This window comes from Pollutimonas harenae (assembly GCF_004153685.1).
Classification (GTDB): Bacteria; Pseudomonadota; Gammaproteobacteria; order Burkholderiales; family Burkholderiaceae_B; genus Pusillimonas_C; species Pusillimonas_C harenae.
The window spans coordinates 1-45,620 of the sequence record NZ_SDQD01000005.1 but is presented as its reverse complement, the minus strand read 5'-3'; the positions used below and the strand labels follow the sequence as shown (position 1 = coordinate 45,620).

47 protein-coding genes and 1 other RNA gene are annotated in these 45,620 nt (G+C 55.6%); 24 read left to right on the top strand and 24 right to left on the bottom strand.

The features are described from left to right. Positions 1-1,016: 1,016 nt before the first annotated feature. On the bottom strand, positions 1,017-1,496 hold the full coding sequence (locus tag ERD84_RS15685; protein ID WP_130040617.1) for an Lrp/AsnC family transcriptional regulator: 480 nt from the start codon (positions 1,494-1,496) through the stop codon (positions 1,017-1,019). Between the two features lie 235 nt (positions 1,497-1,731). Here ERD84_RS15685 and hppD point away from each other — a divergent pair, with 235 nt between their 5' ends. Further along, positions 1,732-2,844: a 4-hydroxyphenylpyruvate dioxygenase gene (gene hppD, locus ERD84_RS15680; RefSeq protein ID WP_130040616.1), complete on the top strand. Its 1,113-nt coding sequence runs from the start codon at positions 1,732-1,734 to the stop codon at positions 2,842-2,844. A gap of 92 nt (positions 2,845-2,936) precedes the next feature. Continuing rightward, positions 2,937-3,920: a nucleoside recognition domain-containing protein gene (locus ERD84_RS15675; protein ID WP_245150724.1), complete on the top strand. Its 984-nt coding sequence runs from the start codon at positions 2,937-2,939 to the stop codon at positions 3,918-3,920. Here ERD84_RS15675 and msrA read toward each other — a convergent pair. Beyond that, positions 3,886-4,413 carry a peptide-methionine (S)-S-oxide reductase MsrA gene (gene msrA / locus ERD84_RS15670; protein WP_130040615.1) on the bottom strand — a complete coding sequence of 176 codons (528 nt, stop codon included), beginning with the start codon at positions 4,411-4,413 and terminating at the stop codon, positions 3,886-3,888. The genes ERD84_RS15675 and msrA overlap by 35 nt on opposite strands. 2 nt (positions 4,414-4,415) lie before the next feature. Beyond that, positions 4,416-4,772, bottom strand: a complete 357-nt coding sequence (locus ERD84_RS15665; RefSeq protein ID WP_130040614.1) for a c-type cytochrome — start codon at positions 4,770-4,772, stop codon at positions 4,416-4,418. Between the two features lie 103 nt (positions 4,773-4,875). Between ERD84_RS15665 and lgt the strand changes: the two genes are divergently transcribed. Beyond that, entirely contained in the window at positions 4,876-5,661 is a 786-nt protein-coding gene (gene lgt / locus ERD84_RS15660; protein WP_130040613.1) for a prolipoprotein diacylglyceryl transferase, read from the top strand. On the opposite strand, the gene ERD84_RS15655 is transcribed toward lgt, so the two are convergent. From ERD84_RS15655 to ERD84_RS15640, 4 genes are all read right to left on the bottom strand, one after another. Further along, positions 5,609-6,370: an SIMPL domain-containing protein gene (locus ERD84_RS15655; RefSeq protein ID WP_245150723.1), complete on the bottom strand. Its 762-nt coding sequence runs from the start codon at positions 6,368-6,370 to the stop codon at positions 5,609-5,611. The two genes, lgt and ERD84_RS15655, sit on opposite strands and share 53 nt — an antisense overlap. 48 nt (positions 6,371-6,418) lie before the next feature. Further along, a non-coding RNA gene (gene ssrS, locus ERD84_RS15650) (6S RNA) lies at positions 6,419-6,600 on the bottom strand. 42 nt (positions 6,601-6,642) lie between these two features. Continuing rightward, positions 6,643-6,954, bottom strand: a complete 312-nt coding sequence (locus tag ERD84_RS15645; RefSeq protein ID WP_130040612.1) for a cell division protein ZapA — start codon at positions 6,952-6,954, stop codon at positions 6,643-6,645. Between the two features lie 6 nt (positions 6,955-6,960). Continuing rightward, positions 6,961-7,365 (bottom strand): hypothetical protein, encoded by a 405-nt coding sequence (locus ERD84_RS15640; RefSeq protein WP_130040611.1) that lies wholly within the window; start codon positions 7,363-7,365, stop codon positions 6,961-6,963. A gap of 321 nt (positions 7,366-7,686) precedes the next feature. Between ERD84_RS15640 and ERD84_RS15635 the strand changes: the two genes are divergently transcribed. The 3 genes from ERD84_RS15635 (at position 7,687) to ERD84_RS15625 (ending at position 10,746) form a co-directional block, all read left to right on the top strand. After that, positions 7,687-8,148: a tripartite tricarboxylate transporter TctB family protein gene (locus ERD84_RS15635; RefSeq protein ID WP_130040610.1), complete on the top strand. Its 462-nt coding sequence runs from the start codon at positions 7,687-7,689 to the stop codon at positions 8,146-8,148. Between the two features lie 12 nt (positions 8,149-8,160). Further along, positions 8,161-9,666, top strand: a complete 1,506-nt coding sequence (locus ERD84_RS15630; RefSeq protein WP_130040609.1) for a tripartite tricarboxylate transporter permease — start codon at positions 8,161-8,163, stop codon at positions 9,664-9,666. A 177-nt stretch (positions 9,667-9,843) separates the two neighbouring features. Continuing rightward, positions 9,844-10,746, top strand: a complete 903-nt coding sequence (locus tag ERD84_RS15625) for an NAD(P)-dependent oxidoreductase (protein WP_130040608.1) — start codon at positions 9,844-9,846, stop codon at positions 10,744-10,746. 9 nt (positions 10,747-10,755) lie between these two features. On the opposite strand, the gene ERD84_RS15620 is transcribed toward ERD84_RS15625, so the two are convergent. From ERD84_RS15620 to ERD84_RS15610, 3 genes are read right to left on the bottom strand one after another with little or no spacing between them, the layout of a single operon-like run. Beyond that, positions 10,756-12,246, bottom strand: coding sequence for a sensor histidine kinase (locus ERD84_RS15620; protein ID WP_167667530.1), 1,491 nt, complete (start codon positions 12,244-12,246; stop codon positions 10,756-10,758). Between the two features lies 1 nt (position 12,247). Further along, positions 12,248-12,937 carry a response regulator gene (locus ERD84_RS15615; RefSeq protein WP_130040607.1) on the bottom strand — a complete coding sequence of 230 codons (690 nt, stop codon included), beginning with the start codon at positions 12,935-12,937 and terminating at the stop codon, positions 12,248-12,250. Beyond that, a complete protein-coding gene (locus ERD84_RS15610) occupies positions 12,918-13,484 on the bottom strand; it encodes an RNA pyrophosphohydrolase (protein WP_130040606.1) in 567 nt (188 codons plus the stop codon). The genes ERD84_RS15615 and ERD84_RS15610 overlap by 20 nt, the downstream gene beginning before the upstream one ends. A gap of 65 nt (positions 13,485-13,549) precedes the next feature. On the opposite strand from ERD84_RS15610, the gene ERD84_RS15605 reads away from it, so the two are divergent. The 9 genes from ERD84_RS15605 to ERD84_RS15565 all read left to right on the top strand — a co-directional run bounded on the left by ERD84_RS15605 (position 13,550) and on the right by ERD84_RS15565 (position 21,619). Next, positions 13,550-15,283, top strand: a complete 1,734-nt coding sequence (locus ERD84_RS15605; protein ID WP_130040605.1) for a proline--tRNA ligase — start codon at positions 13,550-13,552, stop codon at positions 15,281-15,283. 40 nt (positions 15,284-15,323) lie between these two features. Continuing rightward, positions 15,324-15,749 (top strand): tol-pal system-associated acyl-CoA thioesterase, encoded by a 426-nt coding sequence (gene ybgC, locus ERD84_RS15600; protein ID WP_130040604.1) that lies wholly within the window; start codon positions 15,324-15,326, stop codon positions 15,747-15,749. 2 nt (positions 15,750-15,751) lie between these two features. Further along, positions 15,752-16,426, top strand: coding sequence for a protein TolQ (tolQ, locus tag ERD84_RS15595; RefSeq protein WP_130040603.1), 675 nt, complete (start codon positions 15,752-15,754; stop codon positions 16,424-16,426). Next, positions 16,426-16,872: a protein TolR gene (gene tolR, locus ERD84_RS15590; RefSeq protein WP_130040602.1), complete on the top strand. Its 447-nt coding sequence runs from the start codon at positions 16,426-16,428 to the stop codon at positions 16,870-16,872. The genes tolQ and tolR overlap by 1 nt, the downstream gene beginning before the upstream one ends. A 69-nt stretch (positions 16,873-16,941) precedes the next feature. Next, complete coding sequence (gene tolA / locus ERD84_RS15585) at positions 16,942-18,201, top strand: cell envelope integrity protein TolA (RefSeq protein ID WP_245150722.1); 1,260 nt, start codon at positions 16,942-16,944, stop codon at positions 18,199-18,201. A 15-nt stretch (positions 18,202-18,216) separates the two neighbouring features. Then, entirely contained in the window at positions 18,217-19,527 is a 1,311-nt protein-coding gene (gene tolB, locus ERD84_RS15580; protein WP_130040600.1) for a Tol-Pal system beta propeller repeat protein TolB, read from the top strand. A gap of 33 nt (positions 19,528-19,560) precedes the next feature. Further along, positions 19,561-20,058, top strand: coding sequence for a peptidoglycan-associated lipoprotein Pal (gene pal / locus ERD84_RS15575; RefSeq protein ID WP_130040599.1), 498 nt, complete (start codon positions 19,561-19,563; stop codon positions 20,056-20,058). Positions 20,059-20,128: 70 nt separating this feature from the next. After that, positions 20,129-20,812, top strand: a complete 684-nt coding sequence (gene ybgF / locus ERD84_RS15570; RefSeq protein ID WP_130040598.1) for a tol-pal system protein YbgF — start codon at positions 20,129-20,131, stop codon at positions 20,810-20,812. Positions 20,813-20,815: 3 nt separating this feature from the next. Then, on the top strand, positions 20,816-21,619 hold the full coding sequence (locus ERD84_RS15565; protein WP_130040597.1) for an alpha/beta fold hydrolase: 804 nt from the start codon (positions 20,816-20,818) through the stop codon (positions 21,617-21,619). A gap of 9 nt (positions 21,620-21,628) precedes the next feature. Here the strand turns inward: ERD84_RS15565 and ERD84_RS15560 are convergent, their stop codons facing one another. After that, complete coding sequence (locus tag ERD84_RS15560; protein ID WP_167667528.1) at positions 21,629-22,141, bottom strand: copper chaperone PCu(A)C; 513 nt, start codon at positions 22,139-22,141, stop codon at positions 21,629-21,631. Positions 22,142-22,278: 137 nt separating this feature from the next. Between ERD84_RS15560 and ERD84_RS15555 the strand changes: the two genes are divergently transcribed. Together ERD84_RS15555 and ERD84_RS15550 are read left to right on the top strand one after the other, a co-directional pair. Next, complete coding sequence (locus ERD84_RS15555; protein WP_130040595.1) at positions 22,279-22,707, top strand: PaaI family thioesterase; 429 nt, start codon at positions 22,279-22,281, stop codon at positions 22,705-22,707. Between the two features lie 80 nt (positions 22,708-22,787). Continuing rightward, positions 22,788-23,783: an aldo/keto reductase gene (locus ERD84_RS15550; RefSeq protein WP_130040594.1), complete on the top strand. Its 996-nt coding sequence runs from the start codon at positions 22,788-22,790 to the stop codon at positions 23,781-23,783. A 78-nt stretch (positions 23,784-23,861) separates the two neighbouring features. On the opposite strand, the gene ERD84_RS15545 is transcribed toward ERD84_RS15550, so the two are convergent. The 10 genes from ERD84_RS15545 to ERD84_RS15500 all read right to left on the bottom strand — a co-directional run bounded on the left by ERD84_RS15545 (position 23,862) and on the right by ERD84_RS15500 (position 36,077). Then, the gene (locus ERD84_RS15545) at positions 23,862-24,953 is read right to left on the bottom strand and encodes a BMP family ABC transporter substrate-binding protein (protein ID WP_130040593.1); all 1,092 of its coding nucleotides are present in this window, start codon (positions 24,951-24,953) and stop codon (positions 23,862-23,864) included. Between the two features lie 8 nt (positions 24,954-24,961). Beyond that, entirely contained in the window at positions 24,962-25,879 is a 918-nt protein-coding gene (locus tag ERD84_RS15540; RefSeq protein WP_130040592.1) for an ABC transporter permease, read from the bottom strand. Continuing rightward, positions 25,880-26,938, bottom strand: coding sequence for an ABC transporter permease (locus ERD84_RS15535; protein WP_130040591.1), 1,059 nt, complete (start codon positions 26,936-26,938; stop codon positions 25,880-25,882). Next, entirely contained in the window at positions 26,931-28,457 is a 1,527-nt protein-coding gene (locus ERD84_RS15530; protein WP_130040590.1) for an ABC transporter ATP-binding protein, read from the bottom strand. The genes ERD84_RS15535 and ERD84_RS15530 overlap by 8 nt, the downstream gene beginning before the upstream one ends. Before the next feature lie 115 nt (positions 28,458-28,572). Then, positions 28,573-28,764, bottom strand: a complete 192-nt coding sequence (locus ERD84_RS15525) for a YqaE/Pmp3 family membrane protein (protein WP_130040589.1) — start codon at positions 28,762-28,764, stop codon at positions 28,573-28,575. A gap of 118 nt (positions 28,765-28,882) precedes the next feature. Beyond that, complete coding sequence (locus tag ERD84_RS15520) at positions 28,883-30,985, bottom strand: AsmA family protein (RefSeq protein WP_130040588.1); 2,103 nt, start codon at positions 30,983-30,985, stop codon at positions 28,883-28,885. Positions 30,986-31,133: 148 nt separating this feature from the next. Beyond that, positions 31,134-32,117, bottom strand: coding sequence for a diaminopimelate dehydrogenase (locus tag ERD84_RS15515; protein WP_130040587.1), 984 nt, complete (start codon positions 32,115-32,117; stop codon positions 31,134-31,136). 143 nt (positions 32,118-32,260) lie between these two features. Further along, positions 32,261-33,859 carry an alkyl hydroperoxide reductase subunit F gene (gene ahpF, locus ERD84_RS15510; RefSeq protein ID WP_130040586.1) on the bottom strand — a complete coding sequence of 533 codons (1,599 nt, stop codon included), beginning with the start codon at positions 33,857-33,859 and terminating at the stop codon, positions 32,261-32,263. 108 nt (positions 33,860-33,967) lie between these two features. Next, positions 33,968-34,531, bottom strand: a complete 564-nt coding sequence (ahpC, locus tag ERD84_RS15505) for an alkyl hydroperoxide reductase subunit C (RefSeq protein ID WP_130040585.1) — start codon at positions 34,529-34,531, stop codon at positions 33,968-33,970. A 298-nt stretch (positions 34,532-34,829) separates the two neighbouring features. Then, complete coding sequence (locus tag ERD84_RS15500) at positions 34,830-36,077, bottom strand: CynX/NimT family MFS transporter (protein ID WP_130040584.1); 1,248 nt, start codon at positions 36,075-36,077, stop codon at positions 34,830-34,832. Between the two features lie 88 nt (positions 36,078-36,165). Between ERD84_RS15500 and ERD84_RS15495 the strand changes: the two genes are divergently transcribed. From ERD84_RS15495 to ERD84_RS15485, 3 genes are all read left to right on the top strand, one after another. Next, positions 36,166-36,618 carry a DUF2214 family protein gene (locus ERD84_RS15495; RefSeq protein ID WP_130040583.1) on the top strand — a complete coding sequence of 151 codons (453 nt, stop codon included), beginning with the start codon at positions 36,166-36,168 and terminating at the stop codon, positions 36,616-36,618. 16 nt (positions 36,619-36,634) lie between these two features. Beyond that, complete coding sequence (locus ERD84_RS15490) at positions 36,635-37,519, top strand: DMT family transporter (protein ID WP_130040582.1); 885 nt, start codon at positions 36,635-36,637, stop codon at positions 37,517-37,519. A 205-nt stretch (positions 37,520-37,724) separates the two neighbouring features. Next, positions 37,725-38,060, top strand: coding sequence for a hypothetical protein (locus ERD84_RS15485; RefSeq protein ID WP_130040581.1), 336 nt, complete (start codon positions 37,725-37,727; stop codon positions 38,058-38,060). 40 nt (positions 38,061-38,100) lie between these two features. Here ERD84_RS15485 and ERD84_RS15480 read toward each other — a convergent pair whose 3' ends face one another. Together ERD84_RS15480 and ERD84_RS15475 are read right to left on the bottom strand one after the other, a co-directional pair. After that, positions 38,101-39,432, bottom strand: a complete 1,332-nt coding sequence (locus ERD84_RS15480) for a sensor histidine kinase (protein WP_167667526.1) — start codon at positions 39,430-39,432, stop codon at positions 38,101-38,103. Between the two features lies 1 nt (position 39,433). Continuing rightward, positions 39,434-40,141 (bottom strand): response regulator transcription factor, encoded by a 708-nt coding sequence (locus ERD84_RS15475; protein ID WP_167667524.1) that lies wholly within the window; start codon positions 40,139-40,141, stop codon positions 39,434-39,436. Between the two features lie 155 nt (positions 40,142-40,296). Between ERD84_RS15475 and ERD84_RS15470 the strand changes: the two genes are divergently transcribed. From ERD84_RS15470 to ERD84_RS15460, 3 genes are all read left to right on the top strand, one after another. After that, positions 40,297-42,516, top strand: a complete 2,220-nt coding sequence (locus ERD84_RS15470; protein WP_130040578.1) for a TonB-dependent receptor — start codon at positions 40,297-40,299, stop codon at positions 42,514-42,516. A 90-nt stretch (positions 42,517-42,606) separates the two neighbouring features. Further along, positions 42,607-43,287: a Fe2+-dependent dioxygenase gene (locus ERD84_RS15465; RefSeq protein ID WP_130040577.1), complete on the top strand. Its 681-nt coding sequence runs from the start codon at positions 42,607-42,609 to the stop codon at positions 43,285-43,287. A gap of 33 nt (positions 43,288-43,320) precedes the next feature. Then, positions 43,321-44,412, top strand: coding sequence for an alpha-hydroxy acid oxidase (locus ERD84_RS15460; protein ID WP_130040576.1), 1,092 nt, complete (start codon positions 43,321-43,323; stop codon positions 44,410-44,412). 31 nt (positions 44,413-44,443) lie between these two features. Here the strand turns inward: ERD84_RS15460 and ERD84_RS15455 are convergent, their stop codons facing one another. Next, the gene (locus tag ERD84_RS15455) at positions 44,444-44,860 is read right to left on the bottom strand and encodes a CoA transferase (RefSeq protein WP_245150726.1); all 417 of its coding nucleotides are present in this window, start codon (positions 44,858-44,860) and stop codon (positions 44,444-44,446) included. A gap of 146 nt (positions 44,861-45,006) precedes the next feature. Between ERD84_RS15455 and ERD84_RS15450 the strand changes: the two genes are divergently transcribed. Beyond that, a complete protein-coding gene (locus ERD84_RS15450; protein ID WP_306669572.1) occupies positions 45,007-45,501 on the top strand; it encodes an HNH endonuclease in 495 nt (164 codons plus the stop codon). Positions 45,502-45,620 lie beyond the last annotated feature (119 nt).

The window sequence follows — 45,620 nt, the reverse complement described above, 5'->3', positions numbered from 1 at the left end:
ATCCGGTCCCGAAGAACCAGTGGTCATACGTCGCGTTTCGCTCAAAGAAAAAGATCGGTTCAAATTACTTCAAACCTTACTTCTTCAAATGTGCGAGCACTTGATATAAATTTGGCGAACCTTCGTGAGAAGGCTTGCGCACTCATTCCAAGCGCCCACACTTATCGGCTGTTAAATTGTTAAAGAGCGTGTACTACTTACTGCCTACTACCTCACCCGCCTGGCGCTTAAAGCACCGCGCTGTGTCAGCAGCAAAGAAGCGAGATTATGAAGCAGTTTTTTTTGCTTGTCAAGTCAAGGAGTCGTGCCGGGCGATTCGCCTACTACCACTTGCCTACCTACTTCACAAACCTGCTCACAATCGCTGGGCGCTTTGTGCATCAACCGGCGAGTCAGAAACTATACCATGTTTTGCAAAAGCGCGCTTTGCGCTGTGCTTCTCGAGCCGGTGAATCACTCTGGGAAACCCCCAACTTGATTCGCCTTGCTCATCCGGGAAAACCCTGATGTGCTGGCTGCGAAAGAACAGAACTATAGCATAGCTTTTTTAACCCGTGCAACTGAAAAACCCGCCCAAACCACCCAATTCAGCCCTTTTTTTACACCACCTAACTTAAGCCTTTGAAATACCATAGAAATATTTTTTTAACTTAAATGAAATAGTTGAGGGAAATGAGGTCATATTTGCAAAAGCACATGACAAACCCCATCAGGCTGCTTTTTTCTCACGCTTTTCTCTTGGGTTTACTCGCCCTACAGAGCTACTAATTAGATTCCGACGGTCTGTCATTCCATGCAAGCAGATTCGTGAGCCTCTGAATCCCATAAAGTTGCCTGTATTGATAGCATCTTCTATATAGATAGCGCCTCCTGCCCCCTATATAGATAGCGCCTTCTGCATGGATGGAGCCTGTCTATATATAGAGAAGCTCCAATACCTATATATAGACAGACATATAAGTGGACAGTGAGACGGCGGCCTCCACCAGAACAGCGAAGCCCTGCCCCTACGCTACTTACGATATAGATAGCTCGGTGGTTTCCTTGATGCGCTGGAGGGTAAAGCTGGATCTCATGTCGACTACGGCCGGATGCTGCATCAGCTTGTCCATGGCGAACCGTGAGAACTGATTGAGATCTTCTACCTGTACTCGAAGCAGATAATCCATATCACCCGACATGGCATAACACTCCACCACCTCAGGCCAGTCTTGTACATCACGCGCAAAATCGGACACTGGCGAATGACTGGCTCGAAATACTTTGTTCAGCCTTATTGTTATATAGGCAAGCAGCTTCAAACCCACTTTTTCCGGATTCACCAGCGCTACATAACGCTCTATATAGCCTTCTTCTTCCAGGCGCCTCACCCGACGCAGACATGGGCTTGGAGACAGCGATACCCGATCAGCCAGATCCTGATTACTCAGTCGCCCATCACGTTGCAATTCAGCAAGGATTTGCTTATCTGTCCTATCAAGCTGATTTTGAGACATAAACCACCTTCATTACTTATATATACGACATTAAATAGCTCAAAACCAATTTAATCAAGCGTAATTGGCAATCATCTGCTCATGGTTTTTGCTTAAAATTTTTGTTTACTGATCATCGCTACTGTCCACATTGAAAGCACCTTCAGACAGAAGCTTTTTTGGGCACCACCTAGGGTCTAGCATTCGACATCACATGGCGGCGCCCTGACCACATCAACATTACGGGAGACCCGCCATGAGCGACACCATCAATACCTGGGACAATCCCATGGGCACCGCCGGCTTTGAGTTTATAGAATACACAGCACCGGACCCCGTCGCACTGGGCAAGGTATTCGAAACATTGGGCTTCAAAGCGATCGCCCGGCACCGCAACAAGAACGTAACGCTCTATCGACAAGGCGGCATCAACTTCCTGATCAATGCCGAGCCTGACTCTTTTGCCCAGCGCTTTGCCCGCCAGCACGGCCCGTCCATCTGTGCGATTGCCTTCCGTGTCGACGATGCGGCAAAAGCCTACAAGCGCGCGCTCGAACTGGGCGCCTGGGGCTTCGACTCTGGCAGCGGTCCCATGGAGCTGAACATTCCCGCCATCAAGGGCATAGGCGACTCGCTTATCTACCTGGTCGACCGCTGGCAGGGCAAGAATGGGCATGGTGGCATTGGCGACATCAGCATTTACGATGTCGACTTCGAGCCCATAGACGTTGATACAGCCCAGGCTGATCGCAATCATGCAGGCGCAGGCCTGAAGCTGGTCGACCACCTCACACACAATGTGCACAAGGGCCGCATGGACGAATGGGCCGAATTCTACGAGCGCCTGTTCAATTTCCGGGAAATTCGCTACTTCGACATTGAAGGAAAAGTCACTGGCGTAAAGTCCAAAGCCATGACTTCGCCTTGCGGCAATATCCGCATTCCCATCAATGAAGAAGGTACCGATGAAAAAGGTCAAATTCAGGAATACCTGGACTTGTACCGCGGTGAAGGCATACAGCACATCGCCCTGGCAACAGAAGATATTTACGCCACGGTCGAGCAACTGCGTGACGGAGGCCTGAAGTTCCTGGACACGCCCGATACCTATTACGAGTTACTGGACCGCCGCCTTCCCAACCACGGCGAGAACACTGATCGCTTGCAACAAAACAAAATTCTGCTCGATGGCGCAGCAGAAGGCGGCCTGTTGCTACAGATCTTCACCGAAAATCAGATTGGCCCTATTTTCTTTGAAATCATCCAGCGCAAAGGTAACGACGGATTTGGCGAAGGCAACTTCAAAGCCTTGTTTGAATCCATAGAGCTCGACCAGATGCGTCGTGGCGTATTAAAGAGCGTCGACTAATCCAGCAAATTGGCGGCCGGGCATAAAGTGATCAGCAAACGGCCGCCTACAAACCTATACAATCCTTTCCATTCATTCTGAAAGGATCGTAAATGCTGGCCTACCCCAAAACGCTATTACTGCGTTGCTGGCGCATGTTTATTGCTGTTACCAAGGTCATGCTTCCCGTCATGGTGCTGGTACAGATAGGGCAGGAAATAGGCCTGGTCGATCTGGTCGGCCGCCTGATCACACCTGCCATGGCTTTGCTCAACTTGCCGCCCGAGGCCGGCATTGTCTGGGCCGCCACCGTTTTCACGGGTATCTATGGCGGTATCGCATCGCTCAGTGGCTTGTCTTCATCCATGGACTTGAATGCCGCGCAAGTCAGCGCACTATGCGCCATGATGCTGTTTGCCCACGCGATTCCGGTGGAACAAGCGATAGTCAGGCGCGCCGGCGCCTCATTTAATGTCACATCAACCCTGCGCATAGCAACCGCCATCCTCTATGGCGCGGCTATCTCCTGGTTCTGTTATTTGACTGACACACTGACCGAGCCCATGTCTTTCGATTGGCTGCGAGGCTCATCCTTTATTGCCACCGAAGGAGGTTCAGGCTGGATGGCGTGGGCACAAGCAACGGCGTTCTCGCTGGCACTGACATTTGCCGTCATCGTCGTTCTGGTTCTGCTGCTTGATATCCTCGATAAACTGGGCATCACCCGCCGCATTACCAACGCCATGCTTCCGCTGCTTAAGTTGTCAGGCCTGGATGCCAGGGTCGCTCCCGTCACGACGGTTGGCGTGTTGCTGGGGCTGACTTACGGCGGCGCACTCATTATCGAAGAAGCCAAGAAACAAAACTTCTCGCGCCGCACCCGCTTTCTGGCCCTGTCCTGGATGTCTTTGTCGCACGGACTGATAGAAGACACGCTGCTCGTGCTGGCATTGGGCGCCGATATCTGGGTGGTACTGGTAGGCCGCTTGCTGCTTACCCTGGGCATTATTGCGCTACTCGCCCGGCTTACCAGACGGGACCACACGCCAAGCGGCACAACCATCACTCAATCAGGAGCTGGGCGAAGCGTTTCCTGAACTTGGCCAGTTTGGGTGAAATAACCACCTGACAATAGCCTTGCCCAGGATTGAGCGCATAGTAATTGTGATGATAGCTTTCAGCCGGCCAGAATTTCTGAGCTGGCAGCAAGTGCGTAACCACCGACACACCCAGCTCTTGCTGAATCTGCGCGACAAGGTGCTGCGCAGTGTCGTGCTGCTGCGCCGACTGATAGAAAATGACCGAAGCATACTGCGGACCGATATCACCGCCCTGCCTGTCGAGCGTGGTGGGATCATGAGTGGCAAAGAACACCTGCAGTATGGTTTCGAAATCGACGACATCCGGATCGAACACCAGCCGAACAACTTCAACATGACCCGTCGTTTTGCTGCATACCTGCTCGTAACTGGGGTTCTCGATGTGGCCACCGCTATATCCCGGCGTGACACTGATAACGCCTCGCAGCGATAAAAACACCGATTCGGTACACCAAAAACACCCACCACCCAAGATTGCTGTTTCCGTCATGACTACTCCTTGGCTTGAGGCTCTGCCGTGGTCGGCTCGGCTAATGACAGTATCCAGGCAGCAAGCAATTTTGCATCTGCCGGACTGACTTGAGGCTGGGCTGGCATCGGGACCGGCCCCCAACGGCCGCGCCCGCCATCACGTATGGCCTGGGCCAGATAATCGGCCGCAGCCTCGCTGCCCGCAAAACGCTGAGCGATGACAGTGAATGCTGGCCCCACCACTTTTTTATCTACCTGATGACAGGACAAGCAATTTCTGGCCTTAGCCAGATCAACCCCTGTCTGTTGCGCAGCGGCAGTCAATGCCAGCCCCGCACCCAGCACACACAGCAATACAGATAGACATCTTGCAACCATATACAGCACCCGAGCTTCGTGATTGAAATCCAAATCGCATAGCGCGACTTTTGGACAGCTTATCGCGGTATTATCGGCGATATTGAAACAGGACACACTTTATATGCTTCAGTATCCCCAGATCGATCCCATCGCATTACAAATTGGCCCGATTTCCGTGCACTGGTACGGACTCATGTATCTGGTCGGCTTCGCACAGGTATGGTTGCTTGGCCGCTGGCGCATCAGGCAGGGCAAAACCGATTTGTCCGTGCGCGACCTGGAAGACCTGATTTTCTATTGTGTATTGGGTGTGGTCGTTGGTGGCCGGCTCGGTTATGTACTGTTCTACAAGCCAGGCGACTATCTGGCCAACCCACTTGAAATCTTTTTCCTGTGGCAGGGTGGCATGTCCTTTCATGGAGGGCTGATCGGTGTTCTGGTCGTACTGTTCCTGTTTGCACGCAAGCAAAATAAAACACTGCTCGAGATCGGCGACTTCATTGCTCCGCTCATTCCGCTAGGATTAGCGGCCGGTCGGCTGGGCAATTTCATTAATGGCGAGCTATGGGGACGCCCCACCGATGTACCCTGGGGCATGGTATTTCCGCAAAGCGGAGACAGCCTGCCCAGACACCCATCGCAATTGTACGAGCTAGGCCTCGAAGGCTTGGCGCTGTTCGCCCTGGTCTGGTGGTTTGCCCGCAAACCCCGCGCCACCGGACAGGTCAGCGCGGTATTTCTGATGGGCTACGGCGTCTTCCGCTTTCTGGTGGAGTTTACGCGTGAGCCCGATGCGTATCTTGGACTGCTGACCGCTGGCCTCTCGATGGGCCAGCTGCTATCACTGCCTATGATTATTGCTGGCTTGTTGATTTTTGTGCTGAGTGCAAGAAAATCGAGCCATTAATCGACACACTGACCATTTCAGTGCCACCCTCGAGCGGCATGCTGGCCTTGCCGGCCGCCATGGCAGCCATGCGCGGCGCGGCCTCGAAGCGTGCGCCTGAGCCACCCAAGTTGACCGTTTTGATGCTATAGCCGGCATATCCGAATGCCTCGGCAAGCGCCTTTGCACGATCACGAAAAGCTTGCGCGGCCTCGGCCAGTAAAGCCTCTTCTTTCTTGGCTCGCTTTTGGGGCGAAACCGAAAAGCGCAGATCGGCCACCGGCATACGATCGCTGACCGACGCAGCCAGCTCGGACGCTGCCACAAAATCGGTGGACTCCATCAAAATTTCAGCACGCCCACGCCAATTAGTGATCTTGCCGTCCTTGTCGTTCATGGGCCAGATGCGGTAGTTGCCGCTGCTGATCTGGATATCCTTACCCTTTGCGCCGGCTTTGGCTTGCGCCATGGTGTCTTGTAATGTTTTGGTCAATGCATCGGCAACCGCTGTTTGCGTGGCATCGCTCAGCTCGGCAGCCAAGGTTATTTTGACCGTGTCTTGCGCAATTTCAGCATTGGCTTCAGCCTGCAGCGTTGCCTGGGGCCACTTCTGTTTTTCATGAGGATGCTCACCCTGCTGTTGCCCCATGGCAGGCGACGTTGCCAGACCCGCGCTCAGACCCAAAGCCATGGCTAACAGGAAATTACGTTTTTGCTTGGAAAGATACATATCAATCGCCCATAAAGGAAAAGCTCGTCCGGAGACGAGCTTTGGAATAATGGCCCCGCCTGTGCCGTCAAAGGCCGGCATCCTGGAACCGGAGGTCCAAGGTGGTCGCCTTCAGTCAAGCTTCGGGTTCTTCGTTAAGAAGATCGCTCCTACTTGTCAATCCAGCAACCTAATGCCATAAGCATTGGTTCAAGGAATGTATGGCCAAGTCTCGAACACGGCAGGGTTTAACTATTTGAACACACAAGCAGTGCATTCGGAAAACAAAATCTTTATTTTTGTTGGGCGGCCGGCATGCCGACTTGATCAAGCAAGTCGTTCATGTCGTCGATTTTGCGCTTGAAATCACCGACAGCAACATTGCCCAGCGGACCATCCGGCGCACGCATGGTCAGGAGCTCACCAGCTATTTGTATAGCTGCCATGACTGCGATGCGTTCATTGCTGGATATTTTGCCGGAACCTTTGACACCCAGCATGCGCTGGTCAACATGACGAACCGCGGCAAGCAAGGCCTCTTTTTCAGTTGGCGCACATGCCAATGAATAATCACGCCCAAGAATGGATACGTCGATGCGTTCCATGGCCATTTACTCCTGAGGCGCGCCAGGCAGGCGCACCAAGATTGAATCGATCTGCTCTTTTGCCTTGCTCGCCACCAGTCGCAAACGAGAGGTGTCTGCCTGACTGGCCGCCAGACGCTGGCCGATTGCTTCGGACTCGGCTTTGTAGTGAGACAGTTCGCTTTGCTGACGTGCCTGCACGGCCTCGGCCTCGGCCTGCAACATCTTGAGCTGTGTTTCGTGCGTACCTGTGCTTGCAGATAACTCTGTGCGCTCGGCTTCGCTGCGCTGCAATTGATCGCGAAGCATATCGCGCTCTTGCTCGAGATTTTTAAGGCGTGCCAGCAACGCGGCGCGTTCATTCTGCAGTTGGCGAGTGAACTGCACCATTTGCCCGATTCGGGCGGCGAGAGAATCAAGATCTTGCAACATGGGCGTTATCGTAAACCATCATGGCAGAAAGTGAATAGGAAAAATTGAAAACCAATCATAACCTTTCATGGCTCTTTCCAAACCCTTTCAATAATCTTTCAATTTGGAAGAACCAAGTACCCTACTGCTACCACATCATGAAAAAAACATGAGTATTGCGGGTAAACCCTAGACAACCGAGGGGAAATCGGGGTTTTCAGCTTACCACCCGTCCATTACCATGCTTCACCTTTCGGTATTTGCTGACCGCCATCCGAAGCCTTGGCGGTCATACACCTGTAAATGCCCGTTTTACCATGCTGTCAGGGAGATTTGGTCAACATGCAGCTCAGAAATAAAGAGGACTTTTGGTCCGGAATCATGTTTCTTGCCATAGGCGTCGGATTTGCGCTGGGTGCCACCAGCTATTCGATGGGCACATCGGCCCGAATGGGGCCTGGATACTTCCCATTCTGGTTGGGTGTCTTGCTTGCCCTGCTCGGCGCCATCGTTGCTCTGGGTGCAATGTCGCCCAAAGCGACTGAAACCGAAATCGGAAAGTTCGACTGGAAGATCGCCGCAATTGTTGTTGGCTCGGTGGCACTCAGTGGCGTCCTGCTCAGCCACTTGGGTATCTATCTCACTGTCTTCCTGCTGGTTGTGGGCAGCAGCTTTGCCAGCCATGAATTCAGCTGGAAGGTTTCCATCATTACCGGCTTGTTTTTGGTTTTATTTGTATGGCTTGCGTTTATCAAGGGTTTAGGCTTGATCTTCCCCTTGTGGCCCAGCTTTCTAGGCAATTAAGGAGAGCCGGAAATGGAATTAATCGAACACTTGATGCTGGGCTTTTCAGTTGCCCTCAGTCTGGAAAACCTGGCCTATTGTTTGCTGGGCTGCATATTGGGAACACTTATCGGCGTGCTGCCTGGTGTCGGTCCGGTACCCACCATCGCCATGCTGTTGCCGATCACATACGTCCTGCCTCCCGTTGCCGGCCTGATCATGCTGGCAGGTATTTACTATGGTGCCGCCTATGGCGGTTCCACGACAGCCATTCTGGTTGCATTGCCAGGTGAAACATCGGCGGTCGTTACTGTGCTCGATGGCCACCAGATGGCCCGCAACGGGCGAGCAGGTGCCGCACTGGCCATTGCCGCCCTGGGCTCCTTCTTTGCAGGCTGCGTCGCCACACTCGTGATTGCAGGCTTTGCCCCGCCATTGGCCGAAGTCGCGTTCAAGTTCGGCCCGGCCGAATATTTCTCGCTCATGGTGCTGGGCCTGATCGGTGCCGTGGTGCTGGCATCCGGTTCGCTGCCCAAGGCCATTTGCATGATTTTGCTGGGCCTGTTGCTGGGCATGGTCGGTACTGACGTCAACTCGGGCGTGGCCCGCTACGACTTCGGCATTCCCGAACTGCAAGACGGCATAGACTTCGCCGCTGTCGCCATGGGTGTTTTCGGTTTCGCCGAAATCATGAGCAACCTGGAACTGAAAGACCAGCGCGTCGACCTGACCAGCAAAGTGGGTTCGCTTTATCCCAACAAGCAAGAGTTCAAGGAAGCCTGGCCCGCATGCGTGCGCGGTACGGCATTGGGCTGCTGCCTGGGGATTCTGCCTGGCGGTGGTGCCGTGCTGTCGTCCTTTGCTTCGTACACACTGGAAAAGAAACTCTCCAAGACTCCCGAGCGTTTCGGCAAAGGCCACCCTGCAGGCCTGGCAGGTCCCGAATCAGCCAACAACGCCGGTTCCCAGGCTTCATTCATCCCGCTGTTGACGCTAGGTATTCCGGGTAACGCCGTGACTGCACTGATGATCGGCGCCATGACCATCCACAATATCCAGCCTGGCCCACAGGTCATGACCAGCCACCCCGATTTGTTCTGGGGCCTGATCGTGTCAATGTGGATCGGTAACCTGATGCTGGTCGTTCTGAACCTGCCTTTGGTAGGCCTGTGGGTAAAACTGCTCAACGTGCCCTACCGCATATTGTTCCCAGCCATTCTGGTTTTCTGCACTATCGGTGTCTATACGCTGAACTACAACGTGTTCGACATCTGGATGACGGCCGCGTTTGGTTTACTGGGATACATATGGGCCAAACTCAAGTGCGAAGGCGCGCCCTTGCTGCTGGGCCTGGTCCTTGGGCCAATGATGGAAGAAAACTTCCGGCGCGCATTGCTGCTGGCACGTGGCGACTACACCACTTTCGTCACACGGCCTCTATCGATGTCGCTGCTGATCGCAGCCGCTATCCTGGTTGTCCTGGTCGCTCTGCCATCAATCAAGAAAAAACGTGAGGAAGCATTTGTAGACGAAGGCTAAGTACTTAATTTCAGCAAGGCTTTCACTCGAAAAGACCCGCCGGCGCAAAGCCAGCGGGCCTTTTCTTATGGAGGCATGCATCAGATTCCACGAGTGTTTTTTTCTAACAGAGTATTGAGGTAATCTTATGGTTGGAGAAAACGTACACTTATTCAAACACTAACGGAGAACAAAGACATGCCTTCCATCAACGACAGATCCTACGAAACCCAGCCCGCCGCCAAAGTGGCATTCCTGGGTTTGGGCGTCATGGGTTTCCCCATGGCCGGACACCTGTCCAAGGCTGGCCACACGGTTACCGTGTACAACAGAACCACCGCCAAAGCAGAGGCCTGGGCCCAGGAGTTTGGCGGCAAAGCAGCCAAGACGCCCAAAGAAGCAGCGCAAGGCGCCAGCATCGTCTTTTGTTGCGTAGGCAACGATGATGATCTGCGCAGCGTCATACTGGGCGAGAACGGCGCCCTGGCCGGCATGGCGGCGGGTTCCATCCTGGTCGACCACACTACAGCCTCGGCCGAGGTCGCACGCGAATTGCACCAGAAAGCCAAAGAACAAGGGGTCGGTTTTGTCGACGCGCCGGTTTCAGGAGGTCAGGCGGGTGCCGTCAATGGCGCCCTGACAGTCATGTGCGGAGGTGAACAGGCGCATTTCGATACCATACAACCACTGGCATACCATTTCGCGCAGGCCGTCACCTTGCTGGGCGCACCCGGCTCAGGTCAGCTGTGCAAAATGGTCAATCAAATCTGTATCGCCGGCCTGGTACAAGGCTTGTCCGAAGCCATTGCGTTCGGCCAGGCGGCCAAGCTCGATATGCAGCAGGTACTGGGGGTCATCAGCAAAGGTGCCGCACAAAGCTGGCAAATGGAAAACCGCGGGCACACCATGATAGACGACAAATTCGACTTCGGGTTTGCTGTCGACTGGATGCGTAAAGACCTGGGCCTGGTGCTGTCTGAAGCCAATCGCAATGGTGCACGCGTACCGGTCACTGCATTGGTCGATCAGTTCTATGCAGATGTCCAGAAACTTGGCGGCAACCGCTGGGATACCTCCAGCCTGATCAAGCGCCTGCGTTAATCACCTTCATTACTCGGTGTATCGCTGCAGCTGAAGCTCTGCACAAAGGCCGACCCCCCCGCCTGGCGAGGGGTCGCCGTCTTTCAACACGATGGTTCCGCGATTGCGTTCGGCATAAGCCAGCGCTATTGCCAACCCCAAGCCTGAACCGCCACGGCTTTTGTGGCCCAGGCCACCTCGATCAAAGCGCCCAAATACGGTTTCGCGCAGGGATGGATCCAGGCCAATTCCGTTATCACAAACACTCACCCACGCTTGCTCGCCGTCAGCCCCTGCAGATACCGTAATGGCGCAGCCTTCGCCCGCATGATTGATGGCGTTATGCACCAGATTGGCCACGGCCTCGTGGATTTCAGCATCACTGCCCAACACCAGAACCCTGCCGGCGGACGTATCGGCCTCATTGCCGGTACTATCAACCCAACCCAAATCCTGATGCTTCTCTCGCGCCAGCATCAAATACTGCAGCACTACATCGCGCGCCAGCGTGTTCAAGTCCACTCTGCCTTGAGGAGCCACATCGCTGCCGCTGGCATGAGCCAGCGACAGCAGCTGTTCAGTCAGGCGCGATGCCTGGCCTAATTGCTGCACAATGGCGTCCAGGGTTTCACGCATTCTGGCGATATCCGGCTCACGTTTTGCATATTGGGCCTGGGTACGCATGATGGCCAACGGGGTACGCAACTGATGCGATGCATCGGCCAGAAACTGAGCCTGTTTTCCCAATACCTTACGGTACAAGCCAATGTGGTGGTTGACGGCCCTGACCATGGGCACCACCTCGTGAGGCACCAGGTTTGCGTCGAGCGGCATCAGGTTATCGATATCGCGCGCCTTGATCTTTCGCCTCAATTCGTTCAGCGGACGCAATGCCCAAGCGACACTGAACCAGACCAGCAGCACGACCAGTACCAGCATGCGGGCGTCGCGAAACAGACCCTGCCTCCAGGCCTCTTGCAGGGTGCGCATGCGCACATCGACACTTTCACCCACTAGCACGATGACCTGCCTGCGCAAGCCGTCGTAATGCAGATCACGCCACAAGGCCACCATGCGCACTTCGTCGTTGCGATACATGCCGGTATAGAACACAGGCATGCCTTCGGTGTCGGCGAACGCCTTTGGTCGCGGCAACCCCTGCATACCCAACAGAGTCTCGCCCTCGACCGCATTCCCCTGCATGCCTGACAAGGACGAAGCCGTAGGCATAACCTCTTCGACCCTGAAGTATTTGCGATTCCCGGCACGGGACTCGAGCATCACCTGAGCATAGAACGGCGGATCGATGCGCAATGTGCCGTCGGCATTGAATTCCACACTGGTTTCCAGCACTTTGGCCGGTTCAAGCAAGGCACTGTCATAGACCTCGCTGGTGACTGTCTTCAGGGCGTAGTAATCGTTCCAGCTATCGAACAGCATCAATCCGACGGTCCCCGGGATCAGGAGGGCCAGCAGCCAGAACCGTATGCTCCCAGGAGGCTTCTGTGTAAACCAGGCCATGTCAGGTGTCGGCGTCTGCTTCTGTGTCTATGCTTTCAAGCATATAGCCCAGACCACGAACCGTAACAATACGCACATCGCTACCCGCCAATTTCTTGCGCAGACGATGCAGGACAACCTCAATAGCATCCAGGCCGGCTTCGCTGTCATGCTCGAAAACACGATTGAAAAGCTGGTTTTTTTCTACAGGCATTCCGCTGCGGGTAATCAGCACGGCCAAAGCGGCCTGCTCACGCGGGGTGAGGTGCAAAATAGCGCCTCCCAAGCCGAAGGCCCGGCTCTCGCTGTCGTAGATCAGGGACCCACACTGCATGCATGGCGCCTGACGACCGCGACTGCGGCGCACCAGAGCGGCGAGCCTGGCCTCGAGCTCTTCGAGCGCAAAGGGTTTGGTCAGGAAGTCGTCGGCGCCCAGATTCAGGCCCCGTACGCGGTCCTGCAGAGCTCCCTGTGCGGTCAGGATGAGTACAGGGGTGACATCGCCGCGGTTACGCATTTCGCGCAGCAACACCAGGCCGTGTTTGTCTGGCAGCCGCAGGTCCATGATGACAGCATCGTATCCTGAGGCCGCCAGCAGACTTTCTGCGGTACGGGCATCGGGCGCATGTTCAGGCAAAAAACCGCTTTGTGCCAATGCTCTTTCGAGCCAGGCAGCCATTTCGCGCTCGTCTTCAACTAACAATACGCGCATGACTTTTGTTTTCCTGCTCTATGGATGTACGCTGATTCTGTACACGCTGCCGCAAATAGCGGGTTTCCTGGCCACGCTTGAACAAGATGGCCGCCAGTTCGTTCAATGCAAGCGTATAGACCTCACGCTTGAACTCGATGACTGCCTCGAGCGGAACCCAATATTGGCTCCAGCGCCAGGCATCGAACTCGGGGCTGCGGGTCGCCCTCAGGCTGACGTCAGAGTCGCGCCCAACCATACGCAACAAAAACCAGATCTGTTTTTGCCCTTTATAGTGGCTGCGCGAGTCACGGCGAACAAAATTGCTCGGTACGTTATAGCGCAGCCAGTCACGCGTCCGGCCTAATATGCGAACATGTTCGGGCAGTAAACCCACCTCTTCGTGAAGTTCTCGGTACATGGCCTGGACGGGACTTTCACCGTACTTGATGCCCCCCTGGGGGAACTGCCATGCATGCTCCCGAATACGTTTACCCCAGAAAACCTCATTTTTTTGATTTACGAGGATAATGCCGACATTAGGACGGTAGCCTTCGCGGTCTAACATAGGCCACCTCAAAGCGAATTCAATACAATTAACGTTGATTATACGTATCTGTCGAGATCCTCACCATGCATGCAAGCAAGTATCACATCAATACCCTCAAAGAAGCACCTGCAGAAGCCGAAGTAAAAAGCCATCAGCTCATGACACGAGCCGGCATGATCCGCAAGGCAGCCGGCGGCATCTACACCTATATGCCATTGGGCCTGCGGATTTTGCGCAAAATCGAAAATATCGTACGCGAAGAAATGGACAAGGCCGGCGCCATAGAGTTGCTCATGCCTGTGGTGCAACCTGCCGAGCTCTGGGTCGAGTCGGGTCGCTGGGAGCAATATGGTGCCGAACTGCTGCGCATCAAAGACCGCCACCAACGTGACTTTGTTTTACAACCGACATCCGAAGAGGTCATTACCGACATCGCCCGTAATGAAATTCATAGTTGGCGCCAACTACCCTTGAATTTCTATCATATCCAGACCAAGTTTCGCGACGAACGCCGCCCTCGCTTCGGTCTGATGCGTGGGCGCGAGTTCACCATGAAGGACGCCTATTCCTTCGATCGCGACGAAGCCTCGGCACAGTCCAGCTATGACGCCATGTACGATGCCTATATGCGCATCTTCACGCGCCTCGGCCTGACTTTCCGTGCTGTAGCCGCCGACACAGGCTCGATCGGAGGCTCCCGCAGCCACGAATTCCAGGTCATTGCCGACACAGGCGAAGATCTGATCGTGTACAACCCCGACACGCAGTATGCCGCCAACATCGAGCTGGCCGAAGCCGCTTGCCTGATTCCTCAGCGCGGTGCGGCCACCGACGCACTGAACAAAACGTCCACGCCCGATGCACCCAAATGCGAACTCGTTGCGCAACAGCTGGGCAAACCTCTGTCCGATACCGTCAAATCCATCGTGCTGGCCACCGACAATCCCGATGATCCCGCACAAGCCACTATCTGGCTGCTGCTGTTACGCGGCGATCACGATTTGAATGAAGTCAAGACAAGCAAGCTGGAAGGTTTCGAAAACGGATACCGCTTTGCCACCGAAGCCGAGATCCTGGACAGTTTCGGCTGCGTGCCCGGCTATTTAGGGCCCATCAACACTATCAAGCCTGTCACTATCATTGCCGACCGCACCGTCGCCAACATGAGCAATTTTATTTGCGGCGCCAATACCGAGGGCTTTCATTACACCGGTGTGAACTGGGGTCGCGACCTGCCCGAGGCCAAAGTGGCCGATCTGCGCAACGTCGTTGCCGGAGATCCTGCCAACGACGGCGGCCAGCTGGCCATACAGCGCGGCATCGAGGTGGGTCACGTTTTCTTTCTGGGCGACAAGTACTCGAAAGCGCTCAACGCGACCTTCCTGGAAACCGACGGCAAACCCGCCCTTTTGCAAATGGGTTGCTACGGTATCGGTATCAGCCGCATTGCCGCTGCGGCCATCGAACAATGCCATGACGAAAAGGGCATTATCTGGCCCAAATCCATCGCCCCCTTCGAGCTGGTTATCTGCCCTATGGGCTGGCATAAAAGTGAAACAGTCCGCAACACAGCAGAGACGCTATACCAAGAGCTGAAGGCGCAAGGTGTGGAGGTCATGCTCGACGACCGTGATGTGCGTCCCGGCATCATGTTTGCCGACTGGGAACTCATTGGCGTGCCATTACGCATTACCATAGGTGATCGTGGCCTGAAAGACGGCATTGTAGAAATACAGGCACGTCGTCAGGAAGCCGCCGACAAAGTCGCCGTGGCCGACGCGTTGCAACATGCATTAAACCTGCTGAATTCGCTATAGTGCAAGCTGCCTGCCTGTGTCACACCACTTAACGAAAGACATGCCCATAGAAACAAGCAAATCATTTTTTGAACTGGATATTCGCGTATATTACGAGGACACAGACGCAGGCGGCGTCATGTATTACGCCAACTACCTGAAGTTCTTCGAAAGAAGCCGGACGGAGTGGCTGCGCCACCTTGGCGTGGATCAATCAACCTACGCAGCACAAGAGCACCGTCTATTTGTAGTCAAAAATCTTGAAATACAATATCGCAAACCTGCCAGGCTCGACGATTTACTGTCTATACACAGCACAATCACCCGGGTTGGGCCAGCCTCCATCAGTTTCCAGCAATCCGCATTACGTGCTGGGGAACTGTTGTGTGAAAGCGGTATCCAAGTCTGTTGCGTCGATGCCAATACATTGCAGCCTGCTGCACTGACCCCTGAACTCAGAACTCTACTGGAAAAGGCCAAGAAATAACCATGCAAGCCTCTAGCGACCTGTCGCTGATTACCTTACTGATCGATGCCAGCATCCCTGTGCAATTTGTCATGCTCGTCTTGCTGGGCATCTCCATTTTGTCCTGGGCATATATTTTCAGCAAGCGTGCAGCCCTGAAACGCGCCAATGAACAAACACGCCGTTTCGAAGACGATTTCTGGGCGGGCGGCGATCTGTCCGTCTTGCAGCAAGCCATCGCCACCCGCCGGGCCGAACATGGCGCATTGGCACGAATTTTCGACGCCGGCATGACGGAATTCATCAAGGCGCGCCGAAACAGCAGCAACGGTGATGCCATACTTGACGGCCCCAGACGAGCCATGCGCGCCACCTACCAGCGCGAAATGGACGGACTGGAGTCGCATCTGAACTTCCTGGCCTCGGCCGGTTCGGTCAGCCCATACATTGGACTGTTGGGCACGGTGTGGGGCATCATGCATGCTTTCATCGGCCTATCGTCCATGCAGCAAGCCACTTTGTCGGCAGTCGCTCCTGGTATTGCAGAAGCCCTGATCGCCACGGCCATCGGCCTGTTTGCAGCCATTCCAGCGGTTATTGCCTATAACCGCTATACCAACGAAATCGACCGGCTCTCCATTCGTTTCGATAGCTTTATCGACGAGTTCCTGAACATCTTGCAACGTCAGGTGCGCTAATGCCTTCAGCTCGTGGCGGTAATGGCCGCTCCCGTCGCCTGAAAAACGAAATCAATGTCGTACCGTACATTGACGTCATGCTGGTACTGCTGGTTATTTTCATGGTGACCGCCCCCATGATTACGCCCGGACTCATCGAACTGCCGTCAGTTGGCCAGGCCTCTGAAGTGCAGGCCAAGCCCGTCGAGGTACAGGTAAGCGAGGACGGAACCATCGCGCTACGCGTCCGGGATGCGGGTGCCGAATTCGAGCAAATCAACAGTGAAAGCCTGGTTTCCGAAGTACAAAACCGCATCACTGCCGAAACTCCTGTTGTCATTGCAGCCGACGGACGCGTTCCCTACGAAACCGTCATGAAGGTCATGGATCAGTTGCGCAGCAGTGGCATCACCCGTCTAGGACTGTTGGTCGACCAACAACCCGATGCGCAACAGCAAACAAATTAAACAGCAAAGGCCATCAAGATCACGGCCTCAAGCTGACCATGCAACGCAATGAAGCGAATCAAGAAATATATGGGCAAAACGTCAGAGCTAACTCCCGAACAGCGCGATGATCGCCGGGGGTTAGGCTATGCGGCAGCCATACATGCCGCCCTGTTCGTTTTCATGCTGCTCGGTTTTGTTTCCGCACCCAAAACTCCCAATCCAGTGCAGGTAGAACTTTGGGCCAACGGCACCACGCCTACGGCAGCTGAACCGGAAACCGAACCGGATGTGGTCGAAGAGCCTCAGGAAACAACCGCTGAGCCCGTCGCCGAACCCGAACCTCAGCCCGAACCCTCCCCCCAACCGGAGCCTCAGCCCGAACCGGAGCCAGAGCCAGAGCCGACACCTGCTCCCACTGAACAAGCCCCTCAACCTGAAGCAGAGCCCTTACCCGAACCGGAAATCGATCCCGATATCGCTCTGGAAGAGGCCCGCAAGAAACGTGAACAGGAAGAAGAGGCGGCCCGGGTAGCTGCGGCTGAGAAGGCTGCTGCCGAGAAAGCTGCTGCCGAGAAGGCTGCTGCTGAGAAAGCCGCTGCTGAGAAAGCCGCTGCCGAGAAGGCTGCTGCTGAGAAAGCCGCTGCTGAGAAAGCCGCTGCCGAGAAGGCTGCTGCTGAGAAGGCTGCTGCTGAGAAGGCTGCTGCTGAGAAAGCCGCTGCTGAGAAAGCCGCTGCCGAGAAAGCTGCTGCTGAGAAGGCTGCTGCCGAGAAGGCTGCTGCTGAGAAAGCTGCTGCTGAGAAAGCTGCTGCTGAGAAAGCTGCTGCTGAGAAAGCTGCTGCTGAGAAAGCTGCCGCTGAGAAAGCCGCTGCTGAGAAAGCCGCTGCTGAGAAGAAAGCTGCTGCTGAGAAGAAAGCCGCAGCTGAGAAGAAAGCCGCCGCCGAGAAGAAAGCTGCTGCCGAGAAAGCCGCCAAACTCAAGGCCTTGCGCGAAGCCATGCACGGTGATGCATTGGGTGCCGCCGGTATTCCGGGTGGTACATCCGACCGTAATCAGGCTGGTGGCGGAGGCGGTGATGGCGGCTATGCGGCAAAAGTCCGCGCCTGCGTCCGACCTCGCGTCATTTATAACGTGCCGCCACGACAAGGTTCCAGCAACCCGACAGTACAATATAGAGCACAACTAAACTCGGACGGTACCGTCAAAGGTGTCAGCATCCGCCGTTCCTCGGGGAACCCACGCTTTGATGCCGCGGTCCAAAAGGGAATTCAGGCGTGCTCACCCTTCCCGAAACCGCCCTCAGGTAAATACCCTTCATCCGTCGAAGGTGATTACCGCATGTACGACTAACAGGAGATAGTAGATATGACAGCCGTCACTCCAGCAAAAAGTGCCATGCTCTTACGCTGGCACGCCTGGGCCTTGGGAATATTTCTGCTGGCAATCAGCCTTGTTACAGCTAGCCCATCCCTCGCTCAGCTAAGGGTCGATATCTCAGGGGTTGGGGCCACTCAGTACCCCATCGCCATCGCCGACTTTTCAGGTGATGCCCAAGGCCAGAAAGTGGCTGAAGTCATTCGTGCCGACCTGACCCGCTCCGGCCAATTCCGCCTGATCAACGCCACAGGCGCCAGCCTTAATAGCGAAAGCACGATCGCCCATGAAGAGTGGCGTGGACGCGGTGCAGACTATCTGGCCTACGGCTCCATCAGTCAGTCCGGCAGCCAATACAGCGTCAGCTACCGATTGGTTGATACCGTACGCAAAACCCAACTCGATGGTGTGGCTTTCTCCGGTACCGAGAAAGAACTCCGCCGTATTTCGCATCAGATTGCCGATCGCATCTACGAAAAAATCACCGGAATCCGCGGTGTGTTCTCGACACGGATCGCCTACGTGTTGCAAACAGGCAACACATATGAGTTACAAATTGCTGATGCAGACGGACAAAATCCACAGGTCATGCTGCGCTCCAAGCAGTCAATAATCTCCCCCGCCTGGTCACCAGACGGCAAGCGATTGGCTTATGTCAGTTTTGAAACCGGCAAGCCCGTTGTCTATGTGCAAACACTGGCTTCAGGACAGCGTGTACCGCTGGCCAATTTCAAGGGTAATAACAGTGCTCCCGCCTGGGCACCCAATGGGCAGAGTCTGGCTATTGTGCTGTCGCGCGACAGTATTTCCCAGATATACACCATCAATGCAGACGGCTCTGGCCTGCGCCGCGTCATGCGCTCGCCCATGATCGACACTGAACCGCAATTCACTGCCGACGGCAATTCGCTGATTTTTACCAGCGATAGAGGTGGCAGCCCGCATATTTACAAAGTGCCGGTCAGCGGTGGTGACGCCCAACGCATCACATTCAACGGCAGTTACAATATCTCACCGGCGATCTCGCCAGATGGAAACAGCCTGGTGTACGTTACAAGAAGGAATGGTGCTTTCCGTATTGCATTACAAAGCATGGGGTCAGGTTCAGAGCAGTTGCTAACCGCCGGGCCCGATGACGAGTCACCAAGTTTTGCACCCAACGGAATGCAAATCCTTTATAGTTCTGTACAAGGTGGTCGCAGTGTTTTAGCCGTTACTTCTGTCGACGGTCGTGTCCGCCAAACACTGTCAGCACTTAACGGCAAGGTACGCGAACCAACCTGGGGACCATTCACCAATTAACTTTCAGTGTGACTCTTCTTTAAAGGAAATCAAATGAGCTCGCGCATCGCAAAAAGCCTTACCATCGCCGCATTTGCAGCCACTTTGGCTGCATGTAGTTCGGTACCACTTGACCAGGCCGGCGGCTCGGGCACGAGTGGGTCCGACTCGGCCAGCGCTGGGCAGGTCATGGACCCTTTCAACCCTCAAAGCCCGCTAGCTCAACAGCGCTCGGTTTATTTTGACTTTGACAGCTACACCGTCCCTGACCAATACCGCAGTCTGGTTGAAATGCATGCTTCGTACTTATCCAGCCACGCACAGCAAAATATCGTCATTGAGGGTAATGCCGACGCGCGCGGCGGTTCGGAATACAACCTGGCCTTGGGCCAGCGTCGCTCCGAAGCCGTTGCACGCATGATGACCTTGTTGGGCGTCAACGCCGGCCAGATCGAAGCCATCAGCTTCGGTAAAGAACGGCCTCGCGCCACGGGAAACACCGAGGCCGACTTCGCAGAAAACCGTCGTGCAGATATCGTGTATCAGCGATAATACTGGACGCGTGTCACTCTAACGCCGTGGCGGCTTCCGCCGCGGCGTTTTTATTTGAACGGAACACAAAATGAGCGTTTACACCCAGTCCCTGCGCATTGCACTGCTAACCACCATTTCCATGTCCGCAGCCTTTACGACTCCCGCCCAGGCATTTTCTGACGATGAAGCACGCCGGGCCATTCTCGAGCTGCGTGAGCAAGTCAAGCGCTATGAAGACCAAAACCGGCAAGCACGGCTGCAATTCGCTGACCAGATCCAGACCATGCAACACGAAATGGCGCGCATGCGCGGGCAACTGGAACAACTGAACTGGCAGTCCGATCTGCAGCAACGCTCGAGCCAGGACCAGACCGGCGGCAATACCCCCCAAGTGGCCGACCCGCAAGAACAAGCAGCCTATGAGGGCCCCATGGGCTTGTTTCGTAGCGGCAAGTACAAAGAAGCAGCGGCCAGCTTCGAAGACTTCCTTCAGGCGTACCCCAACAGCCAGCTGGCTCCTGAGGCGCGTTTCTACCAGGGTAGCAGCCGTTACGCCAGTAAAGACTTCAAAGGCTCCATTCAAGGATTGCAGGGCATGATCCGGGATACGCCACAAGATCCACGCGCACCCGACGCACTACTGGTGATTGCCGCCAGCCAGATCGAGCTGGGTGACTTGGCCGGCGCCAAATCCAGCCTGCAGAAAATCGTCAAAGACTATCCCGACACGTCCGCTGCCGAAACAGCAAAGAGTCGCTTGAAACTGTTGTAGCCGATGACTGTACAAACGTATACCAATGTCTCCGGGCATCGGTTGCACTTCCAGCTTGCCGGAGAAGGAGAAACCCTGCTTCTGATACACGGCTCGCTGTGTGATTACCGTTATTGGCGCTGGCAACTACCTGCATTAAGCCAAAATCATCAGGTCGTGGCGCCCAGTTTGCGTGGCTACTGGCCCGAGGCATTTACCACAGAAGACGATACATTCAGCATCGCCCAGCACAGCCGTGACCTCCAAACCCTGATCCAGGAGCTCAGCCCTGACCGGCCTGTACATGTGCTGGGTCACTCGCGCGGCGCACATGTTGCCCTGGATCTGGCATGCCGTGCACCCGAGCTTACACGAAGCCTTATCCTGGCCGATCCGGGATTCCGCTTTGAAGGCGAAGCAGAAACCACTCCCTCCCATTCCCAAGCCGTTGACCGGCTCAAGCGCGGTGAAGTCGACGATGCCTTGGCCGACTTTATAGACAATGTCAGTGGGCCGGGCACATGGCGACAAATGGTAGGCTGGTTCAAGACCATGGTCAAAGACAATGCCTACACATTACTGTCACAAATTCGCGAAACCAATCTGGCTGTAAGCCTGGACAGGGCTAGCGGCCTGCAATGCCCGGTATTGTTGATAGGCGGGGCGAATAGCCCGGCCCGCTACGGCAGTCGACTGGATATCCTGGAGCAGGCGCTGGCCCAGGCCTCGCGCGTTACCATACCTTTGGCATCACACGGCATGAACCTGGGTAATGCCAAGGCGTTCAACCTGGCCGTAGCCCGGTTTCTGGACCAGGCCACGTCTTAGCAAACCGGCTTAGTGCGCTTTAGTATTGGCCGGCTTGACCTCGCATTGCGCGCTGGCCTTTTCGCCGTTGTCGAATAAAAAGTCTATGGCTACCTGGCTGCCGATGGCTGGCGCCTTTTTCGCCTGCTCGAGCATGGCGTGATAGCTGCCTGGCTTGAACTCAAGCTCACCAGCCGCTGGTATGACCACCTCGTGGGTTTCCGACATTTTACTCATGCCATCGTGCTGGGTAGTCTGGTGCAACATGACCATACCGTAAGTAGACGATACCGCAGCTTGCAGCTTGACGTCATGATTGCCGCTGTTCTTGATCAGGAAGTAACCCGCCGAAGGCGCAGGCGCCGGTAACGAGCGTATCCAGCATCCCGACACCTGGATGGACTGGGATGGCTGGGCCTGGGCTGCCTGTGTCTGCAAATCTGCAGCAGCATGGCCATGTTGCGAGGTGTGCGCAGAATGGCCGCTATTGGCGAGGGCAACACCACTGAATGCAATCAAACCGGCCAGAACAAATATTTTCACGAGCGACTCCCAGGAAGAATTTATTGCACTGACAGAGTAGCGTGCCCGGATCAGGCACGGCTTGACTTGCGTCAGGCAATTCAGACGCTAAAGTGTACTATGGCGCATAAGCCATAACACTGCTCTCCCCCCAGAACATGACAACCACGCACGCTCCCAAGATAAGCATCACCGACTTCAATCAATTGCTGGAAAGCCATCACCCCTTTGCTTCGATACTGGGCATAGATGTATTGGAAATCGGCTTCGGCACATCATTGCTGCGACTGCCCGACAGTAGCTCGCACCAGCGTCTTGGAGGTATCGTGGCTGGCCCCATGCTGATGGGCCTGGCCGACCTGGCCCTATATGCCGCCGTAGTGGGCGCAAGCGGTAATGCTGAAGCCGTTACCGCCAGCCTGAGCATCAATTTTTTGCGCAAGGCGCCTCCGGGCGGTATATTGGCACGCGCCACTATATTGAAAACAGGCAGGCTGGCTGCAGGCGAAGTGCTGCTCGAGCCGGCCGCTGGCGGAGAACCTGTTGCCCAGGCTATCAGTACCTGGGCCCTGCCCCGCAAAGCCTGACTCCACCCTGCCTGTGCTCACATGCGCTTAGTCCTGTTATGCAGGCGTAACCCTTTATTCCGTAAAAGAGAGACAAAACCATGCAATATCGACGCCTCGGCCGCAGCAACCTTCAGGTTTCCGCCCTTTGTCTGGGCACCATGATGTTTGCCGACCAGACCGACCTTGCCGAAGCCAGGAGCATGGTCGCCTCAGCACATGAACACGGTATCAATTTCATCGATACGGCCGATGTCTATAGCAAAGGCGGTTCCGAAGAAATGCTGGGACAGCTGTTGACGACACACCGCAACGACTGGATTCTGGCCACCAAGCTGGGAAACAGCATGAGCAAGCTTCCAAACCAGTCGCATTATTCGCGACACTGGATCATGCGCGAAGTCGACAACAGCCTGCGCCGTCTGGCCACCGGGCATATCGACATTCTGTACATGCACCGTGACTTTCACCAGGAAAACCTGGAAGAGGCCATCTATACGCTGGGAGATCTGATTCGCGCCGGAAAGATTCGTGCGTTTGGCTTGTCCAACTTTCGAGGATGGCGTATTGCCGAAGTCATACGTCTGTGCCAGCAGTTGAACGTGCCACAACCCATCGTATGCCAGCCTTATTACAACTTGCTGAACCGCCAGCCCGAGGTAGAAATTCTGCCGGCCTGCGCGCACTACGGCCTGGGTGTAGTGCCCTATAGCCCGATCGCCCGTGGCGTACTGACAGGCAAGTACCAGGTGGGCCAAACTCCCCAGGCGGGAAGCCGTGCAGCACGAAACGACAAAAGAATGATGGAAACAGAGTTCCGCGACGAGTCACTGCTGGCAGCACAGAAATTGCAGGAGCATTGCCAGACGCGCAACATCAAGCTGGCACACTTTGCCACGGCATGGGTACTGGCCAACAAGCATGTCAGCTCAGTCATTGCCGGACCCAGGACACTCATCCAGCTCGAAGACTATTACCCTGCGCTTGATATTGAGCTTAGTGAACAGGAAGAGGCCCTGGTCGATGCTCTGGTTACTCCGGGGCATAGCTCTACCCCGGGCTACAACGACCCCAACTACCCGTTTTTCGGACGCTGAGATGCTTTTTGGGCGCTTACAGCCAGCAGCACACGCACAGAATGCTGCCTTGGCCGGTAGCGCCCCAAGACAGCCTGATTACTTGCCTGGCAACTGCCCGGCTACGCCTTGCACGTAGTAGTTCATCTTGTTCAAACCCGCATCGTCAAGCACGCCTGTTTCGAGTTGAACCTTGCCCTGGTTGTCAGTAATCGGCGCGGCGAAGGGCGCCAAGGTGCCGGCAACGATCTCGGCCTGTTTTTCCGCCACCAGCTTCTTCACATCGTCGGGCACAGCCGGACCAAATCCTTCAAGGGCAGCCATACCGTCCTTGATGCCGCCCCAGGTGCTGGTTGACTTCCATGTACCATCCAGCACTTGTTGTGCTGCCTTGGTGAAGTACTCGCCCCAGTGGTGGGTGACTGCGGCCAACTGAGCGTGCGGACCAAATTTGCTCATGTCGGAATGATAGGCAATAGCGTACTTGCCCTGCTCTTCGGCTGCCTGTACGGTGGCGGTGGAGTCGGTATGATGCGTGACAATGTCGGCACCCTGCCCCATGAGCGCCAGGGCAGCATCGCGCTCTTTACCTGGATCAAACCAGCTGTTGACCCAGATAACCCGTACTTCGGCGTCGGGATTGACGCTGCGCATGCCACGGGTAAAGGCATTGATACCTTGCAATACCTCAGGAATGGGGAAGGCACCTACGTAACCGGCCACATTCGACTTGGTCATTTTGCCGGCAATGATGCCTGCCAGATAGCGAGCCTCGTAGAAGCGCGAATTGGTGGTGGCTACATTGGGCGCGGTTTTATAACCGGTTGAATGAACAAACTTGACGTCGGGAAACTGCCTGGCGACTTTCAGTGTAGGGTTCATGTAGCCAAAAGACGTTGTGAAGATAAGCTTGTTACCTTGCTGCGCCAGGTCTCGAATAACGCGCTCGGCGTCAGCACCTTCGGGTACGTCCTCGACATACTGTGTCTTGACCTTGTCGCCCAGCGCCTTTTCCATTTGTTTGCGGCCAATATCTTGCTGCCAGGTCCAGCCAGCCTCACCGATGGGGCTTACATACACGAAACCGACTTTCAAGGGCTCTTTCTCAGCCGCGCCTGCGGTGCTTACCAAAGCCATGGCCGGAACAAGGGCTGCTGCGCATAGCGCTTTGCGTAAAAATTTTGCAGACATGATTATCCTTAGGTGTTCGGGTTGAAGTTTTTACCAAGAGAAGCAGGCATGTTCAGCCTGATCCAGTTTGCATTGCGTGAAATAAGTACCAGCACCAGAATCGTGGCAAGATACGGCAGCATGGAAAGCAGTTGCGATGCAATGGGCACGCCCAATGCTTGCATATGATAGGTAAGAATGGTGATTCCGCCAAACAAATAAGCACCAATCAGGACGCGAGCCGGACGCCAGGTGGCAAAGGTGGTAAGGGCCAAAGCGATCCAGCCACGCCCCGCCACCATGTCTTCCACCCACATAGGTGTGTACACCAGCGACATGAAGGCCCCAGCCAGACCACAGCAGGCACCACCGAACAATAGCGCATACAAACGGATGCGGCGCACGCTATAACCTAATGAATGCGCGGAAGACGGCGACTCACCAACCGCACGCAGCACCAGACCGCCCCGGGTACGGCTCAAGAACCAGGCAATGCCGGCACACAACAGCAATGACAAATAAACCATGGGATGCTGCCGGAACAAGGCCTGGCCCAGAAAAGGAATGTCTTGCAGCCATGGGATACCGAAGCTATCGGCCTGCAGGCTGTCACCTACATAGTCTATGCCTATATAGGCCGAAGCCCCCACTCCAAAGAGCGACAACGCCAGACCCGTGGCAATCTGATTGGCGCCCAGCCAGACAGTAAGCCAGGCAAAGAAGCCCGCCATAGTCATTCCCGCCAGTGCCCCAGCCATAAAGCCCAGGGTAACGCTGTCGCTCTGCAGCGTTACCGCAAACCCTACTACAGCGGCAACCAGCATCATGCCCTCGGATCCCAGGTTGATGACACCCGACTTCTCGTTGACAAGCAGGCCTAGCGCAGCAAGCATCAAAGGGGTGCCGGCATTGATGGCCGAAGCAATTAGCGGCGCCAGTGCATCCATTTATTTTCTCCGCAGTCGGTTATGGATCAGCACATCGCAGGCCAGTAGCGAAAACAAGAGTATCCCCTGGAAAATACCGGTAATGGCACTGGGCATGCCAAGCCGGCTTTGTGACAGCTCGCCGCCTATGTACAGCAAGGCCATGATAAAGCTGGAAAAAACCACGCCTATGGGATGCAGTCGGCCAACAAATGCCACGATGATGGCGGCAAAGCCATAGCCGGGCGATACGGATGGAGTCAGCTGGCCGATAGGCCCCATGATCTCGCAAGCACCCGCCAGCCCAGCCAAGGCGCCTGATACGCACAATACCGTCCATAGACTGCGGCGCGACGAAAAGCCTGCGTATCGTGCCGCCCTGGGCGCCATACCGCCAACCTGCAGCTTGAAACCCGAAAAGCTACGCGACAAATACAACCAACCGGCCAGTGCGGCGATAACTGCCAGCAATATGCCAAGATGCAGGCGCGTACCGGGCAGGATCATGGGCAGCAGGAAGCCATCGGAAAAAAGCCGTGATTGTGGAAAACCAAAGCCGTCAGGGTCCATCAAGGCCCCATGTACCAGATAACTGAGCAGAAGTTCCGCCACATACACCAGCATGAGTGAGACCAGAATCTCGTTGGCGTTGTACCGGTCGCGCAGGAGCGCCACGATAGCGGCCCATAAGGCGCCACCCACCGCACCGGCCACCAAAGCCAGTGACATGAGCACGAAACCGCCGTTGCTTCCATCGTCAAAGTACAGAATGACAGCGCCAGAGGCAATCGCCCCCACTACCAGTTGCCCTTCCGCACCGATATTGAACACACTGGCGCGAAAACAAATAGCGAGACCCACCGAAATCAGCAGCAGGGGTGCCACCTTGACGCCCACCTCGGACCAACCTCGAAGATCTTTAATGGGCTCCAGGAAAAAAACTGCCAGGCTGGCAAAAGGATCTTTGCCCACAGCAAGGAACAGGATCAGGCCGCAGAACATGGTGAGCAGCACCGCAAGCACCGGGGAAAACCATGCCATCCAGATCGATGGCTGGGCGCGAGGTTCCAGCCTAAACATGCGCCGACTCCGTAGCAGCGCTGCCTGCCCACAGACCACTCATCCACTGCCCGATCAGATCGAGGTCGGCCTCAGCCGTCTTGATGGCAGGCGACACACGACCTTTGGCAATGACAATGAGCCGATCAGAGACCTGAAACAGCTCGTCCAGCTCTTCAGAGATGATCAGGAGCGCACAGCCCGCGTCGCGCAATGCCAGCAATTCAGAGCGTATTTGGGCGGCCGCCCCCACATCGACGCCCCATGTAGGCTGCGCGACCAACAGGGCCTTGGGCCGGCGCGTCACCTCGCGCCCGATAATATACTTTTGCAGATTGCCGCCCGACAGGCTGCCCGCTTGCGCCTGCGGACCCGCCGCTTTGACTCCAAAGCGCTCGATGATCTCGCCAGCCAGCCTGCTGATCTCCCCCTTCCGGATAAACCCTCGCCTGATGGTGGAGTTATCCTGATGGGACAGCAAAATATTTTGAGCCAGCGACAGCTCGGGAACTGCGCCGCGGCCCAAGCGCTCTTCAGGCACAAACGCCATACCCCTGGCGCGCCGCCACGCTGCTGAGCGGCGTCCCACCGCCTGCCCATCGAACCAGACGGCATTCGGATCTGCACGCGTATCTTCGCCCGACAAGACAGCCAGCAGCTCTTGTTGACCATTACCAGATACACCGGCAATTCCCAGAATCTCGCCCGCATGGACATCAAAGCTTATATTGCTGAGCTCGGTAGCAAAAGGGTGTGCCTTGCCCAGCGACAACTGGTGTACCGACAGAAGTTTTTCTCTGGGTGGCGCCGGCCTGTGCGTGACGACGGGAGGCTCGGCACCTATCATTAAGCGCGACAAGCTTGCCTCGGTTTGTTCGCCCGGCTTGCATACGCCTGTAACCTTGCCACCGCGCATGACGGTGCAGGTATGGCACAGCGCACGTATCTCGTCGAGCTTGTGGCTGATGTACAAAATGCTGCAGCCTTCTGAGGCGAGCTGACGCAAGGTATCAAATAACTTGCCAACCGCCTGCGGCGTCAGCACAGAAGTGGGCTCATCAAGAATGAGCAGGCGCGGTCGTCCCAAAAGCGCACGGACGATTTCCACACGCTGGCATTCGCCTACGGACAGCGTATGCACATGCCGAGAGGGTTCAAGGTCGAGACCATATTCGTTAGCTGTGTCGGCAATGCGTCGTTCGAGTTCGTCAAGACGCGTGCCTTGGGGCAGGCCCAGGGCGATGTTCTCGGTCACCGTGAGCGTATCGAACAGGGAAAAGTGCTGGAAGACCATGCCTATGCCCAACTGCCGGGCGGCTGCAGGACTGGAAACATGGATTTCCTGTCCGTCCCAGAATACCTGGCCGGAGTCGGGTGCTGTGACTCCGTAGATAATTTTCATGAGTGTGGACTTGCCTGCACCGTTCTCGCCCAGCACCGCATGGATCTCACCCGGCTGCACAGTCAGGTCGACACCATCGTTGGCTACCACGGCCGGATAGCGCTTCGAGATATTTTTAAGAGCAAGACGAGAGGTCATGTATTTTTTTTGTGCTGGCCACACACGACGCAGGTAGGTAGACCTGCCTTGGAAAATTCTACCGTCAAATCCGAAGATATTCTGAAGGGGATAACCCCTAGCACCTGACCGCTGGCTAGCGTGAACCCAGGGCTTTTTCTATTTTTTTGTCGGTTTTGTACTGACTTAGTGCGTAAACCGCCCAAATAGTGGCCGGAATCCAGCCAATGAGGGTAATTTGCAAAATCAGGCAAATAATGCCGGCTATCGGACGACCAATGGTGAAAAAGGTCAACCAGGGCAATAGGAGGGCAATGATCAAACGCATGGATTGTCCATCAGTAAGGTTTAAGGGCGCTATTCTAACCGCTACAGCCCAGGCCCCTCAGATGCACCCTGATTTGCATACTCAAACCCGCCAAAGGGCAGGCAGGTGTCTGGCTTGCTTAGGGCTTGGATTGCATGGACGGCCAGTTCTTCCGGTTGTCATCATCGGCTGGCCGATTGCCGGTATCAGGCCGGGAATTTGACGTTTTATTCGTCGCTGACACCCCCGGCGGAGGCGCCTTGGGATCTGCATTGGCCGAAGCCACCAAAGAACTGCAGCCGGTGGCGTCATCGGCTCCTACATTCAGCAAAGGCAATAGTGCCGCAAAGGGTGTAGCCACTACGCCCAGCACTATTGCAGACCCCGCCCGTAGCAGCAAGGGTCCCGTCTGCACGCCCACATCGGGATTTTTGAATGTTCCTTTTGCATACAAGGGCGAGCGCAGTGTAAAGATACGCATGGTCTTGTTGGCCGGACGAATATCCAGATCGAGCTCTTCTGTAGCAAGATTGATGGTGCCGCTGACATCGACAATGGTGTCATCGGTTTCCAGCCTGAACGCCCTGGCGGTCATCAGTCCGTCTTTGACATCGAAGTCGCTGGCCAGACAGTTGAGCACGATCTGCTCATCACCAAAAAGCTTGAGCATCACCATATTGGCCACATTCAGGCCAGCTGCCTCCAGCAGGTAGTTGCTGATCGTACCGCGACTGACCAGCGCTTTTATTTCACCATTCGAATGGGCCAGCAGTTCGGCAACTGAACGGCCCTGCGCAGTTATTCTGGCATCACCATGCAGCTCACCAAAACTGGCATTCATGCTCTCGGCGCCGGGAAACAGCTTTTGCAGCTTCATGTTACGCGCAGCAGTATCCAGCTCGGCCTTGATGCGCGGCCCTTGGCCATTGAGCGTCAGCGTATTGCTCAAGGTGCCGCCCGCTATCCCGAAGTTCAAAGGCGTGAAAGACAGTACTTTGTTCTGCAGTTTGACGTGAGCTTCGATATTATCCAACGGCAAGTCTTTATCGCGCAGAATGCGCTCGCCCTTGAACTTGACGTCGGCATCCATGGTGCCCCACGCATCCGTGCCGATGGCAGCAGCCGGCAAGACTTTATCGGCTGGCTGGGAAGCCTGATCGGCTGGCTTCTTCTTAGCCTTGACATCACTAGTGTCGGCTCCAATCAATGGTCCCAGATCCTGAAGCCGCAGCAGCTTCGACTGTACGGCGCCAGTCAGCACAGACCGGGGCTTGCGAACCTGATAAACCAGCGTACCCGCAAGGTCACTCTTGCCGACTACGCCCTGGAAGGACTCATAGCGCCAGGTGTCGTCGCCCTCCAGCTTGCCGATAAGATGACCTTTGGTACGATAAGGCGGTGTGTTGGGCAAAGCCAGGCCCAGCAAAGGGTACAAATCGGCCATGGTGTCACCCGACAGCTTCAGCTCAACATCGAGTGCGGCAAGATTCTGGGGCCGAACTACCGAACCTTCAAGTGCTATGGTGGTGCTGCCGATATGCACCTGACCTTGCACAGGAAAGGGCTCGCTGTCTTCGCGCAACGACAACAAGCCGCCTGTTTTGCCTTCGCCTTTGATTTTGGCATCATGATAGGTGCCTTCGGCGTTCCAGCCTATGCCGTAGTCTTCGGCCCCCTGCTCTTGCAAGGTATTCAACTCCACCTTCAGGTCGAGCGTACTGACTGCATCAATGACTTGAGCATGCACGCCTTCGAGAGACAATGTTTGCAAGTCTACCTTCCATGCCGACGCGCTTTCCTGGGGCTCTTTGTGCAGGGTCCAGTTGGCCGCGCCATCAGCCTGCCTATGTAGCAGCAGATCGGCCTGACCTATTTGCAAGCTGGCGATTTGCACCGTGCGCTCGAGCAAGGCGGCTGGATTGATCAATGCGCTCAGTTGCGAGATCTGAGCCATGTTTTGTTCGTGGGGCGCCCATAGGGGGCTCCCTACAACGATACTACCAGCGGAAATTTTCGGCCAGGGCAACCAACCGCGCCAACCCGGCTCATCATGCGGCCTGGTCCACTCGACGTTGAGATCTCCGTGAATAGCCACCGGACGGTCAGCCAGATCGGTAGCCTGACGATTGATCCAGGGTCGCGCATGATTCCAGTTGAAAGTCGCCAGCAAGGTTAGTGCCAAAGCCAAAATCAGTATCAGCACCAGGCAGAAACTCAGTATGACTTTGGCATAGCGCGGCATCGTTGTCACCCTTGGGTTGCAGCCGAAGCCGCCAGGACGGCCGGCAAGATAATCTTATTGTAGGCCGCTCAAGAGAATTCCATGCAACGTGACACTACCAAATGCAACGGCCGCGCAGGCACGCAGCCCTTGCATTTGGGTGCTTTTTCTAGAGCAGTTCTTTGCGCAATTCAGCGGGCATCTTGGGCGACAACAGGCCAGGCGCTACGTCGAACACGGTTCTGGCACCGGTCTGGCCCTGGCCACTCAGCCGAAATACCGCACGGGCGTATGCCACCAACACACTGGACGTGAACTCGGGATTGCTTTCAAGCTTCAGCGAATACTCGATGACCTGAGTTGAGCCCTGACCCGTTTTACCGCTGCGAATAACAAAGCCACCGTGGGGCATGGCGGCATGATCGCGCTTGAGCTCTGCTTCGGTGATAAAGCTGACGCTGGTATCGTAGTCGGCGAAGTAATCGGGCATGGTCAGAATGGCCTGTTCAACCTGTGCCGCATCAGCGCCGGCCTCAAGTACGACAAAACACTCACGTGTGTGCTTCTGACGGGTGGACAGAGTGGGCAAGGAACCACTGCGTACCTGATCGACCGCATCATTTACAGGTATGGTGTATTGCACGGCACCCTTGACCCCGGCAATCCGGCGCACCGCGTCGGAATGGCCCTGACTCAGCCCTTTGCCCCAGAAGGTATAGGTAGCACCTTGCGGCAGCACGGCCTCGCCAAACAAACGATTCAGCGAAAACAGGCCCGGATCCCAACCTACTGAAATCAGCGCGACATTACCACCCGACTCGGCCGCCTGATTGACAGCATCGAAGTATTCGGGAATTTTTGCGTGCGTGTCGTAGCTGTCTACGGTGTTGAACAGCGCTGCCATGGCGGGCCCTTGTTCGGGCAAATCGTTCTTGGATCCACCGCATAAAATCAGGACATCGATGTCGTTCTTGAATTCGCTGATATTTGCCAGGGGATGGACCGGAACGCCATTGAGGGTTTGCACACTGGCCGGATCACGGCGGCTGAAAACACTGACCAGCGTCATATCGGCATTTTGAGTAATGGCATGCTCTACGCCACGCCCGAGATTTCCATAACCGACTATTCCAATTCTGATTTTTTCACCCATGTCCGGCTGTTCCTTTCTTTCATTTAATCAAAGCAATGGCAGATTTTAGTGTATGCCACTCCAGCAAGAACAAAAACCCCGCAAAGGCACAGGCCTTGCGGGGTGTGATACTCAATGCAATCCGGCAGACCGGACGGCACAACTCAGGCCGATACGGCTTCGCGAGCTTCCTCGGTTTCGTCAACGTCTGACACCGAAGTGCGGATCAGGTGATCGAAGGCGCTGAGCGCCGCCTTAGCGCCGTCACCCGCCGAAATAACGATCTGCTTATAGGGCACCGTGGTGCAATCACCCGCCGCGAAAACACCCGGCAAAGAGGTCTGGCCCCTGGCATCAATTTCGACCTCACCATGGCGCGACAACGCCAGCGTGTCTTTCAGCCACTCGGTATTGGGCACCAGGCCAATCTGGACGAAGACACCTTCGAGTTCGACTTTAAGCGTTTCGCCGCTATTCCGGTCTTTATAGGACAGGCCATTGACTTTCTTGCCGTCGCCATGAATCTCGGTGGTTTGCGCCGACATGATGATGGTCACATTGGACAGGCTACGCAATTTGCGCTGCAACACGGCATCGGCGCGCAACTCATCACCGAATTCAATCAGTGTTACATGCGCCACCAATCCGGCCAGGTCGATCGCGGCCTCGACACCGGAGTTGCCGCCACCAATAACCGCCACACGCTTGCCCTTGAACAACGGGCCATCGCAGTGCGGGCAATAGGCCACACCGCTGTTACGGTACTCACGCTCGCCTGGAACGTTGATTTCACGCCAGCGCGCCCCCGTTGCCAGGATGACGGTTTTACCTTTCAGCACACCACCATCGGCCAGGCGAACCTCTGTCATGCCTTTGCCCGGCACCAAGGCCTGAGCCTTTTGCAGGTTCATGATGTCGACGTCGTAGGCCTTGACGTGCTGCTCAAGCGCCACAGCGAATTTCGGCCCTTCGGTTTCCTGCACCGAAATGAAGTTTTCGATCGCCATGGTATCGAGCACCTGACCACCAAAGCGTTCAGCCACGATTCCGGTGCGTATACCCTTGCGTGCGGCGTAAACGGCTGCCGCTGCACCAGCGGGACCACCGCCGACAATGAGTACATCGTAGGCATCCTTGGCGCTGATTTCTTCGGCACGGCGCGCCGCAGCGCCGGTATCGAGCCTGGACAGGATTTCTTCGACACTGGAACGACCTTGTCCGAACACTTCGCCATTCAGGAACATGGTGGGTACGGACATGATCTGGCGCGCATCAACCTCGTCCTGGAACAGGGCACCATCGATTGCTACGTGCTGAATGCGCGGGTTGATGATGGACATCACGTTCAATGCCTGGACCACGTCGGGACAGTTCTGGCAGGATAAGGAAAAATAAGTTTCAAACTTGAAGTCGCCGTCAAGATTGCGTATTTGTTCGATCACAGACTCGTCCAGCTTGATGGTATGGCCGCCAACTTGCAGCAGCGCCAGCACCAGCGACGTGAATTCGTGACCCATGGGAATACCCGCAAAGCGAACGCTGATATCGGTGCCGCTGCGGTTGATGGTGAACGACGGTTTGCGCTCGTCGGTATCGTTACGCTCGGTCAGCGAAATCTTGTCTGACATTCCCTCGATTTCCTGGAGTAGTTCACGCAATTCGCGCGACTTGGCGCCGTCGTCCAGACACGCCACGATCTCGATGGGCAGCGAGACCATTTCCATATAGGATTTCAACTGGGCTTTAAGATTTGCATCCAACATAGCGATTCACCTTCATGATAAGAGGAATTTCTGGGAGGCCGCGCGCCGGCTCGTGGCCTGCACGCGGCATACGTATAAGCAACCTGCTTATCGCAAGCGAGTGTTTACTTAGATTTTGCCGACCAAATCGAGCGAAGGAGTCAGGGTTGCTGCGCCTTCTTCCCACTTGGCGGGGCAAACTTCACCGGGGTGAGCGGCGATGTACTGAGCAGCCTTTACTTTGCGCAACAGCTCGGAAGCAACACGGCCGATGCCGTTGTCGTGGACTTCCATGACCTTGATTTCGCCTTCGGGATTGACCACGAACGTACCGCGCAGAGCAATACCTTCTTCTTCGATCAGCACTTCAAAGTTGCGAGCCAGGGCGTGGGTTGGGTCGGCAATCATGGGATAGTTCACTTTACCGATTGCATCGGAAGTGTCGTGCCATGCTTTGTGCGAGAAATGTGTATCGGTCGAAACACTATAGATTTCAACGCCAATCTTCTGGAACTCAGCATATTGCTCAGCCAGGTCTTCCAGCTCGGTAGGGCACACGAACGTGAAGTCAGCGGGGTAGAAAACAAAGACCGACCATTTGCCTGCTACGGATTCGTCGCTGACGTCAACGAATTTGCCATTGTGGTATGCGGTTGCTTTAAATGGTTTGATTTTGGTGTTGATCAGGGACATTGCATTTCCTTGTCTGAAAGGGGTTAAAAAATCTGTAATAGCCACTAGTATAGGCACCCTCTATTGATTTGTAAAATGAATTAATATTATTAATCTAATAGCTAATGACTATTGCTGGGGCTCGAAAAAACACGGAAGGGACATTCCGTGCTTTCTTTTATAAAGGACCAACCAGCAATACACTTGCGCTGCGCCAGCCCACTACACGACACCAATGCATTGGCGACGCTAATAGTGTACAACCCGAACATGACACGGACAAGTCTTGTTCCCTTGCCCAACCATCTCGAACCGACCCTCAGCCCCGATGGGACGACGTCTCAGCGCTGCGTACTTGCACCAGCAACGGCCGGCCCGCCCCCCAACCGCTCAAGGCCACCAACAACCCCAGCGTCAGGAACAGCCACCCACTGGCTTGAAAGCTGCCTGTCATGCTGTGCAACAAGCCAACCAGCAAAGGCCCCAGGGCCGCCAGTGCATAACCGAACCCCTGGGCCATGCCCGATAAATGCGCCGCCACATGGGAGTCGGGAGAACGCAGCACAATGACCATCATGGCCATGGCGAACAAACCTCCCTGCCCTACGCCCTGCAGTACCGCCCACTGCCAAATCATGGACAGCGGGGCATACAGCATCCCGATCAGCCCTACGGCTGCAACCAGGCCCAGCCCGGCGTTTATCCATTTCTGATCTTTGAATCGCTGGGCCAGGACAGGCAACAGCAAGCAAGTGACCACCTGTACCATGATGGACACCGATGCAACCAGTCCCGCCTCGATACCACCCAGTCCCCGTTCACGCAGAATGGGCACCATCCAGCCCATGACACAATAGGCCAGGGCAGACTGCAGTCCCATAAAAAAAGTGACATGCCAGGCCAGCGGATCACGCCATAGGCCGCTTACCTTACGCCGTGATTGCGAAGCGGCAGAACGGGCCCGCATGGCTTGCGGTGCCCAGACTACTATCACCAACAATGCCGGGATCGCCCAAGCCGCCAGACCAACCCTCCAGGAATCATTAAAAACATGTGCAATGGGCAGCGTCAAGGCCGCCCCCGAAGCGGCGCCTCCACACAAGGCCATGGTGTAAAGCCCCGTCATGAGGGCGGCCTGCCCGGAAAAATCACGCTTGACTACGCTAGGCAGCAGCACGTTGCCCGTGGCAATTGCCGCCCCCGCCAACGCCGAGCCCAGAAACAGGGCCGGCACGCTGCCCGTCCCGCGCAAGGCCGTGCCCGTCATCAACACCAGCAACGCGAGCAGCAGCGTGCGTTCCGGTCCAATTCTTCCTGCAATTCTGGGCGCCAGGGGCGCAAAAAGGCCCAGGCACAGCACGGGCAGTGTCGTCAGGTAACCGGCGCCCGCCGACGACAGAGTGGTCTGTTGCAACACATCGGGTAATAATACCGACAGGCTGGAAAACAGAGGCCTTAAGTTAAATGCAATCAGCATCAGGCTGGCACCCAGCAAAACGGAAGCCACGCGGCTACGGGGCGGCGCTGAGCTGGGAGCGCTCTCGGCGCGAGGTGCTGAAGATGCCATGCTGCTTTATTTGCTGTAAATGTGTTGCGACGCTGATCAGAATGACTGATCATAACCCCTTGCCTGTACTCACCACGAAGGAAGCACCTTGAGCTCTCTATTTGCTTTCCTGCACCACATGGCCGTTTTTGCCCTGGTAGCAGCGCTCGCCATCGAGTTTGTGTTAATCCGTGAACCCCTGACAGTTAGCCTGGCGCGCAAGCTGATAGCGGCCGATATGGTGTTCGGTGCCATGGCGGGCGCCGTACTGATCATCGGCCTGCTGCGCGTTTTTTACTTTGAAAAAGGCGCAGCGTTTTATTTCAGCAATATTCCATTCCTGCTGAAACTGGCCCTGTTTGTCCTGGTTGGCATATTGTCCATACGGCCCACCAAAGAATTCCTGTCGTGGCGATCCGAAGTCAAGGCCGGCAGGACGCCAGTCCCTTCTCCTCAAAAAATGCAGCAACTGCGCGGAATCATCAAACTCGAAATGCTTGCCCTGGCTGGCCTGATTCTCTGTGCTGCGCTCATGGCGCGCGGCGTGGGCAGTCTGGCGTGAACCAGGCATCCGCCTGATGGCGCGCACGCCACAGAATACGCCACTGTGGCTTGCGGCCGCGCCCACGCTCTTCCTGCTGCTATGGTCTTTCGGTTTTATCTTCCTGAAGCTGGGCCTGGCCTACGCCGACCCTTTCACTTTTCTGGCCTTGCGCTACGCCTGCGTCGTTGCGATCCTGATTATTCCTTGCCTCTGGCTGAGACCTCCATTACCCGCCACGCCGCGGGTCTGGATGCACCTGTCCATTGTGGGCTTGATGGTTCAAGCAGGCTACTTTTCATTTGCCTATCTAAGTCTAAAACAAGGCGTGTCGGCAGGCGCCCTGGCCATCATCACATCCCAGCAGCCTCTGTTGGTGGGTCTGCTTGCACCGGCCATCGCCTCGGAGCGAGTCGGACTCATACGCTGGGGCGGACTACTGATGGGCGTAGTGGGAGCGGGCATCGTCATTCTGGCCAAGTCCACGGTAGAGGTCGCCTCAACAACCGGGCTGCTATTTGGCGTGCTGGCGCTGCTCTGCATGACGGGAGGCACCCTATGGGAAAAACGCTATGGCACTGAAGAGCACCCCATCACCGCAAATATGATTCAGTACAGCGTCGGACTGGCCGTGGCCGCGCCCCTGGCCTTCCTTCTTGAGCCCATGCAGGTGCAATGGACCCCTGGTTTATTTCTGTCTTTGGCCTACCTGGTCGTGGGCAATTCCATCATTGCCATTACCTTGCTGCTAGCCATGATTCGGCGCGGCGAAGCATCACGCGTTTCCGCCCTGTTCTGTCTGGTGCCACCCACCACAGCCTTGCTGGCCTTCCCCATACTGGGGGAAGGCGTCCCAATGCTTGCCTGGCCGGGCATGGTGTTGGCAGTGGCGGGCATTTACCTGGTCATGCGCAAGTCCTGATTCCTGGCCCTCGACCGGCACGGCGACACTGTTGCATCCGGCAGCAAATGTCACCAAACCATGTCTTGAATACTTCCAAGCCATTACAAAAACAGCATTGAAAAGCCAGGTTCTTTCAGCGCATTTCAAAACCGCCCATAGCGCTTGCAGACAGCGTATCGGCCCACTACGCTAGCTCCATATTCTTTTGAAAAGGAGCGGCATCATGCGCGCACAAGGCAATTTTGGACGACTTATCGTGGTGGGCCTGATGGCATTTGCTCTGGCCGGCTGCGCCTCCTCTTATGACAGACGGGCGAACAACACCATGATGGGTGCAGGATTAGGCGCTGCGGCTGGAGCTGTAGTTTCAGGTGGCGATCCTGTTTATGCACTAGGTGGTGCAGCCGCAGGCGGTTTGCTGGGTAATATTCTCACCCAGGAACGCAGCTATGACGATCGTTACGATGATCGCCATCGGGAATACCGACGCTCCCGCAGGGATGACTACGACGGTGATCGCTACTACAGGCGGGATCGCGACTACGACCGGCGCTACTAATGCAACATAGCACGACCTGCCCATGGCGCCCCGGTCGGGGCTACTTTGGGGGTGCAAACGACAGCAGCAGCGTCAGGCCCTTGCCCCTTCTGGCCGAACTGGCAATCTCGAGGTCCCATCCCTGAACCACGCACACACGCTTGGCAATGGCCAGCCCCAGACCAGCCTCTCCCTTGCAAAGGGCACCCGGCACATCACCCGATGACACATCAAGCCGACGAGTACTGTAGTACCTGTCAAACAGATGCGGAGCATCGGACGGACTTACGCCGGGCCCATCATCGCTGAATGCCAATCCATGCCCTGCAGAATTGATTTCCAGCGTGCCCGGCGCAGCATGGAAAATCGCATTGCGAACGATATTCCTGATCACCGTCAGCAGCATATGGCGATTCACAAGCTCGATGTGCGCCTCGTCGACCTGGTTATGCAGCACCAGGTCCCGTGACTCGGCTTCAGACGCCGCGCTGGTAAACACATCATTGACGCAATCGCGTAATGATGTCGGCTCAGTTTGGCCGTGTGAAGCCTGGGCCAGGTAATACACAGCTTCCAGGCTCTCGGTTATTTCATCTGCCGAGCGCATGATACGCTCAAAGCGCAAGGCCGCCTTCTCCTGGAACGCTGCTTCGAGCTTGCCCAATTCCGCATCGGTTCGTATCAGTGTAAGCGGTGTCCTGACCTCATGATTGAAGTTGGACGACAACTCCTTTTGATCGGCCAGTGTCTGATCTATGCGATCTTGCATTTTATTGAAGGCTTCGGTCAGCTGTACGCCTTCATTTGACGTCAGGCCAAACATACTCGGGCGCCCCGGCGCCCAGCGCGTCAAATGCGCAGTAACCGTCTGTATGGGCAGCACCGCCCACCTGGCAAGCACGCGTGCCAGAAAATAAGACAAAACCATAAAAAACAGGGCTATGGCCAGCAATGCCCAGGCAAATTTTTCTGTTAGTGACTCGGCATCACTGGAGTCATATGCGACATATAGTCGGCCATCCCTGGCCTCCACTACCATCACATGCCATGCCCTGCCCTGTGAGTGCATGTGGCGCAGGCCCAGGGGCAGCGTGCGTAATACGGAAGGCATGGTCACGGAAGACACCGCCTTGCTCTCGCCCCAGGCGCGCATGGTGGGACCCAGTTGCCGTTCAAAAGCCAATCTCCAGGTGTCGTCTTCCTGCGATTTCTTTATCTGCAATCTAAGGGCTTCCGTTTCCACAAGATGATCGATCATGCGCTCGCCCATGCTTTTCTGCACCCCATAGGCGGAGAAACACACCGCCAGGACGGAAACCCAAACCAATGCAGTCAGCGCATAAGTAAACCGAAACACCAGCGAGTGCTGGCTGAGACCTCTGCTCCCGGACATGCTATTTCGCATCACTGAGGCGCCACCCGCTACCGCTGACGGTTTCTATGCCCGTATACCCATGCACGGCCAGCAAACGCCTGAGTATATGTACTTGACTGCGTAAGGCATCAGAGTTCGGCACGCCATCTTTCCACAATGCCCGCTCGAGGCTCTCGCGAGGAATCAAACGTCCCGGATGCGTTAGCAGCAGTTCAAGTATCAGCATACCTTTTTTGGGAAGATGCACTTCCCTGCCATTCACCCAGACTTGCTGATTGCGCACCGACATGCGCAGCGCGCCGTGCTTGAGCTCAACCAACAGGCCAGGTATGTTGTCAGCTCGGCGCAGCAAGGCCTTGATCCGATAAACCAGTTCCTCGAGCGCAAAGGGTTTGGTCAAATAATCATCCGCCCCCACGGTAAACCCTATTTTCTTGTCTTCCAGGCTTTCCCTTGCCGTGAGCAAAATGACCGGAACAGCAGACCGCAAGGCTTCACGCAAGTGCGTCAGCACCTGATAACCATCCTTACCCGGCAGGCCGATATCCAGCACCAGCAGATCGAACCGTCTTTCGGCCAGAGCATGAATCGCCATGTTTCCATCGTAGACAGCGTCTGCCAGGAAACCTTCCAGAGTCAGCGCCGTCAGCACATTGCCAGCCAGTGCTGCATCATCTTCCACCACCAAAATGGAATACGCGGAGTAATAAGCGCTATCTCTATCCATAAACACGTCAAGAAAAAATCATTGGCCTGAGCCAGCGTGGCTAGATGCAATACCAAAATTCAAGTTAATGGGTATCAGGAAAAACTTGACGCTGACTTGACAGACGCAAACATAGAATAATAATGAGAACCAATCTTATTCTAAGGGAAGAGTATATGTCAGCAGGAACCGCGCCAGACCATCCGGAATCTCATTGCCTGATTCCAAAGGAAGCTTTTGAGGGCGCATTTCGTAAATCCATGTTCGCATCGGCCGTAGTGAGCGGAGCCTTGGCCATCAACCCCGCTTTCGCGCAAAACAGCGCGACCACCTTGGAGCCAGTGACGGTTCAGGGTCAGGCCGACGGCTACAAAACGCCCGACACTATCAGCTCACCCAAGTTCACGGCTCCCCTGCTTGACACCCCCCGCAGCATTACCGTCATTTCAGAACAGCTCATTGAAGACCGTGGCGCCACGTCACTACAAGACGTCCTGCGCACCACTCCAGGCGTTACCCTGGGTTCAGGCGAAGGCGGCACGCCTGTGGGCGATCGTCCATTCATCCGGGGCTACGAAGCCAGTACCGATATCTTCGTCGACGGCCTGCGCGATTATAGTCGCGGCTCCCACGAAACCTTCAACCTTGAATCCATTGAGATCATCAAGGGACCCAGCTCAGCCTACACGGGCCGGGGCGGCACCGGCGGCAGTATAAATTTGCAAACCAAGACGCCAAAACTCGACAATTTCTTCGAGGTATCGGCGGGCTATGGCAACGCAGACCAATGGCGCGCCACCACCGACGGCAACATTGCCTTTTCTGACACAGGCGCCTTCCGTCTGAACATGATGAAAATGGGTGGCGACATGCCTGGGCGCGACGGCGTTACCATTGATCGCTGGGGCATTGCCCCTTCCATCGCATTTGGGCTGGGTACGCCAACGCGGGTAACACTCAGCTACTCGCATATCGAAAACAACGACATGCCCGACCTGGGCGTACCTTTCAGAAATGACGCCAATCCCGACCGCACAACACCACCCAATGTGGATCGCGACAATTTCTACGGCCGACACAACACCGATTTTCGGGAAAACGTCTTCGACATGGCCACAGCGCAACTGGAGCATGACCTCAGCAGCAACGTCACAGTCCGTAATACCACGCGCTATGGCACAACCCTCAATCACTACCTGATGACCCGTCCGTCGTTCGCCAATTGCGAGGCGGGCGACGGTGCACCTTGCGCCACCGAAGGTCCTGACGTGCAGTTCACTCGCCAGGATCGGGCGCGCTGGCGCAGTTCCGAAACCCTGATCAATCAAACTGATCTGTATGGCAGCTTCACCACCGGATCGCTCACACACAATTTTTCGACGGGTGTCGAGTTCAGCAAGGAAGACATCTATTCCAAAGATATGAAGGGGCTGCCCGGCAGCGACCTCGATAGCCTGTACAACCCCAACCCTAACCGAAACTACAACTACAACATCACGCGCGGGCCCAAGGAAAATGCCGGCAACATCAAGACGACCTCCATCTATGCGCTCGACACCATAGACTTGAACGAACAGTTCTCGGTCAATCTGGGCCTGCGCTATGACAGCTTCAGAGTCGACAGCACAGAGGAGTCGCGCAGAGACAACTTCCTGAACTATCAATTGGGTCTGGTCTACAAGCCCGCACCCAACGGCAGCATTTATCTGTCGTATGCCACGTCCTCAAATCCCAGCGGAGAGAACCTGGGCCAGGCTGGCGGAGCAGACGGTGCGGCCAGCGGCGCGGCAGTACGCGACCTGGAGCCTGAAAAAAGCCGTAGCTGGGAATTGGGTACCAAGTGGGACTTCCTGAATGACCGTCTGTCTTTCACCGCGGCATTGTTCGAAACCAAAAAAACCGACGCGCGCACCACCGACCCACTCACCGGCGACATAACCCTGGCAGGGAACAACCGTGTACGCGGCATAGAGCTGGGCCTGACTGGCTCCATTACACCGAAATGGGACATCTGGGCGGGCTATACCTATCTTGATCCCAAGACGCTCGAATACCAGAACGGCAGCAATAACTACGACGGCAATCAGATGAAGTTCATTGCCAAGCAAAGCGCCACGCTCTGGACTACCTACAAGGTCCATCCGAAATTTACCGTAGGGGGTGGCGTTTCGTATCTGGGCGAACGCTATGTCGACGACGCCAACACCCTGACCCTGCCCTCCCATGTGCGCTACGATGCCATGGCGCGTTACGACATCAACAAGCAGTTTGCGCTGCAGCTAAATGTCAACAACATCTCCGATACCGAGTTGTACGATGCGTCGCACGTAGGCATTTTCGCCAATGTGGGCGCCGGACGTTCTTATATGCTGACAGCGACCTACCGTTACGAGTAATACGCGATAATAGCGTAGCGGCGAGCGATGACCCGCTCGCCTTTTTTTGGTCGATTGAAAACTGTTTATCTCACTCAAGGAGCGGCAAGTATGTTGCTGAGCATTCCAGACATTATCTCAACGGAGGCGGCCAGGCAGATCGTTGATCGTCTTGAGACAGCTGACTGGAAGGACGGCAAGGGGACTGCGGGCCATCTGGCCGTGCGGCAAAAGCGGAATGCCCAGCTCGATATTGCCGATCCACTGGCCCAGCAAATCGGCAACTTGATCTTGTCTCAGCTTTCACAACATCCCACATTCATATCGGCGACCCTGCCCTTGCGCATTTTGCCGCCCATGCTGAACCGCTATGCGGAAAACGAAACTTATGGCGATCATATCGACAACGCCATACGGACCATTCCCGGCACTCAGGAATACGTGCGTACCGATATTTCCGCGACCCTTTTCCTGGCCGACCCTCAAGACTACGAGGGCGGCGAACTGATCATCAACGACACCTACGGACAGCAATCGGTCAAACTTCCCGCCGGCCACATCATCGTCTATCCGGGTACCAGCCTGCATAGGGTCAACCCCGTTTCCAAAGGCGTCCGTTATGCAGCCTTCTTCTGGGTGCAAAGCATGATCAGGAACGACACGCAAAGGGCCTTGCTCTATGAGCTGGACAGCTCCATACAAGCCCTGACAGCAGAAAACGCCAATGCAAGCGAGCTTATTCGATTGTCCGGCGTGTATCACAATCTGGTGCGCCAATGGGCCAACACCTGAGCATCCTGCCTGCAACTCTATACAAAGAACGTTATGTCCAAAGATGCCGCAGCCCTCACTTGCCTAGCCGATTACGAGGCAATGGCCAAACAGGTCTTAAGCCCTGAAACATGGGCATACGTGCACAGTGGTGCAGCAGATCAACATACATGTATACGCAACCGGCGCGCATACGAAGACATTCTCTTGTCGCCTCGCCACCTGCGCTCCATGCAGGGTGGCAATACCGCCCTCGACTTGTTTGGCACCACGCTGGATTACCCCATACTGCTCGCACCCCTTGCTTATCAAAAGCTGGCCCACCCGGAGGGCGAACAGGCAAGCGTCCTGGCTGCGTCAGCCATGCGCGCTGGGATGGTGGTCAGCACGCTGTCCAGCATGTCGCTGGAAGACATTGCACAGGCCTCGTCCACCCCTCTTTGGTTTCAGCTTTATCTGCAGGCCGATCAGGCCGACAGCCTGGCCCTCATACGCCGAGCCGAAGCCGCCGGCTACCGGGCCCTGGTCATTACCGTGGACGCAGCGCTGAATGGCTGCCGTAATGCCGAGCAAAGAGCCGGCTTTGCATTGCCCTCTCATATTTCCGCTGTGAACCTCAATGGCCGCCCGGCGCCTGCGCAGGGCATGTCAATTGCTGCCGGCGCATCCTTGTTTCAAAGCGCCCACGTTTCGGCATTGCCTGACTGGAGCGATATAGAATGGGCCGTGGCACAGACGCGGCTACCCGTGCTGGTGAAGGGCATTATGTCACCCCACGATGCCCGCTGTGCTATTCAGGCCGGCGCAGCTGGTTTGCTTGTGTCCAACCACGGCGGTCGTGTCCTGGATACCGTGCCCGCCAGCATCGAAGCATTGCCCTCGATAGTCGGCGCCGCTGGCGGCACCCCCGTCCTGCTCGATGGCGGCATACGACGCGGCACCGACGTCTTGAAGGCACTGGCCCTGGGCGCCAAAGCCGTCATGCTGGGCCGGCCCATTATTCATGGCCTGGCCGTCAATGGCCCACAGGGCGTGGCGCATGTCTTGCATATTCTTAGAACAGAATTCGAAATGGCCATGGTGCTATGCGGCCGCAAGACCCTGAGCGAAATCGATGAGTCTGTCATTTGGGCTCCCGCTCAGTAGTGTTAATCAATGCCCGACTTCAAGACCAGAGTCATTGCCCGGATTTCGGTCTGATCTCATCCAGTATTTCCTGAGTGTGCTCACCCAGCTCTGGTGCGTGCTTGTAGATGCTGACCGGTGTGTCACTGAACCGGACACTAGGCCGGAATTGTCTGATGTGACCCACCGAGGGATGATCGCTTTCCTGGAAGAAATCGACCGCTTTGAGATGAGGATGTTCAGGCAGCTCTTCGAGTGCGTAAATGCGCGTGACCGGTATGTCGAGCTCACTACAGATGGCTATCCATTCATCGGTCGTTTTCAATGGCGTTATTTCCGCGATCATCGCGTAAATTTCTTGAATTCTGGCGTTTCTTTTGTGGCGATCAGCAATATCGAATTCTTTGATGAGTTCGCCTTTGCCCACGGCATTGAAGAAAGCATTCCAGTGCTTTTCCGTATAAGGCAGGACGCCGACCCAACCGTCGCGAGTCCGGTAGCGGTCTGATCTCAGGTTCTTTAATCGCTTTAACTAGCTCTTCAGCCTTTGGTGAGCTTTCCCAACTCATCCAGGAGCTGCCCGTCTTCAAAGAGCGAAACGCGCGTGGACATCACATGTATAGCGCAACCTTGTCGCAGTACGCAGCATACCTCGCGAGCAATGGTGGTGATGACGTGCAAGACGACCTTGAACAAATCATGGGCGATCTGACCACGACGCCGACCGAGAAAACGGCGCTTATCAAATCCAGGATCGGACAGGGTACGTTCCGAGACAAGGTGCTACTGCATTGGACCTGCTGTGCTGTTACGGGATTCAGCGATACAAGCCTCCTCGTTGCGTCTCACATTAAGCCGTGGAAGAACTCAACGAACAGCGAGCGATTGGACCAGTGGAATGGATTGCTGCTTTCGCCAAATCTGGATAAGGCGTTCGATAAAGGTTTTATCACGTTCGATACGGGTGGGGTGATTAGCCTTTCACCCTTATTCATTGAGGCCGATAAACTTGGAATCACATCCTCAATGAGGATCGCACTGAAACCTGAGCATGAGAAGTACATGGGCACCTGCCGATCTGGACGGCCGCATTTGGCAGACGCGAATTAGAGGGATCAATCCGTTTGTCATAGAGGCGGACGGACTGCTCATCGCCTATGCAGATCTGCAGGAGAACGGTTACATCGACCATTTCTTTGTCTCGGGTGATCATCCGCGGCAGGGCGCGG

Bases quoted from the DNA above. Each gene is read 5' to 3' on its own strand.
- ERD84_RS15450 (WP_306669572.1), top strand. From the start codon at position 45,007: ATGTATAGCGCAACCTTGTCGCAGTACGCAGCATACCTCGCGAGCAAT.
- pal (WP_130040599.1), top strand. From the start codon at position 19,561: ATGAGCTCGCGCATCGCAAAAAGCCTTACCATCGCCGCATTTGCAGCC.
- tolB (WP_130040600.1), top strand. From the start codon at position 18,217: ATGACAGCCGTCACTCCAGCAAAAAGTGCCATGCTCTTACGCTGGCAC.
- ERD84_RS15665 (WP_130040614.1), bottom strand. From the start codon at position 4,772: ATGGTTGCAAGATGTCTATCTGTATTGCTGTGTGTGCTGGGTGCGGGG.
- ahpF (WP_130040586.1), bottom strand. From the start codon at position 33,859: ATGTTGGATGCAAATCTTAAAGCCCAGTTGAAATCCTATATGGAAATG.
- ERD84_RS15635 (WP_130040610.1), top strand. From the start codon at position 7,687: ATGCAGCTCAGAAATAAAGAGGACTTTTGGTCCGGAATCATGTTTCTT.
- ERD84_RS15500 (WP_130040584.1), bottom strand. From the start codon at position 36,077: ATGGCATCTTCAGCACCTCGCGCCGAGAGCGCTCCCAGCTCAGCGCCG.
- msrA (WP_130040615.1), bottom strand. From the start codon at position 4,413: ATGACGGAAACAGCAATCTTGGGTGGTGGGTGTTTTTGGTGTACCGAA.
- ERD84_RS15655 (WP_245150723.1), bottom strand. From the start codon at position 6,370: ATGTATCTTTCCAAGCAAAAACGTAATTTCCTGTTAGCCATGGCTTTG.
- ERD84_RS15470 (WP_130040578.1), top strand. From the start codon at position 40,297: ATGTCAGCAGGAACCGCGCCAGACCATCCGGAATCTCATTGCCTGATT.
- tolQ (WP_130040603.1), top strand. From the start codon at position 15,752: ATGCAAGCCTCTAGCGACCTGTCGCTGATTACCTTACTGATCGATGCC.
- ybgF (WP_130040598.1), top strand. From the start codon at position 20,129: ATGAGCGTTTACACCCAGTCCCTGCGCATTGCACTGCTAACCACCATT.
- ahpC (WP_130040585.1), bottom strand. From the start codon at position 34,531: ATGTCCCTGATCAACACCAAAATCAAACCATTTAAAGCAACCGCATAC.
- ERD84_RS15485 (WP_130040581.1), top strand. From the start codon at position 37,725: ATGCGCGCACAAGGCAATTTTGGACGACTTATCGTGGTGGGCCTGATG.
- ERD84_RS15620 (WP_167667530.1), bottom strand. From the start codon at position 12,246: ATGGCCTGGTTTACACAGAAGCCTCCTGGGAGCATACGGTTCTGGCTG.
- ERD84_RS15480 (WP_167667526.1), bottom strand. From the start codon at position 39,432: ATGTCCGGGAGCAGAGGTCTCAGCCAGCACTCGCTGGTGTTTCGGTTT.
- ERD84_RS15565 (WP_130040597.1), top strand. From the start codon at position 20,816: ATGACTGTACAAACGTATACCAATGTCTCCGGGCATCGGTTGCACTTC.
- ERD84_RS15615 (WP_130040607.1), bottom strand. From the start codon at position 12,937: ATGCGCGTATTGTTAGTTGAAGACGAGCGCGAAATGGCTGCCTGGCTC.
- lgt (WP_130040613.1), top strand. From the start codon at position 4,876: ATGCTTCAGTATCCCCAGATCGATCCCATCGCATTACAAATTGGCCCG.
- ERD84_RS15475 (WP_167667524.1), bottom strand. From the start codon at position 40,141: ATGGATAGAGATAGCGCTTATTACTCCGCGTATTCCATTTTGGTGGTG.
- ybgC (WP_130040604.1), top strand. From the start codon at position 15,324: ATGCCCATAGAAACAAGCAAATCATTTTTTGAACTGGATATTCGCGTA.
- ERD84_RS15545 (WP_130040593.1), bottom strand. From the start codon at position 24,953: ATGTCTGCAAAATTTTTACGCAAAGCGCTATGCGCAGCAGCCCTTGTT.
- ERD84_RS15630 (WP_130040609.1), top strand. From the start codon at position 8,161: ATGGAATTAATCGAACACTTGATGCTGGGCTTTTCAGTTGCCCTCAGT.
- ERD84_RS15675 (WP_245150724.1), top strand. From the start codon at position 2,937: ATGCTGGCCTACCCCAAAACGCTATTACTGCGTTGCTGGCGCATGTTT.
- tolA (WP_245150722.1), top strand. From the start codon at position 16,942: ATGGGCAAAACGTCAGAGCTAACTCCCGAACAGCGCGATGATCGCCGG.
- tolR (WP_130040602.1), top strand. From the start codon at position 16,426: ATGCCTTCAGCTCGTGGCGGTAATGGCCGCTCCCGTCGCCTGAAAAAC.
- ERD84_RS15625 (WP_130040608.1), top strand. From the start codon at position 9,844: ATGCCTTCCATCAACGACAGATCCTACGAAACCCAGCCCGCCGCCAAA.
- ERD84_RS15645 (WP_130040612.1), bottom strand. From the start codon at position 6,954: ATGGAACGCATCGACGTATCCATTCTTGGGCGTGATTATTCATTGGCA.
- hppD (WP_130040616.1), top strand. From the start codon at position 1,732: ATGAGCGACACCATCAATACCTGGGACAATCCCATGGGCACCGCCGGC.
- ERD84_RS15640 (WP_130040611.1), bottom strand. From the start codon at position 7,365: ATGTTGCAAGATCTTGATTCTCTCGCCGCCCGAATCGGGCAAATGGTG.
- ERD84_RS15610 (WP_130040606.1), bottom strand. From the start codon at position 13,484: ATGTTAGACCGCGAAGGCTACCGTCCTAATGTCGGCATTATCCTCGTA.
- ERD84_RS15540 (WP_130040592.1), bottom strand. From the start codon at position 25,879: ATGGATGCACTGGCGCCGCTAATTGCTTCGGCCATCAATGCCGGCACC.
- ERD84_RS15490 (WP_130040582.1), top strand. From the start codon at position 36,635: ATGGCGCGCACGCCACAGAATACGCCACTGTGGCTTGCGGCCGCGCCC.
- ERD84_RS15525 (WP_130040589.1), bottom strand. From the start codon at position 28,764: ATGCGTTTGATCATTGCCCTCCTATTGCCCTGGTTGACCTTTTTCACC.
- ERD84_RS15520 (WP_130040588.1), bottom strand. From the start codon at position 30,985: ATGCCGCGCTATGCCAAAGTCATACTGAGTTTCTGCCTGGTGCTGATA.
- ERD84_RS15530 (WP_130040590.1), bottom strand. From the start codon at position 28,457: ATGACCTCTCGTCTTGCTCTTAAAAATATCTCGAAGCGCTATCCGGCC.
- ERD84_RS15685 (WP_130040617.1), bottom strand. From the start codon at position 1,496: ATGTCTCAAAATCAGCTTGATAGGACAGATAAGCAAATCCTTGCTGAA.
- ERD84_RS15460 (WP_130040576.1), top strand. From the start codon at position 43,321: ATGTCCAAAGATGCCGCAGCCCTCACTTGCCTAGCCGATTACGAGGCA.
- ERD84_RS15465 (WP_130040577.1), top strand. From the start codon at position 42,607: ATGTTGCTGAGCATTCCAGACATTATCTCAACGGAGGCGGCCAGGCAG.
- ERD84_RS15535 (WP_130040591.1), bottom strand. From the start codon at position 26,938: ATGTTTAGGCTGGAACCTCGCGCCCAGCCATCGATCTGGATGGCATGG.
- ERD84_RS15515 (WP_130040587.1), bottom strand. From the start codon at position 32,117: ATGGGTGAAAAAATCAGAATTGGAATAGTCGGTTATGGAAATCTCGGG.
- ERD84_RS15605 (WP_130040605.1), top strand. From the start codon at position 13,550: ATGCATGCAAGCAAGTATCACATCAATACCCTCAAAGAAGCACCTGCA.
- ERD84_RS15550 (WP_130040594.1), top strand. From the start codon at position 22,788: ATGCAATATCGACGCCTCGGCCGCAGCAACCTTCAGGTTTCCGCCCTT.
- ERD84_RS15555 (WP_130040595.1), top strand. From the start codon at position 22,279: ATGACAACCACGCACGCTCCCAAGATAAGCATCACCGACTTCAATCAA.